Source organism: Candidatus Clostridium stratigraminis (assembly GCF_045310675.1).
Classification (GTDB): domain Bacteria; phylum Bacillota; class Clostridia; order Clostridiales; family Clostridiaceae; genus Clostridium_AT; species Clostridium_AT stratigraminis.
In genome coordinates, this window is sequence record NZ_JBJHZZ010000001.1 from 1 (window position 1) to 57,671 (window position 57,671).

The window sequence follows — 57,671 nt, forward strand, 5'->3', positions numbered from 1 at the left end:
AAGGGCTCTATTGACATGCAAACAATTTGTTACTATATTAAAATAAAGGCATGAAAGCCAACTTTAGACCTTCATGCCTATATAATAATTGTCATAGAAAGCTATTTACAGAAAAAGTTTCACACACTCTTAAAATGAGCCACGGGATGTTTCTCGTAGCTCATTTTTTCCCTTATGCTTTTACAATTACTTTTTTTACATTGGATAAAACTGAATTAACATTAATTTCTTCAATATTATTTTCACTTCTTTGCTTAAATTCTACAATTCCTTCACCAATTTTTTTACCTACTGTAATCCTTATAGGAATTCCGATTAGGTCAGCATCTTTAAACTTAACTCCGGCTCTTTCATCTCTATCATCTAGGATTGCTCCTATTCCATTTTCCTTTAGCATTTCATATATTTCTTTTGCTTTAATAAATTGATTTTCATCTTTCACATTTACTGGAACAACTACTACATGATATGGTGCAACTGATACAGGCCATATTATGCCATTTTCATCATGATGCTGCTCAATAATTGAAGCTAGAATTCGTGTTACACCTATGCCGTAACATCCCATAACCATAGGCCTCTTTTTACCACTTTCATCTAAATAATTGCACTCCATAGGTTTGCTATATTTAGTTCCTAACTTAAATACTTGACCAACTTCGATTCCTCTTTCCATTTTCATTGACTTGCCGCATTGAGGACATTTATCACCTTCTGATGCACTAGCAAGATCAACTATTTTGCCAGTAAAGTCTCTTCCATAGTTGACATTTTTAAAATGGTAATCTTTTTCGTTTGCTCCAGTATAGAAGTTTGTTGAATTTTTAAGCTCTCTATCAACTAAAATTTCAACATTCTTTAATCCAATTGGCCCAATAAAGCCTGGTTCGCTTCCAATTGTTCTTATATCAATTTCACTTGCCATTTCAACAGCTTCTTCAATGACTCCAATAGCATTGCAAAGTTTAACAATATTAAGTTCTCGATCTCCTCTAATTAAAGCTAAAATAATTTTATCATTTACCCTAAATACCAATGATTTAGCGATTTTATATGCTGGCTCTCCAATAAAATTACAAAGATCCTCAATTGTAGTATGATTTGGAGTATGAATTTTTTCATAAGGATTTTGCTGTTCAATTGTATTTGCTTCATCTAGCATAAACTCAGCCTTTTCCCTATCAGCTGCATAATCGCATTCACTGCAGTATAAAATATCACTTTCTCCAACTTCACTAAGTGCCATAAATTGATGTGATCCAGTGCCTCCTATTGTTCCAGTGTCCGCAAGCACAGCTTTCCACTGAAGCCCGCACCTATTAAAAATTTTTGAATAGGCATCATACATATCATTATAGCTTTTATCAAGACCCAATTCATCTTTATCAAAGGAATAAGCATCCTTCATAATAAACTCTCTTGTTCTTAATAATCCAAATCTTGGTCTTCTTTCATCACGATATTTAGTTTGAATTTGATATAAATTAATAGGCAGCTGCTTGTATGAAGTTATTTCATTTTTTATTATATTAGTGAAAATTTCTTCATGGGTTGGTCCGAGGCAGAATTCTCTTTCATTTCTGTCCTTAAGCCTAAACATTTCTTTGCCATAATCACTCCATCTCCCTGATTCTTCCCAAAGCTCCTTTGGTTGAAGAGCTGAACATAAAATTTCCTCTGCATCTTTTTTATTTATTTCGTCCCTTATGATTGCTTTGATTTTATCCAATACTTTAATTCCTAGCGGCAAATAGCTATAGACACCAGAAACAAGATTTCGTGCTAATCCAGCTCTTATCATAAGCTTATGGCTAGCAATTTCAGCTTCATTTGGTGCTTCTCTTAAGGTTTTTATAAACATTTTTGACATATACATAATATTTCACTCCTTCTTTAAGATAATATACAAAGTTTTTCAGTTTGACAACATAGGAAAAGAATAACTTAGACTTCTATGGTAATATATAGTTAACCTGCAGGAGTAAGTTAGTTTTGGGAGGTTGCCAAGGACTATGGATTATATAGCTTTAATTCAAAATTCAATAGACTATATAGATAATAATATAACTAAAAAAATTACAGCTTATGAGCTTGCTAATATTTCTGGATTTTCAACTTATCATTACTATAGACTGTTTCATAAATTTGTTGGAATGCCTGTTATGGAATATATAACTAGAAGAAAGCTTCAATATAGCTGCTTTAATCTAAGAAATGGGGAAAAAGTACTTGATATAGCATTGAATTATAGCTTTGAAACTCACGCTGGGTTTACTAAAGCTTTTAAAAAGTATTTTGGTTATTCTCCTAATTATTATCGCATGCATGCACCAGAGGGATGTCCTAATAAAGTTAAATTAATAAATCTAAAACAAAATAATGTTGGAGGGGTAATTATGGAGCCTAAAATAATTAATAAGGATTCTTTTAAGATAGTCGGCTATAAATTTGATACTACATTAAAAAATAATGCTCATTCAAAAGATATTCCTGCCTTTTGGGAGAAATGTGATTTAGAAGGAAAGGAATCAAAGCTATATGCTACTCAGAAACCGCCAAAGCATGGAGAGTATGGAATTTGTATCAATACAAATACTGAAATTGACGAATTCTCTTATGTTTTAGGGGTGGAGGTATTAAGCTTTGACAATGTTCTAGATGAAATGTACCAACTTCAAGTTCCAGCAGCAACTTATGCTGTTTTCACAACTCCAGAAGTTGATGATAAAGATTTTGTAGGCAGTATACAAGGAACCTGGAAATATATTTTAGAAGAGTGGCTTCCAAACTCAGTATATGAAATTGATAGCAGTAAACTTGATTTTGAATTTTATGATGAACACTGCCATCCATGGGAATATGAAAAGATAAGAATGGATATTTATATACCAATAATTAAGAAAACAAAGTAGAAACAAATATGCCACGAGAAACATTCCCGTGGCATTGCACTTATGCTTTAAAATCTAAAATTTTAACTATATTTCTTTCTTCAAGTATTCCCTCAAGCTTTAGCGTATTGCTTTGAATTCTTTCTCCATTTTTCATATGTGTTAAAAAAATTTCCGCACCTTCAATGGGGAAAGACATTGCAGAGGTTTTAAAGTGCATTGGTATTACTAATTTTGGGTTTAAAAGCTTGCAAACTGCAGTTGCTTCTATTCCATCTATAGTATAATTTCCACCAATAGGGATTAATAATACATCAATGTCGCCAATTTCATCTGCATCCTTAACTGAAAGAATATGTCCTAAATCTCCTAAGTGACAGATTCTATAGTCATCCATTTTGAAAATGTATATAACGTTCTCTCCACGCTTTGCGCCTTTAACATTATCATGATAGGAAGGAAGACCTGTTATGTCTATATCACATGCATGAAAAAATCCAACCTTATCTATTATTTCCGGATTTCCTTTGATTTTCTTAGTATAATCATGGTCGAAATGATGATGACTTATAGTAACTACATCTGAAGGACCTTCATAAACCTTATAACCTACACTTTCATCAAAGGGATCTGTAATTAGAGTTCTTCCTTTTTCATCTTTAAACAAAAAAGAAGAATGTCCAAGCCAAGTTATTTCCATTTCAATACACTCCTTTAAATACCATCATATTTATTATTATAACCCAAAAATTAAACAAACAAGCTATGAAATTAAATTCAATTTTGATATTATAAACTTGTGAGAATTTTGTCGCACAAATTAATTAAAATTTTTTAGGAGACTTAAATGGACATAATAATAGTTTTCATAATATGTTTTATTTTATTATTAACTAGTGCCTTTAAAGGAATATTTATAGGATATCCATTAATCATTAGTTTAGTATTATTTATTATAATAGGAATCAAAAGAGGCTTTAGCATCAAGTCTCTTTTAAAGATGTCATATAAAGGCGGAAAGAAATCTTTAATTGTTTTAAAAATATTTATCTTAATTGGTGCTATAACTGCCTCCTGGATGGCATCAGGAACAGTACCTGCAATTGTATATTATGGAATAAAGTTTTTAAATCCGCACATTTTTATATTGTGCACATTTTTAATAAGTTCCTGTGTATCTTTTTTAATTGGTACCTCCTTTGGAACCATAGGAACAGTAGGAATTGCATTTATGGTAATGGCTAGAGGAGGAGGAGTTAGTATTCCAATTACAGCTGGGGCAATTTTATCAGGTGCTTACTTTGGAGATAGATGCTCACCCATGTCCTCAAGCGCAAATTTAGTCGCTAGTTTAACTGAAACAGATATATTTATCAATATAAAAAATATGTTTAAAACATCTATCGTAGCATTTATTTTAGCTTGTATTATATATACTATATTTTCTATTAAGTCTCCATTAGCTATAGGAAATAATTTATTACTAAGTGAAATCACAAAAGTATATGATATTAATATTATTACATTATTACCTGCAGCAATTATATTAATTTTTTCAATTTTTAAGGTTAATGTAAAAACCTTAATGCTGCTTAGCGTTTTAATAGCTAGTATAATTGCAGTTTTATTACAGCATGTAAATATTGTTGAAATGTTAAAGTATATTGTGGTTGGCTACAGCATACCTTATAAAAGCTCACTATCAAGTATAATCTCCGGCGGCGGTATAATTTCAATGCTTAAGATTTCTATTGTAGTTTTTGTATCTTCTGCCTTTACAGGAATTTTTGAAGATACTGAAATGTTAAAGTCAATTAAGTTAATGTTAAACGATGTTAGAGGCAGACATAATGTATATCTTTCAAATATAGTTGTAAGCATTGCATCAGCAGCCTTTGGATGTAGCCAAGCCTTAGCAGTTATTCTCAGTAATATGCTTATGAAAGACAGCTATGCAAAAAACAATTTTACTGCCGAGCAATTTGCATTAGATATGGAAAATACATCTATAATTATATCTCCTTTAATACCTTGGAACATAGCAGTATTAGTTCCATTAACTACCTTAAATGCAGGAGTAAGCTCCATTGCTTTTGCATTTTATCTATACTTAATACCTTTAACAAATTATATTTATTATTGGTTTAATAGAAACAGGTAGATAAAGTCATATTGGGTATAATAATATTTAAGAAAATATTAGGGGTGAAGCCTATGAAATTAACTGTTCTTGGTAACTATGGTCCATTTCCTGGTAAGGATGGAGCCTGTTCTGGATATTTGCTGCAAGATGAGGGCACTAATATTTTAATAGATTGCGGCAATGGAGTTTTAAGCAGGCTTCAAAAATATTGTAGAATTGACGATTTAGATGCTATTATACTTTCCCATCTACATAGTGATCATTCTTCAGATATGCATGTGTTAAAATATGCAGTACAAAACAAACGAAACTTTAAATCTATGAATAAAGCCATTGAAGTATATATGCCTAAAACTCCGGTAAATGAATATAATGATATAAATATTCAAGGCATATTTAACACCCATTTAATTGAGGAGAATTTGGTAATTAAAATTAAAGAAATTAAAATTAAGTTCTATAAAACTATTCATCCGGTTGAGTGTTATGGAATGAAAATTGAAAAGGAAGGAAAAATTTTTTCCTACAGCGCAGATAGCATATATTGCCGTAATTTAATAAACCTTGCAAAATACGCAGATTTATTTCTATGTGACGCCTATGCTACTGAAAACATTAAATCAAAAGGGCAAGTGCCTCACCTTTCAGTTAAAGAAGCCTGCAATATAGCAGTAGAAGCAAAAGCTAACAGGTTATTATTAACACATTTTTGGTTTGAGGAACCAAGAGAAAACTATATAAATGATTATAAAGGTCTATTTAATAACATAGCTCTTTCAGAGGAATATTCAGATTATGAGATTTAAACAACAGTGCTAGACATAGAGGGAGATAGGGTAAAATGATTAAAAATATTGTGTTCGATATCGGAAATGTATTGCTTTATTTTAAGCCAGATGAATATTTAAATAGCTTTAGTTTTGATAAACTTACAAAAGAAAAAATTTTTGAAACAATTTTTAAAAGTAAGTATTGGAGCGAATTAGATAGGGGAACGCTTTCTGAGAATGAAGCAATAAAGTTATTTAGCAAGGCATCCCCTGAGCTGCAAGAAAAAATTGAAATTGTTATGAAGGACTGGATAGGAATATTGAAGCCGAATTTAGAAACTGTTGCAATAGTAAAAGAGTTAAAGAAAAAAACTATAACATATTTTTACTTTCTAATTTTCATAGAAGTGCATTTGAGAGGGTAAGCTTAGAAAATGAATTTTTCAATCTTTTTGATGGCAGGATTATTTCCTATGAAATAAACTTAATAAAACCTGAGAAAGAAATATATAATAGACTTTTAAAGACCTATAATTTAGAACCAGAAGAAACACTTTTTATAGATGATATGCAAGAAAATATTAATTCAGCTAAAGAGCTTAAAATAAATACTATATTATTTAGTGATGCTAAATCCTTAAGAGAAGCATTAAAAAATAAAAGATTATTGTAGAATTAAATTTATAAAAAAATTGACAATTAAAACTAGGTATATTAAAATAATAAATTATAAGAAGCATTGATAAGGAAAAGTACTTAAATTCAGAACTTACAGAGAGTGGGGTATGGTGGAAACCCATAGGGAAGTTTTAAGGAAAATCACCTTTGAGCTGAAAACTGAAATATAATGAGAAAGTATCTATCATTATCTTAAGTTTATCCGTAATCCTGCGTTAAAGGATAGAATGTGTCAGCATTTGAACAATAGGTGGTATAACGAGTATAACTTCGTCCTTTTGGATGGAGTTTTTTTTATAAGTTTAATTACAAAAATTTATATATTGAAAGGAGTTTTGTTATGTATAAAAAAGTTGAATCTTCAAAGAGTTTTGTGGATATGGAAAAAGACGTACTTAAGCTTTGGGAAGAAAAAGATGTTATTAAGAAAAACTTTGATATGAATAAAGACGGAGAATATTTTACCTTTTATGATGGACCACCTACAGCTAATGGAAAACCACATATAGGCCACGTTATAACAAGAGTTATGAAGGATCTTATTCCAAGATACAAAGTTATGAAGGGCTATAAGGTACTAAGAAAGGCTGGTTGGGACACTCATGGTCTCCCTGTAGAGCTTGAAGTTGAAAAATCCCTTGGCATATCAGGAAAACCACAAATAGAAGAATATGGAGTTGAAGACTTCATAAAGAAGTGTAAAGGAAGCGTATTTACCTACGTTCAGCAATGGAAGGACATGACTGAGAGGGTTGGCTACTGGGTAGATATGGAGAATCCTTATGTAACCTACCAAAATAACTATATAGAATCTGAATGGTGGGCTTTAAAACAAATGTGGGAAAAGGGACTTATTTATAAGGGCCACAAAATTGTTCCTTATTGTCCACGCTGCGGAACTGCACTTTCTTCACATGAAGTAGCTCAAGGCTATAAGGATGTAAAGGACAGTTCAATATATGTTAAGTTTAAAATTAAAGATGAAGATAAATATATACTTGTTTGGACAACAACTCCGTGGACACTTCCAAGTAATGTTGCTCTAGCTGTAAACAAAACTTATACCTACGTAGAAGTTGTACATCATGACCAGCATTTAATACTTGCAGAAGCACTCCTTGGAAAGCTTGACTGTGAATATGAAATAGTAAAGAAGTTTAAAGGTGAAGAACTTTTAGGAGTAGAATACGAACAGCTTTTGCCTTTTGCAAAGGTTGATAAAAAGGCCTTTTATGTAATTCATGGAGACTTTGTTACCCTAACAGATGGTACTGGAATAGTTCATATTGCACCTGCTTATGGTGAAGATGATAATATGATGGGTAAAAAATATGATTTACCCCTTGTTAATCTAGTGGATGTAGAAGGAAAATTTGTTGCTGAAGTGGAGCCATGGGCCGGATTATTTGTTAAAAAGGCTGATCCTAAGATAATAGAGTATTTAAAGGAATGCGGAATATTATATAAAACTGAAAGCTTTACTCACTCCTATCCTTACTGCTGGAGATGTGATACTCCGCTATTATATTACCCAAGAGAATCTTGGTTTATAAAAATGTCTGCTATGAGAGATAAGCTGCTTAAAAATAATAATAGCGTTAATTGGTATCCAGATAACGTTAGAACTGGAAGAATGGGCAACTTCCTTGAAAATGTTATAGATTGGGGTATTTCAAGAGAAAGATATTGGGGAACTCCACTGCCAATATGGGAATGTGAATGCGGCCATAGAGAAATGATTGGCAGCATAGATGAACTTAAGGCTAAGGGAAAAAATGTACCAAATGATATAGAACTTCATAAGCCATATATAGATGCTGTACATTTAGAATGCCCTCATTGTCATAAGGAAATGACAAGAGTATCAGATGTTATCGACTGCTGGTTTGATTCAGGCTCTATGCCATTTGCACAGCATCATTATCCCTTTGAAAATAAGGAGTTATTTGAAGCTAACTTCCCTGCACAGTTTATATCAGAGGCAGTGGATCAAACAAGAGGCTGGTTCTATACACTGCTTGCAATATCAACTGTAATATTTGACAAGAGTCCTTTTGAAAACTGCTTAGTATTAGGTCATGTACTTGATAAAAATGGTCTTAAGATGTCAAAGCACAAGGGTAATGTACTTAGCCCATGGGTTTCTTTAGACAATGAAGGAGCAGATGCTACCCGCTGGTACTTCTATACTTCCAGTGCACCATGGCTTCCATCAAGATTCTATGAAGAGGCTGTTATAGAAGCTCAAAGAAAGTTTTTAAGCACCTTATGGAATGTATATTCCTTCTATGTACTTTACGCTGAAATAGACCAATTTGATCCTACTAAGTATGAAGACTTTGTAAGCGGTAATGTAATGGACAAATGGATAATGTCAAAGCTTAATAGCCTTATAAAGAGCGTGGATGAAAATTTAGCTAGTTATAAAATAACTCAAGCTGCACTTTCCATTGAGGAATTTGTTGATGGACTTTCAAATTGGTATGTTAGAAGAAATAGATCAAGATATTGGACTGAGGAATTAACTGATGACAAAATTGGAGCATATGTTACATTATATAGAGTGCTTAAGACTATAAGCTTTATAGCAGCTCCTTTTGTTCCATTTATTACAGAAGAAATGTATCAAAATTTAGTGGTTAATTTAGATAAAAATGCACCGGAAAGCATTCATTTATGCAACTGGCCAATTGTTAAGGAAGAACTAATTGACAAGGACCTGGAAGCAGAAATGGATTTAGCTTATAAGGTAGTAAATTTAGGACGTAGTGCAAGAAATGCTGCTAATATTAAGAACAGACAGCCTCTTTCTGAAATGCTTCTAAGTACTAAGGTGCTTCCCGAATACTACAGTCATATTATAAAGGAAGAGCTTAATATTAAAAGTTTAGAATTAGGTGCTGACTTATCTAAATATGTAAACTTTGAAATAAAACCCAACCTTCCTGTACTGGGAAAAGCTTATGGAAAGCTTATACCTGGAATAAGGAAAGAACTTGCTGCAAGAAATCAGATGGAATTAGCTCAAACTATACAAAATGGCGGAGTAGTAGCTATAAATGTTCAAGGTACAGAAATTGAACTAAATTCTGAGAATCTCCTTGTAACAATGCAGGGGCTAGAAGGATATGCATTTGCTGGAGAGGGGCAAATAGGTGTTGTACTTGATACTCATATAACTGATGAACTTAAGGAAGAGGGCCATGTTAGAGAAGTTATTAGCAAGATTCAAAATATGAGAAAGGAAAGCGGTTTTGAGGTTGCTGATAAGATAAAATTATATGTATCAGATAATGAAATGTTAGAAGCTGTAATTAGAAAATTTGAAAGCCATATTATGAAGGAAACTCTTACTGTAGAAGTAATTTACAATGCAGAGAGAGAATATAATGAAGCAAGCATAAATGGTGAAAAACTAAAGCTAGCAGTTGAAGTAGTAAAATAAAAATATAAAAGGTGAAATTAGTGGCATCTACTTGAGTATTACTTATTTGAATAAATAATACTCATGTAGATGCCACTTAAATTTTTATTTTTGTTCAAAGTTGTCAGATAAATGCATGGACAAAGTTAAAGTACATTAACTTGAAAAAACGTTTACTTTTTCTTATAGTTAAGATAATAAGAAAAGGAGGTATAAACGAATGGAAACATCTAAAAAAATGGCAAAGCCTGTTACTGTTAAAAATAGTACAGGAAAAGCAAAAATGCAAAAGTTTGGCGGCTTTCTTTCAGGAATGGTTCTTCCAAACATTGGAGCTTTTATAGCTTGGGGACTTATAACAGCATTTTTTATTCCAACTGGCTGGATACCAAATGAGTATCTAGGAAAATTAGTAGGACCAATGATTACTTATTTACTTCCATTACTTATTGGATATACAGGTGGTAAATTAGTCTATGGTACAAGAGGAGCTGTAGTTGGTGCAATAGCTACCATGGGAGTTATTGCAGGAGCCTCTGTGCCAATGTTCCTGGGTGCTATGATAGTTGGCCCACTAAGTGGTTATGTTATTAAGAAGTTTGATCAATTAGTAGAAGGAAAAGTTGCTACAGGTTTTGAAATGCTAGTAGATAACTTCTCAGCTGGAATTTTAGGTGGTTTACTTACTTTACTAGCATATACAGCAATTGGACCAGCAATAAATGCAATATCAGTTGCTCTTGGAAATGGTGCAAACTGGGTAACTCAAGCAAAACTACTGCCACTTATAGCATTATTTGTTGAGCCAGGAAAGATATTATTCTTAAATAATGCCATTAACCATGGCGTATTTGATCCACTTGGAATTCAACAGGTAAATCAAATTCATAAATCTATTTTCTTCTTATTGGAATCTAACCCAGGACCTGGACTTGGTATACTGTTAGCTTATTGGTTACATGGAAAAGGAATGGCAAAACAGTCAGCACCAGGAGCAGTTATAATCCACTTCCTTGGTGGTATTCATGAAATTTATTTCCCATATGTATTAATGAATCCAGTATTATTATTAGCTGTAATAGGCGGTGGTATAGCTGCTGATTTCACATTCGTAATAACAGGAGCAGGCTTAGTGGCATCACCTTCACCAGGAAGTATCTTTGCAGAAATAGCTATGAGTCCTAAAGGCGGATTGCTGCCTGTTTTAGCTGGTATATTTGTAGGTGCTGTAGTTTCATTTTTAATAGCATCTGTAATAGTTAAGAGAAGCCATGTTGGAGAAGATGAGGAAACCTTTAATGAAGCAAAGACTTTGGTTAGCAATTTAAAGGCTGAAAGCAAGGGACAAAAAGTAGTAAGTTCTATAGCAGTTCCTAGTTTAATAGTTTTTGCCTGTGATGCTGGCATGGGTTCCTCAGCAATGGGAGAATCAATTCTTAAAAAGAAAATAAAAGAAGCTGGTTTTGATGTAACTGTAAGGCATTCAGCTGTAAATGAAATTCCTAAAGAAGCTGAAGTAGTATTTACACAAGAGAGCCTAGCTGCAAGGGCAATGCAGGTTGCACCTAATGCTAAGATAGTTACAATTAAAAACTTTTTAGATAATTCAACTTATGATAACTTTGTTAAATCATTAAAAAAATAAAGTATTGGATGGCGATGTAAACTATGAATGACTTAACTGCCAGACAAAAGTTTATCTTAAATTCAATAATAGAGAAAGGTCCTTTAAATATAAAGGACCTTTCAGAACAAATTGCTGTTAGTAACCGTACTATTTCAAGAGAAATTGCGGTTATTAATAAATTTTTATTGGATAAAAGTATTAAAATAAATGAAATAAGCTCTAGCTTAAGCATAAAGGGCAGCAGGGAAGCAATTAAAAAGCTTCAGGAAGTTCTTGTAGGCATTCCAATGCAGTGGCTTTTAAGCCAAGATCAGAAAATGCTCCTTATTATTGCAGAGCTTCTGGTTTCAGAAGAACCATATAAATCAGCCTATTTTAGCTACCAGCTAAATGTGGTAGAAGGTACTATTACCTTGTATATGGATAAAATAGAGCAGTGGCTTAACCTTAGAAACCTTCAATTAGAAAGAAAAAGAGGGTATGGCATTGAAATTAGTGGCTCAGAATGGGTTAAGAGAAATATTTTCCTTGAACTTTTATATGAATACAAATCAATTGATGAATTGCTTGCCTTTGTATATGGCAGTAAAAATGATGCAGCAATCAATTCTTTTTTTAAGATAATTTTTGATGAAGAGAGTATTGAAGAAACAAAAGAAATACTTGAACTGTTAAAAGATGAAATGATAAATATGGATGATATGTCATATTTTAATTCCTTTATTTATATATTATTATCACTAAAGAAAGCAAAGTCGGGCTTTGCAATTGTATTACCTGATTATTTAGTACAGGATATCCTATCCTCAGGAGAATTTGCTTTTATTAAAAAAATAAAAGATTATTTAGTAAATATAAACATTAATGTTTGTGTGGATGAATTAGCATATATTGCTATACACTTAATGGGTAATAAGTACATTTATAACAGGAACAGAAAATTTGAAGAGTTAGGTGTGCCACTTGAAGAATTATCCACTGAAGTGATTTTTGAAGTGGAGAAAAACTTAAATATAAATATTGAATGTGATGAACAACTTATTTTAGGATTAACACAACATTTTAATCCAGCATTATATAGGATAAATATGGGTATACAAGTGAAAAACCCTTTAATAAATGAAATAAAAGATTATTATGGCAATCTTTTTAATGCAGTTAATTACTCCTGTAAGCTAGTTTTTTCAAAATATAACATTACAATGCCTCAGGATGAAATTGGTTTTTTAACAATGCATATTGGTGCTGCTATTGAACGAACAAATGCAAATAACAATAAGCTATCAGCCTTAATAATCTGTGCAAATGGAATAGCTACAGCTAGAATATTATCAAATAAAATTAAGCATTCCATACCTAGAATTGGTTCAATAACTATATCTTCTTTAAAGGATTGGAATGAAAAAGATAATAATTATGATATAATTCTAACCACCACAAGGTTAAATGAGAAGCTTAGGCTTGAGAATATAATAAATGTGACTCCTTTTCTTCAAAATGGAGATATAGAAAAAATAAATAATTTTATTAAGAATTATTCATTAAATAATAGACTTTCCAGCAACTTTAGTACTTTATCCAAAATTAAAAGAAATACTGCATCAGCTGAAAAATATAAGTTAATAGATAATATTTTAGAGAATATACAGCTTGAAGTAATTGAAGCAGAGTCTTTTAATAGTCTTATTGATATTGTATCAAAAGATTTGTTTAATAAGAAGTTAATAGAAGATAGTGATGAAATATTTAAGTTAATAATGAATAGGGAAGAAATGGGAAGCGTGGTAATACCAAATAGTCATGTTGCACTGCTTCATACTAGGTCTGATAGTGTCATTGGTCCCTTTGTGGGGGTTTATAGATTAAGAAGGCATATGTTATTAAAGAGTGTAGGCTTTATAAATGAAAATGTTGATACCTTTATAGTAATGCTTGCAAGAAAAAATGAAGATAGCTACAGCTTAGAACAAATTGGTAAGATTAGTATAGCTTTAATTGAAGATAAGAAGTTTACTGAAGTCTTAAGATTAGGTGATTTAAAAGATTTAAGAAGCTCTCTTATAACCATTCTAAATGAGGAGGCAGACTAAATGGAAAAGAAAATATTAAATGAGGCAAATATACTTTTAAATTTAAAATCAGAGGCAAAATATGAAGCAATTGAGAGAGCGGGTAAATTATTAGTTGAAAATGGCTATGTAGAAGAACCCTATTTAATTGGAATGAGAAAAAGAGAAGAGGACATTACCACCTATATAGGAAATGGAATAGCTATTCCGCATGGCATGAATGAATTTATTAAGTATATTAAGGAATCAGGAATCGTTGTGCTTCAATATCCTGAAGGAGTAGACTTTGGTGATGGAAATACAGCCTATATTGTTATTGGCATTGCCGGTAAGAACAATGATCATATGGATATACTTTCAAAGATTGCAATTGTATGTTTGGATGAAGCTAATGTCCAAAGGTTAGTTGCATCAAAAGATAAGAATGAAATAATTGATATACTTACAGAAAAAAAATAAGGTAAAAGCCCTAAATGGGCTTCTACGGGTAGTCTAACCATAAGCAATCGGCAAGCTAGACTACACAGTGTTGCGAGAGGAATCGAGTGGTCTTAAACTACTCAGTGTTCCAACTAAAAGGAGGAATTTTTATGAAAACAAGAGCAGTAAGATTATATGGTAAAAAGGATTTAAGACTTGACGAATTTGAATTGCCTGAAATAAAAGAGGATGAAATACTTGTGCAAGTCATATCAGACAGCATATGCATGTCCTCCTATAAGGCGTCTATTTTAGGCCCTGACCACAAAAGGGTACCAAAGGATGTTGCAGTAAATCCAATAATAATAGGACATGAAATGGCAGGAAATATAATTGAAGTAGGTGCTAAATGGAAGGATGATTTTAGACCAGGTGAAAAGTTCTCCATTCAGCCAGCTTTAAATTATAAGGGAAGCATGGATTCACCAGGATATTCTTATAAGTACTGTGGTGGAGATGCAACTTATGTAATAATGCCTCATGAGGTAATGGAGCTTGGATGCCTTTTACATTATGATGCTGATACCTATTATGAGGCTTCACTTTCTGAACCAATGTCATGTATTATTGGAGCTTTTCATGCCAATTATCATACTACTATGGGAAGCTATGTTCATAAAATGGGAATAGTAGAAGGCGGTAAATTGGCACTTCTAGCAGCAGCTGGACCTATGGGACTTGGCGCAATTGATTATGCCCTGCACTGTGATAGAAGACCTTCAATGCTTGTTGTAACTGATGTGGACGAAAATAGATTAAAAAGAGCTGAGGCTATATTTAATCCAGAGGAAATAAAAAAAGAGGGAATAGAATTAGTATTTGTAAACACTAGAAGCCTTGAAGACCCAGTTGGCTATTTAAGAAATTTAACAGGGGGAGTAGGTTATGATGATGTATATGCCTTCGCACCTGTTAAGGCGGTAGTAGAACAGGCAGATAAGATACTTGGAAGAGACGGTTGTCTAAATTTCTTTGCTGGACCTACAGATACAAACTTTTCTGGAGAATGTAATTTTTATAATGTACATTATAATTCAACTCATATTGTTGGTACTACAGGTGGAAATACTAATGATATGATTGAATCTTTAAGAATGACAGAAAAAAGGCAGATTAATCCTGCAGTTATGGTTACTCATATTGGAGGACTTGACAGCGCTGCAGAGGCAACTCTTAGACTTCCAGAGGTTCCTGCGGGCAAGAAGCTTATATATACAAATATCAACATGGAATTAACTGCAATTAATGACTTTGAAGAAAAGGGGAAATCCAATAAACATTTTGCAAAGCTTGCTGAAATTACTAAGAAGAACAGAGGACTGTGGTGCGCTGAGGCAGAAAAATATTTGCTTGAAAATTGGTATAAATAGAGAAGTAGTATAAATTTAACATCAAAACATCATCAAAAACGAGAAGCACTGAGGGGTTTGAACTGTTCCCGGTCTAGTAGACAGGGAACAGTTATATAAAGCCCTTTAGTGTTTTTTATGCTTCTGCAGTTTTCAGATTTATCTTTTATTTATCCGAAGCAAAAACAGAAAATTCTTAAAGAAAAGCTTATAAAAAATCTATGGTATAATAGCTTTGAGAAAATGGGAAAAGGAGAAGATATAATGTATAAAGCTGAAGTTGAAAATGTAGCTCATTATGCTGAAAAGAAAATAAATGCACTAAAAAAGAGCAAATTAAACTATTTAACAGCCGCTTTACTAGCAGGAATGTTTATAGGTATATCTTATATATTTATTTTTACTATTGGAGGGACGCTTCATTATGCAAATTCACCAGCTTATAAAATAGCAATGGGATTATCCTTTGGGGTGGCTCTTAGTCTTGTAATGGCAGCTGGAGCGGAGCTTTTTACAGGGACAAACCTTGTAATGACTATAGGTGCCCTTGAAAAGAAAACCACATGGCTGGATGCGGTAAAGATTTGGATATATAGCTGGGTAGGAAACTTCATAGGTTCTATGATAACAATAGCACTTTTTCTAGCTACTGGCCTCGCTAAAGGCAATACTGGAAAATTTATTATAGAGGGTGCACAAGGAAAGATAGCTCCAACATCCCTAGAAATTTTCGCAAGAGGCATACTTTGTAATATACTAGTCTGTCTAGCGGTCTGGTGTTATTACAAACTTAAGGAAGAGACAGCAAGACTTATTATGATTTTTTGGTGTATATTTGCATTTATTACCTCAGGCTATGAACATAGTGTTGCCAATATGACACTGCTGCCGCTAGCTGCTATTCTTTCAAAGGGCGCTCAGGTAACTATTACAGGAATTGCTCATAATTTAATATTTGCAACTTTAGGAAATATTGTTGGTGGTTCATTATTTGTGGCAGTACCTTACTGGATAGCTTCTAGAAAAGATAAAAAGGAAGCAGTGAATCTTAATATTTCGAAAAGTGCGTAGTTTGAAGTGTTTTAGCTAAACCATAAAGAATAATAAGTGGTTTAGCTTTTCCTTTTATTTATAGAAGGATATGTATATAATACATATATAAGACTATTTATAGAGGTGTACCTATGATTAAAAGTGGAATGTTAACTGGAAATAAGGTTCGTTTAGGAGCTATAAATGCAGAAGATATAGAAACTATAGCAAGCTGGTATGAAGATGCGGATTTTTTAAGATTTTTTGATAAAATTCCAGCGAATCCTAAATCTAAACAGGAGCTCCAGCAGTGGATAAAGGACACTCAAACTTCAGGTAAAAGTTATTCTTTCTCAATAAGACCAATTGATAAGGATGAAATGGTTGGCTATATTGAACTAAGCAATATTCAATGGTGGAATGGTGTAGCAAACTTAGGTATTGGCATTGGTGAAAAAAAGTACAGAGGAGGCGGCTTTGGAAAAGAGGCAATGGAGCTGATACTTACTTTCGCTTTTAATGAGTTAAATTTACATAGAGTTCAGCTTAATGTATTTAGCTATAATATGGGGGCCATGTCTCTTTATGAAAAGCTTGGTTTTAAGCGAGAAGGAGTATACAGGGAGTTTATACATAGAGACGGTAAGCGATGGGATATGTACCTTTATGGGATTCTTTGGAATGAATGGAAAAAAATATAAAGTATTTATAAAATCAGTACATATTTACTTGTAAAGTGTTCAATTTATAAGTATAATTATGGAATAGAATAATGAGTAGGAGTTGATTTTATGGCAGCTTCAATTAAGGACGTTGCAAAAGAAGCAGGAGTATCTATTGCTACTGTTTCCAGAGTTTTGAATGATGTAGATGTAGTAAATGAAGACACTAAGAAAAAAGTTCAGGATGCTATAAAGAAATTGGGTTACAGACCTAATATAATTGCAAGAAGTTTAAAGACACAAAAGAGCAGGACTATAGGAATTATAATTCCTGATATATCTAATCAGTTTTATCCTGAAATAGTTAGAGGTGCAGAAGATGTTTCTAATATATACAACTATAATATAATGCTTTGTAATACAGATTTAGATCCTGATAAAGAAATGGAGTACCTAAGAGTACTTAAGGAGAAAATGGTAGATGGAGTTATTTACATGAGTAATTCCTTAGAAGCAGAAATGATTAACCTTATAAAGGAGCTAGAACTACCAACAGTGCTGGTTGAAACTACAGATAAGGAAAATACCTTTCCAAGCGTTACAATAGATAATGAAAAGGCAGCAATTGATGCCATAAATTATCTTGTTAAAAAAGGTAATAAAAAAATTGCCTACATAGGTTCTCATGAGGATGCAGTAAATGCTGCAGCTTATAGATTTGCTGGCTACAGAGCAGCACTTAAAAAGAACAATCTTGAATTAAAAGATGAACTCTGCAGTTTTGGCGGTTTAAAACCTCAAGACGGTTATGAAGGTATTAAAAAGATTTTAGAAAATAATGAGATAGAAGCAGTATTTTGTGCTAGTGATGAGCTTGCTATGGGTGCCATAAATGCACTTAGAGATATGGGAAGAAAGGTACCAGAAGAAATAGATGTTGTAGGTTTTGATAACATCTACAGTGCTGCATACTTCTATCCTAAGCTAACAACTGTTGAGCAGCCAATGTATGACATGGGTTCTGTTGGCATGAGAATGCTTATAAAAATAATAAATGGAGCAGAATTGGTTCAGCACCATTTTGTACTTCCTCACCAAATTGTTGAAAGAGACTCTTGTAAGTAGTATGGCATGGGGACGTTTCACGTACCACATTTATAACAAAGACCTGTTTAGTTTTATACTAAACAGGTCTTGTTAATTAAGCTGCTTTTCTAAGCTGCCATCTGCTCTAATCTTATAAAGTTTTTCACCACTCTCAGATTCACCAAAGAAGAATATATTATCATCAATTATACTAATACTTGTAATATAATTAATAGCAATTGCATTACTCATCCTATTATTTTCAAAGGCAAATATATTATTAGTAATTTTAGTTATGCCTTTCCCATTAAGATCTGATCTGTAAATATTATTTTGCTCTTTTCCTGTAAAGTAAATATTGTCATTACTAATATTAAAGCTTTGAATAGTATAAGGGAATAGGGTAATTTTGTTTGAGCCATTTAGATTCATTCTATAAAGTTTTTGATCATTTAAATTGACATAAAATATATAGTCCTTGTATATAACAAAATTCACTATAAAATCATTACTGAGCTTTTTAAAATTGGAACCATCTAAATTCGTGGAATAAAGATGTGTAACAGTTACAGTATCATTAGACAAATTTGCTGTCTGTTCATAAGTAGAAGTAAATATTAAGTTATTGTAGATACTAATGTAGGCATAAACTTGGCGGTTTGTAATTAAGGTTCCATTATCTCCTTTTGGGCTATTTAGTTTTAATTTGTATATTCCTTCTGGAGAAGAATAATAAATGAAATCATCCTTAATAAGCATCCTAAAGGCAGGAAACGTAGCTACCATTTCCGTAAGGCTTCCGTCAGTTTTTGTCCTAAAAATATATGGTCCAGTTTTATCATCAATATAATACACCCATTCTCCAATAACGTTAATACAGCGAAAATTTCCTTCCTTAGTTATAGCCTTTAACCCTGTTTCACCATCAATCATAACTCTATAAATTGGGTGGAATTTATAAGTTGCCGGTGGGATTGTGAAGTAAATCCACTTTCCTTGCTTAGCAAAATAACCGCCATTTAATAAATTTCCCAAGGAATTACCTTCTGTATTAGGGGTGGTGCCGGCCATTGTAATATCGGTTGTGATTTTTTCTTTAGGGGGTACTGTTTTGTTGACTTCAGTATAGAGATCATCCTTAGATTTTGTATTATTTTCTGAAGTGGTTTTATTTTTGCTAGTATCATTTGTGGCTGCAGTACTTTTTAAATTATCATTACTTTCAATAATTTGTTGTCTCATAACAATAAAGCTGCATATTAAAGCAATACATACACCATATATTATAAATTTTTCGTATTTCAATGGAGCTTCCCCCTTGTATTCCTCTATACTGGTATACCAATACTCGCTGCTTCCCATCGGCTAGGTTACCTGGACATAAAAGTTATTAAGTGTTATGTTTCTTTTTTACAGGATATTGAATTTATATTTTATTAATATAATTGTCTAGTTATACTTCCATCTAGACTAGTTTTATAAAGACCTAAATTACCAGCAGACTGCCCAAAATAAAATACGTAACCATCTATAATGGATAAGTTATAAATAAAATATATACCCTGATAAGCAGAGTTGTTATTTAAAGTACTATTATTAGTTATATTAACTATATTTTTTCCGTTAAGATCCGACCTATAAATATCATTTTGGTTTCCACCATAACCCGTAAAGTAAATTTTATCGTTATTAATATTAAGGTTATATACTGTAGAATTAAATAATTCCATTTTGTTAGTACCATTAAGGTTCATCCTATAAAGCCTTTGATTATCGCCTATATAAAGTATATAATTGTTATGAAAGGTATAGTAAGATGAATTGACAGTACTTAATTTTTTCAAATTTGTACCATCTAAATTCACGGTATATAGATTAAAAACCCAATCTGTATTTCCTTTGTCAGAATTAACTGATCGTATATCAGTAGCAAGTAGATAAATTAAATTATTAATGATATAAAAATAACTATAATTTGAACCTTTGGCTATTAAGGTACCTATATTCTTTTCTGAACTATCTGTTCTTAATTTGTAAATCCCAATCGGTGAGCCATAATAAATAGTACCATCCTTTATGAACATATATAATACCGGGAATTCGCTGACTTGTTCTGTAAGGCTTCCATCAGTCTTTGTTCTAAAAATAAAAGGTCCAGAATCGCCGTCAAGGTAATATACCCAATCTCCCATAACATTAATACATCTATAAATTCCTTCCTTAGTAATGGCCTTTAGGCCGGTTTCACCATCACTCATTGCTCTGTAGATTGGATGAGGTTTTGAATTAGATGGGGGCAGGGTAAAATAGATCCATTTACCCTGCTTAGCAAAATACCCACCAGTTGATAAGTTTTCCAGGATATTACCTTCAGTGTTAGGAGTAGTATCTATCATAGTTATATCAAGCTTGCTTGTTTCTACGGAGGGCTGATCACTACTAATTGTTTCTTTTGTAACTGTATTTGTACTATTGGACTCTGGATTTGTACCTCCACCTTTAGTATTATTAATAACAGTACTAGCTTTATCATTATCCTTAATCTTGCTATTGTGCAGCTTAATTCCAATAAAACCGCAAATTAAGGCAATACATACACTAAATATTATATATTTTTTATGTTTCAAGAAAATCCCCCCCCTAATACTCCTTTTTATACGGTATAATTATTAATTGTACCGACCCCGGACTCCTTTATTCCTTACTTGCAAAATATTGGATGTAATTACATTATAAATCATTTTTATTGTAAATTCCATCTACATTAATATTTAATAAAACATGGAAAGTGCTTGCTTAAAATATGGGGATTATTAAGATTTAATTAAGTAAAGCACAATTTCATCGCGAAAATAATTTATCTGTAGTATAATAATATATTGTAATAACATTGGAAGTAATAAAGGAGAAAACGAATGATTGAATTAATAGTTAATTGGGCTGTTGCTACTCTTGGAAGGCTTGGTTATTTTGGAGTTGCATCTTTAATGGCCCTTGAAAGTGCATGTATTCCAATACCTAGCGAAGCAATACTTCCATTTGGAGGATATCTTGCATCGGCTGCAAATACAGGCCATAGACTTAACCTATATGCAGTAATTATTATTGGAACTTTAGGAGGAACCTTTGGTTCTCTTGTTACCTATTATATTGGAGCATTAGGTGGTAGGCCCCTTGTAGAAAAATATGCAGATAAGTTAAGACTTAAAAAATCCCATCTTGAAATGAGCGATAGATACTTTGAAAAGTATGGTGAAAAGATAGCCTTTTATTCAAGGCTGCTTCCTATAATAAGAACTTTTATTTCTCTGCCTGCAGGTATAAGCAAAATGAATGTTAAGAAGTTTGCTGCCTATACTTTCTTTGGCTCCCTACTTTGGAGTATTGTTTTAAGTTATGCTGGCTTCTATATGGGTGAAAATTGGACTAAGATACGTCAATGGCTTCATTTAGCTGATTATGCTGTAATAGCAGCAGTTATAATAATAATTATCTACTTTGTTTTCAGAAATAAGAAAAAAAGCAGAATATAAGTTAATAAAAAAATATAAAAGATTAGGCGATAAGCAAGCAGAAGACGAAGAGGATACTGAATGGTTTATATAAAATTCATCCAGTATTCTTTTTATTATAGATAGATTTAGTGTATGATAAAGGGACTCTTATCTTGCCACATGTTTTACAATGTGGCAAGATAAGAGTCCCTAAAGCATTGTTATTTAAGTATTAGTTTTTACTTTATAAGACTTGTTTAATACCAATAAGTATTAATATTAGGCCAGAAAGTATAGTGGCTCTCTTTTCTAAATTCCACCTCTTAAAGAAATCAGTAATATAATTTCCTGCAAAAAGTGCCAGAAAGCTTATAACAGCTGAGAATAAACCTACAAAAAAGGCATTTAACCCAATCATTCCAGCACTTAAACCACCGCCAACATTATTAATAGATAGGGCTATACCTAGAAATGTAGCTTCTTTAAAATCTATATCATTAGACCTATCCTTGTCAGCCTTTTCAGGGTTTACTAATATATCATATATGTTAGAGTTTTTTATATCTATATCATCACTTTCTATTTTGTTTTTATGTGTATAGGGCTCAATAATTATCCATAAGCCAATGATGATTAAGAGAACCATACTTATTATGGAAGCTATATTTTTATTTAAAAGCTTTGAGATAAAGGATCCAGAGAAAGCAGCTAAGGAGGAGATTATAAAAGTTATTAATGATATCCAAAGATTTTTAGCTGTAGTTATTTTTATTCCTCGTATACTGTAAGCAATTCTAACCCCTATATTATCTAAATTATTTGCTAGAGCAATAAATAAAGTATAAAGCGTATGCATATCGTTACTCCTTTAATTCTTAGTACATAGTCATTATATTAAGAAGACATTAAAAGAGTTACTGATTATTAGTTTAACAAATATAATAGCTGCTTTTCATTGTTAAAACCATATTTAATACTGGGTTTCTATACTAACAAAAAAATAGCTAACAAGGGTATAAAGCCCTGGTTAGCTATTTAGGGTGGTAAACCCTTTTATAATAACTATGCAGTTTTAGATTCTTCTGCATTTGTGACCTTTTCCTTTATATTTTCTTTCTCAGCAGGCATTTGAGCTGTAGTTTTTTGAGCTGCTGGCTTTGAAGCAGGAACTGGAATTTCAACCTTATGAATTACTATTTCCTTATCTTCTGCAGCATGTCTTCTATCATTAGTCATAGTTATAGACTTCTTTGGGCATGCTGTAGCACATTCTCCACAGATTATGCATCTTAATGAATCTAATTCCCATTTTCCTTCTTTTCTATCAACTATAATAGCATCTGCAGGGCAGCGTCTTGAACAAATACCGCATAGTATGCAGGTATCTGGATTTAATACAATTCTTCCTCTTGAGCGTTCAAATGCTGGCCGTTCTGCAGCTACAGGGAAGAGTCTTGTTTGCTTTTTATTTAAAAAATTTCTTGTTATAAGCTGAAGCATATTTGCCATTTGAAAAACCCCCCAAAATTATTATTTGATGATTTAATTTTAGGCTAAATCATCCTTAAAAGCTTATGTGTTTGCTTTTAACGTTCTGTACAGCTAATACATGGGTCAATTGTTAAAACTAGAATAGGCACATCTTGAAGCTTACTCCCAGGAAGCATTTTAAGTAATGACGGTATATTAGCAAAAGTAGGAGTCCTTATTTTTAACCTCTCTAGGTTCTTTGTACCATTTGCCTTTATATAATAAATTGCTTCTCCTCTTGGCTGCTCTATTCGAGATATAGCTTCTCCCTTTGGAAAGCCCTTAACAGGTACAGCAATATCACCAGAAGGTAATTTACTAATTGCCTGTCTTATTAAATCAAAGGATTGATATATTTCCTTAACTCTAACTACGCAGCGTGCATAGCTGTCTCCTGAATTTTCAACTATAGGCTCAAAATCAAGGTGCTTATAGGCACTGTAACCTGTTGCTCTTAAATCATATTTAATGCCGCTTGCTCTCATCATAGGTCCAACTACAGCATATTCTGCAGCATCTTCCTTTGTAAGAATTCCGACACCTACAAGTCTTTGTTTAACGGTGTAGTTATCGAAAAATACTTTTTCAACATCTTTCATCTGCTGTTCTAAGGTATCAACTGCATCTATTATTAGTTTTGCTTGGTCAGGAGTGATATCTTTTGTTGTTCCTCCAACCTTGTTTGCAGAAATTATTACTCTGTTACCAGTTGTCATTTCCATTAAATCAAGAATCTTCTCTCTGTATTTCCAGGTTTCCATAAATAAGCTTTCAAAACCAAAGGCATCTGCCAATAGTCCTAGCCACAGGAAATGGCTTTGTAGCCTTCCTATTTCAGCCCATATTACTCTTAAAAATTCTGCTCTATCTGGAATTTGGATATTCATGATATCCTCTATACCTCTAACATAAGCCATAGAGTGCATGAAGCTACAAATTCCACATACTCTTTCAACTATATAAACTGATTGATTGAAGTCTTTTAATTCTGCCATTTTCTCAAGGCCTCTATGAACATAGCCTATAGCAGGAAGTGCTTCGACTACCTTTTCATCTTCCATAACTAGCTTTAACTGAATTGGCTCCGGTAGAACTGGATGTTGAGGTCCGAATGGAATAACTGTCTTTGCCATAAATGTACCCCTTTCTATTTAGTGTTTTTATCTAACATTGGTGCTTTTGGTGATTCTTCTGCAAGTAATAAATGTCCTTTATAATCAATTAAGAGTCCTTCGAATTCAAAGCCATAAAGATCTTTGTATTCATTTTCTATCAAAAGTGCTGAAGGATATATTGATGATACGCTTTTAATAATATCCTCAGGCTTAATTAAAATTCTTATGTTACTTAACTCATAATTTTTGTCAAAGTGATAGGTAAGCTCGTAAAATTCTCCTTCTTTTTCACAGGTCATAGCAACAAATCTATTTCCGTAAAGTTTTTTGTTGTTAACGGCTTCTCTAATATCTTCTTTGTCTATAACAACTAGATTCTCAAGCATAAATTTCCTCCTTTTAGTGGTTACACTGAGCAATTAAGCTCCCTCGCTCCCGCTCGATAATTGCTCGTAAATGTCCATTTAGGACATTTACCTCCTTTTAGTCGGAACACTGGGTAATATACCATTCGCTCCGCTCATTATTACCAGTTAAAGCCCATTTAGGACTTTGGCTTCGCCCACTGGGTAGTCTAACTTGCCGATTGCCCATCGGCAGACTTACCCGTCAAAGTCCATTTAGGACTTTGACCTCTTCATTTCTTCTCTTTTTTTATCAAGTATAACCGCTGCCTGAGCTATTCCTTCCATTATTGTTTCCGGCTTAGGGCAACATCCAGGCACATATACATCTACAGGTATAAGCTTATCAGCGCCGCCTAAAACATTGTAGCAGTCGTGGAAGATACCTCCTGATGTGGCACAAGCCCCTACAGCAACAACTGCCTTAGGTTCAGGCATTTGATTATAGGTATTTAAAACTACGTCTATACTTTTACTGTTAACTGAACCAGTAATAACCATAATATCAGCTTGCTTTGGGGTTCCAATATTAATAACTCCAAGTCTTTCGGCATCATATAGTGGAGTAAGACAAGCAAGTAATTCTATATCACAGCCATTACAGCTGTTACAGTTCATATGAACAATCCAAGGTGATTTTGACATAACTCCTGCCATAACTAAAACCTCACTTTCTTCAAATTAATTTCACATTGTTTAGATATAAAAATAGTATATTCACAATTGAGAGTCCAACAATTATTGTCCAAGTAACTTTTAGCATCCATTCCCAGGATAGTCTTGCTGTTATGTTATCTATTATGATTACAAAGAAAAAAGTAAATAATGATAATATTGTTCCCATAATAAAATTTTGTTTCCAAAATATAAACATAAGTCCTGAGAGAAATACATATTCATACCAGTGTGCAAATTCTATTATGCCCATTGTTGGGCCAGAAAAATCTGTAAACATTCCTTTGACTAATTCCTGATGTGCATGATGTGAACTTGAGAAATCAAAAGGAGATTTTTTAAACTTAATACTCATTATAAATAGCATTGATATAAATACAAGTGGTAAATAGAGTAGAAGTGGAGCATTTGCACCATTTAATTCAGAAATTTTAAAGGAACCAGTAAGCATATACATTCCAACTATATAAAATACTAATATTGGTTCATAAGCCAGCATAGAAATTGCTTCTCTAGCTGCACCAATCCTGCTGTAAGGAGAACCAGTACTCATAGCTGCTAGAATAAGAGCCACATTAGCAATGGTATAAACAAAGATAATCATAAGTAAGTCCATTTCTAAGAATAACATTATAAGACTTACTATAATAAAGATTAAATAAAATAGTATATAAAGGTTTTGATATTTGTTAACTACTAGATTTTCCTTAGACATAAGCTTTCTAAAATCATACCAGGGTTGACGAAGCTTTGGCCCTATTCTTCCCTGAAGCTTAGCTGTAAGCTTTCTGTCAACTCCAGCAAAGAAGCAGCCAATTACAGGTGCTGCAATTAAAACTAAAAGTATTCTAACAATTATTTCTGTAGTACTCATTATGACAGACCTCCTAGTATTACAATTAACATCAGTGCAATTGAAACTACAGCTCCAAGCTTTGTTATAAGCTTTTCGTCAAAAATTCTTGTTAAATAGTAGTTTCCGAATACGGCCTTTTCGTAAGATCCTGCAGGAGCCCTAAACATATCTGCATCATCTTTAACATTTTCACCGCACATGTATATATCGGTTTTTCTTGTATTTCCAATTAAGGTTCTGTGTATTAAGAAGGCGATTCCTATTACTACAGCTATTACAATAAATACAATATTATTATTGAAGCTTCCAGTCTGAGCTATTATATTTGCATTTTTGATTGTTAAAGCCTCTGATGCATTTGGCAATAAAGCTTTAAGCTCTGGAGAAACTAAATTATTATAAAGTGGAGCTACAAAAATACTTGATATTAAAACTAAACAGCTTAGTATCCAAAGGGGTATATATATATTGAAATTTGCACCATTTTTCTTTTCAAGGGAATTTACTGGTGAAGCAAGCAAAGTTCCCATCCATTTAATATAGTAAAGAGTAGTTAAGGCACTGCCAAGTATAATTAGAATTACTAAAAATGGATTTTGGGCAGTTGCTTCTATTGAAATTAGCTTTGTTATTAATACTCCAAAAGGAGGCAATATCATTGAAACAAGTCCAAAAGCTGTAATTATAGCAAGTACAGGTGCTTTTGAAATAAGGCCAGTCATATCTTCTACATCTCTGCTTCCGATGGTATGCTCAATTTGTCCTGTACATAAGAATAATAGAGCTTTAGAAACAGCGTGGAATACTGTTAAAATAATTGCTGCAGCTATAGCTAAACTGCTGCCCATACCAGCACTGCAGATTATAAGTCCTAGATTTGCTATAGTAGAATAAGCAAGTATTCTTTTTGCATTTCTTTGTGTAACTGCTATAGCTGAACATAATAGGAAGGAAATTCCTCCATATAATGCAATTGCAGTACCCAGCTTAGTGCCTGCATAGGAAGGAGCTAATTTAATTATTAAATATACTCCTGCTTTAACCATTGTACTTGAGTGAAGCAGTGCAGAAACAGGGGTCGGTGCAACCATAGCACCAAGCAGCCAGCTTTGAAATGGCATCTGAGCTGATTTTGCAAAGCCTGCAATACATAATAAGAAAACAGGAATTATATAAATACCAGAAAGCTGGCCTTTCTCAGCTATTCCAGATAAAGTCGAAATACCTAATTGATTTTGGAACAATATAATTCCTATTGAGAAACAGAGCCCGCCGATAATATTTAGAAATAATGCCCTAAAGCCGCTGTTATAGGCTTCTTCATCTCCATTATAGGAAATTAAAATAAATGAAGCTAATGTAGTTATTTCCCAGAAGAAGTAAACCCACCCTAAAGCATCACTAATAACTAATCCATTCATTGCAGCAAGAAAGATGCTTATTACGAAATAAAATAATCTTTGCTTGCTTTTCATATGTCTGTGATGTTCGTATTCAGTAATATATCCGTTTGCAAATACTAGAATTAATGTACCAATAATGTTAATTAGAAGTAACATTATTATTGAGAAACTATCCACATTTATAAGTACTTCATGATGTTTATCCATAAAAAATGTTGAATAAATAAATATAATTGATTGAAGGATTGTTAGTGTAAAAACGATTTTGCGATTATGTTTCTTAGATACCCAAAATATGAATGCTAAAATTAAAATTTCAAAGACAGTTACGATTCCTTCTAAGAAACTAAAAACTGAGCCTGTTATTTCCAGTTGAATTGGACCATGTATTGCTAAGGTTATTGAAGTAATGGCTCCAAAGGCAAGTAATACATATGAAAGTATTTTATAGAGTTTCTTATTTTCACTTAGTAAAAACAAGAAGGAAAACGCTAAAGGAACTAAAATTAGTGAAAAAATTAACGAATTCAAGATAATACCTCCCCATATAAATTAAATTTTTAAAAATTACAACTAATACAGCTATTTTTTTTAAATATAACAGCCTACTATCATTATATTATTTATTCTGAAAAAAAACAACATTAATAAGGGGTAAGAAATAATAAATAAACTAAGTAACATTTTTCCATAGGTGTCATATTATATATCAGAATCATAGAGTCAGATTAAATCATAAAAACAAGAAAGGAGGACACATAGGATGGCAAGTTTAAGCGGTTTTGCAGCTAATTTAGCTAGGCATATTGGACAAACAGTAACTATATTTACTACTAGCGGAGGAGAATCTGGAGAAGGATTTACAGGAGTTTTGATTTCAGTAAATTGTCGTTTTGTAAGACTTATTTCTCAGATAGGATCAGCACCAGGATGCGCATTAGGAAATTGCTGTGATGAAAGAAGAGAGAATACAGGTAATGTTAATAGAGGGTGTACTGAAGAAGATAATATTAGCGGTACAGGAAATCAAATTAACTTCTTAGGTGGAACTGGTAACGTAGAGAGCAGAATAGCAAATAGAGAAAATAGAGATACTGAGCGCAGAATAGATTGCACAGGAAGAACTTTAGGCGCAGTAGTAGATATTCCAATTGATAGAATAGCAGCTTTCGTGCATAATTCTGTAGGAAGCGGATGGTAGTGTTTTAAATAATAAAAATATAGACATCAGCAGCTGCTGGTGTCTTATCTATTTTATATATGAACCTTCATAAAATCAAAGCATACAATAAAATTATGAATAATTATAAGGGGAACGAGTACTTGTTTAGAAGGAACATAGTAATAGTGAATATAAATAGGAAAAAGAAATACTATAATTTTGACAATGAAAGTTTTAAAGAGAGCCTGCTAAAATTTATGGGTCAAACAATAACTATTTTTACTACAAGCGGCGGTATATCTGGACATGGATTTACTGGAGTACTGCTTATGGTAAGTTTGGATCAAATAAAACTTTTGACAAAAATACAGTCAGCTCCACAGATAACCTTTAAAGAGAGCTTTTCCCATGAGGAGGGAGATGAGACATCACTGGGGTCTGTAACAAATATTCCTATAAACAAAATAACAGCTTTTATTCATAATATAGTATAAAAATAATTTTTCATTTTGTAGCAAAATTACATGTTAAACATACTATGTATTAGGACAAAGGTCCTAATAAATTTTTATAATAAGAAAGGAGGAAACTTAAGATGCCTGATGGCTTTAGTGTAGTTGGAGATTTAGCAAGACACATTGGACAAACAGTAACAATTTTTACAACTAGTGGAGGAGAGTCTGGTGAAGGCTTTACTGGAGTTTTAGCATCAGTTAATAATGGCTTTGTAAGATTAATCACTCAAATAGGGCCAGCTCCTGGTTGCGCACTTGGAAATTGCTGTGATGAGAGGCGCTTTAGAAATAATGAAAATGACAGAGGTACATCTAGAGGAACTAACAGAATAGATTGCACTGGAAATAGAGGACTTGGCTCAATTATCGATATACCTGTAAATAGAATAGCAGCTTTCGTTCATAATGCAGTAGGAAGCGGTTGGTAAGATACTAAAGACTTATATATAAATCCCTATCTTTTGATAGGGATTTTCATTTTTTGTGATGCTAAAAAATCACCTAGAGCTAAAAATGAATTATACATGTTTATATGATTTCATTATTATATTATACAAAATATAAAAGACTGTATTTATAATTTAATATTTAACAATAATATTTTCATTAAATTTAATTAATATAAAAATTAACAATCTTTTTATATTAATCTATAATTTAGATTAAAATTTTATAATTTTTCAAAAAACTATAATAAAATTTATCAAATAGCCGAAAACAATGTAATTAATAGGAGGAATATGCTAAATTAAGTTATTCTCATTTAATGTGAAATAAAAACAAGTTACATAGTGTGGTTAGATGTGGTACTAATGCCAATAGTTTTATAGTGTAATAATTGTATTTCGGGCAATATTAATATTACAAACAAGAATTACATAAATAAAAAAGGAGGAAATGATTATGGCAAACGGAAGTAATAGAGTATTGGTACCACAGGCAAAGGATGGATTAAACAAGTTTAAAATGGAAGCTGCAAGAGAAGTAGGAACTAATTTAAAGGAAGGCTACAATGGAGATCTTACTTCAAGAGAAGCCGGTTCAGTAGGCGGACAAATGGTTAAGAAAATGGTTGAATCTTACGAAAAAAATTTATAAAAAATAATAATTAATAATAAGGTCTATCATCTGTATGGATGGTAGGCTTTATTTTTTTAAAATTCTCTGCATTGAATTATATTAATTAAAAGGCTATTATATTATTGTACATAATCATTAAATGAGGAGTTGACGTATATGAAAATAGTTATTCTTGAGCCTCTAGGAGTTTCTGAAGAAGAACTTAGAAATATTGCAAAACCAATGACGGACAAAGGACACGAACTTATAATACATAAAGACAAAAACTTAAATGTTGAAGTTTTAAAGGAAAGAGTAAAGGATGCTGAAGTAATAGTGCTTGCAAACATGCCTTTAAAAGGTGAAGTAATTTCCTCAGCAGAAAACCTTAAAATGATATCTATTGCATTTACCGGAGTAGATCACGTGGATCTTAAAACCTGCAGGGATAAAAACTTAATGGTCTGTAATGCGGCAGGCTACAGCACTTCTTCAGTAGCAGAATTAACCTTTGGATTAATATTATCAGTTCTTAGGAACATAGTTCCTCTTGATAAGGCTGCAAGAGAAGGGAAAACTAAGGATGGATTTAGTCAAAGGGATTTGGATGGGAAAACTATAGGCTTAGTAGGTACAGGAGCAATAGGAAGTAAGGTAGCTGAAATAGCTATTGCCTTTGGCTGCAAAGTTCTAGCCTATAACAGAAGCGAAAAGGATAACTTAAAAGCAAAAGGGGTTAAATACGTATCCTTAGATGAACTTCTACAAGAAAGTGATATCGTTTCTTTACATACTCCATTAAATGAGGCAACTAAGGGACTTATAAATGCGGAAAAGCTAGCACTTATGAAAAAGAACGCTATTATAATTAATACTGCAAGAGGTCCTATTGTGGATAATCATGCATTAGCAGAGGCCCTTAAAGAAGGAAGAATTGCAGGAGCTGGAATTGATGTGTTTGATATTGAACCACCACTTACAATTGATGATGCCTTGCTTAATGCACCTAACTGCACAGTAACACCGCATATAGGATTTGCAACAAAGGAAGCTATGGTAAGAAGAGCACATATTACCCTAGGTAATATAGAAAAGTGGCTTGAGGGCAAACCTCAAAATGCAGTGAAACTTTAATGAATAGAGCTAACTCGAATAAAAAATAATAATGTTAAATATGAAATTAGCGGAAATATCTAAAATATGTGGAATGAGCATATAGCGAGAACTAGAAGTTCTTTGTGAAAGAATAGCCACAAAGCCTTAGTGTTGTTCGTTTGTTTGAACGAATGTGAGTTTTACGAAAACACTTGGTTTTGTGGCTATTCTAAGCTTAGAACTTCTTTCACAGCGATCAGCTCATGTAACATATTTTATATATAGTAGCTTAGTTTCGTATTTTATAATACTTTTGTCAAATTGCTTTTTTAAAGCCTTTACCTTGTATTTCTGAGGTGTCTAGAATAGACATAAAGGCATAGGGGTCAGCATTTTCTACAATTTGCTTTGCTTTAGGTACCTGAGAGAGGGATACCACACTATAAACTAACTTCTTTTCAGCCTTTGTGTAGGTTCCAAGCCCATATAAGAGAGTCGAACTTCTGTGTAAGTCCAGATGTATCTTATCAATTATTTCTTTCTCCTTATCAGTAACAATAAGGAGCATTTTCTTTCTGTCTAGTCCTTTGATAACTTTATCCAGTACTGAAGATGCTATATACATAGAAATTAAGGTATAAAGTCCCTTCTCAACTCCGAAAAACGCTGAACCAATAGACACAATTAATATATTTATACCAAAAGATACATTTCCGATTTCAAGATTATATCTTCTTCTTAGTATCATGGAAATTATATCTGTTCCGCCTAAGGAGCCATGATTGCTAAATACAATACCAAATGCAATTCCATTTATAACACCACCGTAAATGCAGCTTAATAAAATGTCATTAGTATGATATACCATGGAAATATTTCTTGTAAGAATTAAAAATAATGACTGACAGATGGTTCCTGTTAAAGTCAATATAGTAAATTCTTTATCAAGTTCTTTTAAGCTTAATATAAGAAGTGGTATGTTGAGTAAAATAATTATAAGACCTGCAGGAATATAGAATAAATATTGAGTTATAAGTGCAATGCCTGAAACTCCTCCGCTTAAAAGCTTATGAGGTACTATAAACATGTTTATTGCAATTGAAGAGAAAAGACTAGCGCAGGCAATGTATAATGCTCTTTTTAAGGTTAGTACAGGATTAATTTTCAAAAAATCACCGCCTAAGTTTTATCGTAAATATGGCATCTAATGTTTTTAAAATGATTTGTTCATTAATCTACTTATTAATAATAAATGAAAAAAATAAAAATTACTACTTTATTTTCCTATAATATATATTTCTCCATTGGTTAAATTAATATTGAAGAAATTTTTAAAAAAGGAGGCCAAAGTCCTAAATGGACTTTGACGGATAGACTGTGGATGGCAATCCACAAGTTAGGCTACCCAGTGTTCCGAATAAAAGGAGGAAGGCGATGAATAATAATAAAGGTTTAAGAAAGACAAGGCCTAAATCTAATCCAGAGCTTAGACAAGTATATTTTCAAAACGGAGGCAATATAGGAATAGAAAATGGACATAAAATTGGAATGCATGAACCAGAAAAACATTCACTAGATGCAAATTCTGAGAAATAAAAAGGGTGAAAATAGATATGATGGGATATAGAACTGTATATGGATATGGTTATGGATATAATATGATGCCTTGGATAGGCTTTTTCTGCCTAATAGCTTTGGTTTTAATAATAATAATCGCCATGGTGGTATATAAAATAACATTAGGCAGAAAAGATAATACAAAAAATTATATTAGCAATAATGCTCTGGAAATATTGAAACAAAGATATGCAAAAGGCGAAATTGATGAAGAAGAATATAGAAAAATCCGAGATGCAATAGAAAAGTAAATTCAATTTTAATTAGAAGTTTGGAATATCAGGCCAGACTTCTTTTTTTATAAATATTAAGCAAGCACCATAAAAATATTATAATTAATCTTCATATTATCTTTAAAAGAAATTGTTATAATGAGTATAAGGCATGATACATTGAATTAATATATTTTAAAGATATTTTCATTAAGATCGAAATACGAGGTGTGTTATTATGTATAACATTTTAATAATAGAGGATGAAGAAAAGGTATCCGAGGTTTTAAAAGCATATTTAGAAAAGGAAGGTTATAAGGTATACTGCACTACAAAAGGCTTATCAGGAATTCAACTGTTTAAAAAATTGAATTTTAAACTAATAATTCTCGATTTAATGCTGCCTGATATAAGCGGAGAAAAAATATGTAAAATTATTAGAGAAACCTCAGATGTTTATATTTTTATGCTCACTGCAAAGGGAACCTTAAATGAAAAAATAGAGGGACTAAATATCGGTGCAGATGAATATTTAGTTAAACCCTTTAGTCCAAGGGAGTTAACGGCTAGAGTTAATGCATTATTTAGAAGATTATCTGAAGCTTACGAAAATACAAGCTTTATATTCAATGATGGAAGATTAACCATAGATTATGATAAAAGAATTGTAAAAGTTAATGAAGAGGAAGTTTTGCTTACCCCAAATGAATTTGATATATTATATACTCTAATAATAAATAAAGGGAAAGTATTATCACGAGAACAATTAATAAATAAAATATTTGGTGTTGACTTTGATGGTTATGATAGAACTATAGATGTACACATAAAAAATATACGCAAGAAAATAGAAGAAGATACAAAAAATCCAAAGTATGTTATAACAGTCATGAAAGTAGGTTACAAGTTTGGGGGTGAAGATTAGTGCAGACAATTAGAAAAAAATTAAGCTTCTTATTAGTTACCTGTTCAATTACGGCAATATTGTTAATTACGTTATTTGTTAACATTACTATAAACAATAAATTCAATCAGTATATGGTGGATACGCAAAATAATAGATATGAGAGTATTGTATATTATTTTCAAGAACTATATAAGAAAGAAGGAAAGTGGACTGAAAACTCAGGTATAGAGTTAATGCATGAGGCTTATATGGGTAATTATTGTTTAACTCTTCTTGATAAGAATGAGAAGTCTATATGGGGTATGAACCCAAATGATATTAAAAATAAACTAAATTTAAATACTATGCCGGTAAAAAATAATGGAATTTATAACTCTAAGAGATTTGAAATTAAGGTGAATAATAAAATAGTTGGGTATGTTGATATTGGACAATACTCATCAGTATTACTATCAGAAGATGATTTGAATTTTAAAAAATCCATAAATAATAGCATTATTGTAAGCGGAATTATAACCCTTCTCATTATTGTTGTTATAAGTCTTTATTTCTCAAGACAGTTTGCTAATCCAATTAAGGAAGTTGCTATTATGTCTGAGAGCCTATCGGAAGGAAACTTTAATACAAAATCAAGTGCAGAAAGTAACATTAAGGAAATAGAAAGTCTAAGAAAGAGTATTAATATTTTAGCAGAGAAACTGAAATATCAAGATATGCTTAGGAAGAGATTAGTATCTGATATATCACATGAAATAAGAACGCCCTTAAATGTTCTGCAAAACAACTTAGAAGCAATGATAGATGGACTTTTTCCAATTACTACAGAAAGATTATCTTACCTAAGTGAAGAAGTGATAAGATTTGGAAGGCTGCTTAATAATTTGAATGCTTTAAAGGAGTTCGAATCAGAAAGCATAAAGCTTAATTTTGAAGTTATTCCATTAGATGAATTAATTCAAGCAATTTACTTGGATTTTAATATGGCAGCAAAAAATAAAAATATTATACTTAACTATAATGTTCAGCCTAAAAAAGACTATTTAATAACAGGTGATAAAGATAAACTTAAGCAAGTGTTTATAAATCTTATATCCAATGCCATTAAATTCACTAAAAGTAATGGAGAAGTTTGCATAAACCTTTATGGCGATGATGAAGAGGCAATTGTGGAAGTAAAAGATAATGGTATTGGAATAAAGAAAGAAGATTTAGCTTTCATATTTGAAAGACTGTATAGGGGAGATAAAAGCAGGCATGAAATTGAAGGAAGCGGTATAGGGTTAACAATAGTTAAAAATATTCTGCAGCTTCATTCTGCTAAAATAGACGTAGAAAGCGAGGAAGGGAAAGGAACTACCTTTAAGATTTACTTTACTAAAAATAAATAATTATTTATAGAGGTTAATAAATCATTTGTACTTTGAATAATTATGATGAAATAAATATATTTTAAGCGGCTATTTCTTCATATAGTCTTCATATAATTTGATTATTATGTATTTGTAGAATATCAAAATACATAAAGGAGTTGTAATTATATGAATAAGACTAAGAAAATCGTTTCTTTACTTGTTTCTTCATTTTTAGTTCTATTCTTTGCAGGCTGCAGTAGGACAGTAACGGGAAACAAAGAAACAGATAATGGGCTTAATGCCTTTAATGCAATAGTAAAGGCCTACCCATCAAATAAAGGTTTTCATCAAGCTTCAGCACTGGGGATTTAAGATTTCAAGTGGAGAAAATTTTGAATGGACAAAGGACACATCAGCTAACAAGGCAGACTTTGCTATGGTGATGCTTGCAGATCCATTAATAAAAGCAGGTTTAGATATAAATAAACTTGATAAAAATAAATGGTTATATGAGCCAGCAGGCAAGGATGAAAATGGACAAGACTTACCAAATAGATTAATTAAACCATATAACGTAAGCGATAAAAAGGTAAGTTCTAACGGTTCAGAGGATGCGATGAGGAGAATTCTAAAGCAAGATCCAAGCCTAGTTAAGTATCATAATGAACAGCAGCATTATAGGCTAATTCTTGGTGATGGAAATGAAGTAGAGTGGACAGAAAAATTAGGACTTAACAATGCAGATATGGCATTTGTACTTAAAGCTGATCCATTAATAAAAGCGGGGCTAGATATAAATAAGCTTCAAGGTTCTGGCTGGAAATTCAAGCCTACTGGTAGGGATGATATGGGTGAAAATCCAGCTCAAATAATAAAGACATTTAAAATAAAGCAATAAAAATTAACATTAATTTTTTAGAAACCCCCTTGAAATTTATAAAATAAAGGATTATAGTATAGACATGAACCACCCCCGCATAGGGAGGGGGTATTGGAGGCAGGGTATGAACGAAGAACAAAAAAAGGCATTACAATCACTTAAGACCTCAAAAGGTCAAATTGAAGGAATAATAAAGATGCTAGAAGATGGTAGATACTGTGTTGATATATCTAATCAAATTATTGCAGCTCAAGCTCTTTTAAAAAAAGCAAATATGCTTATTTTAAAGCAGCATATGCATCATTGTGTAAAAGATGCATTTAAAAATGACAATGGTGATGAAAAAGTTGAAGAAATAATTGAACTTTTATCTAAGATTATTGATAAATAAGAGCACTGGAATACAGGAGGCAAAACAATTAATAATTGTTTTGTGCAAATAAGGAATTCAGGAGACGTGAAGATTAATAATCTTTGTGTGCAAATAAGGAATTCGGGAGGGTTATAAATGGCGACTAAGTCATTAAAAATAGAAGGAATGACCTGTGCAGCTTGTGCGAAGGCTGTAGAGAAAGCATCTAAGAAGCTCCAAGGAGTAACAGAGGCAAATGTTAACTTTGCCACAGAAAAGCTAAGTATAAATTTTGATGAGGCTGAAGTAGCTATTCCAGATATTCAAGCTGCTATTGAAAAAGCAGGCTACAAGGCTGTTGTTGAGGCAAATTGTAAAACCTTAAAAATAGAAGGAATGACCTGCGCTGCTTGTGCTAAAACAATAGAAAGGGTAACAAAAAAACTTGATGGAGTTATAGAATCTAATGTTAATTTTGCAACAGAAAAACTAAGTATTAGATTTGAACCTTCTAAGGTTAGAATGTCAGATATAAAAAAGGCTATAGAAAAGGCAGGGTATAAGGCTTTAGAAGAAGAAGTCAGTGTAGATGAAGATAAAGAGAAGAAAGAAAAGGAAATAAAATTACTTTGGAAGAAATTTATTATTTCATTAATATTTACAATACCTCTACTCACAATTTCAATGGGACACATGATAGGAGAAAAGCTTGGATTTAGTCTTCCAAACTTTATTGATCCTATGATAAATCCAAGGACCTTTGCATTAGTTCAACTAGCTTTAGTAATACCAGTTATGATTGCAGGTAACAGATTCTTTAGAGTGGGCTTTAAATCATTGCTTAGAAGAAGTCCTAATATGGATTCACTAATTGCAATGGGTACATCAGCAGCATTTTTATATGGAATATTTGCTATTGTTCAAATTTTTGAGGGAAACATTGACTATGCTTATGACTTATATTTTGAATCAGCAGGAGTTATTATCACCCTCATAACTTTAGGTAAATACTTAGAATCAGTGACTAAAGGTAAAACTTCTGAAGCTATTAAAAAGCTAATGGGACTTGCACCTAAAACAGCAATAATAATAAGAGATGGTAAAGAAACAGAAATTTCTATTGATGAAGTTGAAGTAGGAGATATAATCGTAGTTAAACCTGGAGAGAAGATGCCTGTAGATGGGGAAGTAGTAGAAGGCATTACTTCAGTTGATGAGTCTATGCTTACAGGTGAGAGTATTCCAGTTGAAAAAAATATTGGTGATAATATAATCGGAGCTAGTATAAATAAAAATGGGAACATTAAATATAAAGCAACTAAAGTTGGTAAGGATACAGCTCTTGCACAGATTATTAAATTAGTTGAAGATGCTCAAGGTTCTAAGGCTCCAATTGCTAAAATGGCTGATGTAATTTCAGGCTACTTTGTACCAGTTGTTATGTCAATAGCTGTAATTTCAGCGATCGCATGGTACATGTCGGGTGAAACAGGTGTATTTGCACTAACAATATTTATTTCAGTTCTTGTGATTGCTTGTCCCTGCGCATTAGGACTTGCAACACCAACAGCAATTATGGTTGGTACGGGTAAGGGCGCAGAATATGGAGTCTTGATTAAGAGTGGTGTTGCATTAGAAACAGCTCATAAGATAAAGACCATAGTATTTGATAAAACAGGTACTATAACAGAAGGCAAACCAAAGGTTACAGACGTTGTAACTACAAATGGCATAAATGAAAATGATTTGTTACAGCTAGCTGCATCTGCTGAAAAAGGCTCTGAACATCCACTGGGAGAGGCTATTGTTAAAGGTGCAGAAGAAAAAGGCTTAGAGTTTAAAAAGCTTGATTTCTTTAAAGCTTTACCTGGATATGGAATTGAAGTTAAAATAGACGATAAAAATATTTTACTTGGAAATAAAAAGCTTATGACTCATAGTAATATATCTTTAGAGGATTTAGAAGTAAATTCAGATAAGTTAGCAGGAGAAGGTAAAACTCCAATGTATGTAGCTATAAACAGCAAAATGGCAGGTATTATAGCTGTAGCAGATACAGTTAAAGAAAACAGTAAAAAAGCCATAGAAAAGCTTCATGAAATGGGTATCGAAGTTGCTATGATTACAGGAGATAACAAAAGAACTGCGGAAGCTATAGCAAAACAAGTTGGTATAGATAGAATTTTAGCTGAAGTTTTACCTCAGGATAAAGCTAGCGAAGTTAAAAAGCTGCAAGCAGAAAACAAGAAGGTTGCTATGGTGGGAGATGGTATTAATGACGCTCCAGCACTTGCACAGGCTGATATTGGTATTGCTATAGGTTCTGGAACAGACGTTGCTATGGAATCTGCTGATATTGTTCTTATGAGAAGTGATTTAATGGATGTTCCTACTGCAATACAATTAAGCAAAAAAACCATTACCAACATTAAGCAGAATTTATTCTGGGCCTTTGGCTATAATACATTAGGTATTCCAGTTGCCATGGGAGTACTGTACCTCTTTGGAGGACCACTATTAAATCCAATTATTGCTGCTGCAGCTATGAGCTTTAGCTCTGTATCTGTTCTATTAAATGCATTAAGGCTTAAAGGCTTTAAACCAGTTAGGTAAATATTTTAATATTTGAATATTTATATATATTATCAGAGGAACACCGAGTAGTCTAAAACTACTCAGTGTGACCACTAAAAGGAGGAAAATAAAATGAAAAAGAAAATATTAGTTGAAGGAATGAGCTGTGGACACTGCGTTAATCACGTTAAGGAAGCTTTAAGCGAACTTAAAGGTGTAACTAGTGTAGATGTAAACTTAGCATCTAAAACAGCAATACTTGAAGCTTCTTCAGATGTAAAGGATGAGGATATAAAGTTTGCAATAGATGATGCAGGATATGAAGTGGCAGGAATAGAAGTGCAATAGTCTTTAAAGAGTCTTGATAACTAGGTTTATCAAGGCTCTTTTTTTATGAAAAGAAAGTCTTGTAATATTTTAACATTAAAAAATGTGTATTTCTTCATAAAATATTAATAAATTTGTTGTATAATAACTAATAGTAGTAATTAAAGATAAAATAGCCAAGGAGGATGTAACTGGATGAAGAAAATGTTAAATATTGTCGTATTTGCTGCAGTAATATTACTATTAACAATATTTAATAGTAGTAAGGCATTTGCAATTGAAACGACAAGATATGGGGGGGCTGATAGATATGCAACTGCCCTGGAGGTATCAAGAAATAATTGGGGGAACTCAGATTATGTTATACTAGCTTCTGGTAAGGATTATCCTGATGCTCTATGTGCTACACCTCTAGCTAAAAAGTATAATGCACCCATACTTTTGACTCAGGGAGATACTTTAACCGCTGATATTAAGAGCGAATTTACCAGACTTTCAGTGAAGAACGTATACATAATAGGTGGAACTGGAGTTATATCACAAAATGTGGAGAATACTATTAAAGCTCTTGGAATAAAAGTCACTAGGTTAGGCGGCATAGATAGATATAAAACTTCTTTATTAGTTGCAAAGGAGCTTGCAAAGGAGCTTGGTGCCAGTACAAAGGTAGCCATAGCTTCTGGGGAAAACTTTCCAGATGCAGTTTCAGTAGCAGCACCAGCAGCACTTTCTAGTATGCCTATCTTGTTATCTAATAAGAGTACAATAGACAATGAAATTAAACAATTCATAACTTCAACTAGTAGAGATGTGGTATATGTAATAGGTGGAACTGGAGCAATTAGTGATACGGTACTAAAGCAGTTTTCTAACACAAAGAGATTAGCAGGTGCAGATAGAATTCAAACAAATTTGGCAGTTATTAATGAATTTTGGCCAGCTTTAGATCTAAGTAATGTAAATGTATTTGTTGCATCTGCACAGGTTTTTCCAGACGGATTAGCTGGATCAGCAGCAGCAGCCTTAACTGCTTCTCCAGTATTTTTATTGGACAACAGTAATTTAGCTCCTTCTATAAGCTTACTTACACCAAAGATAACTGAAAGTGCAAGCTTTAAAATTTTAGGTGGTACTGGTGCAATAAGCTTAAGTATTGAGCAGCGACTTAAAACATTAAAAAATAAGACAGTTGTTATTGATGCTGGACATGGAGGTCAGGATTCCGGTGCAGTAGGACCAACAAAGATTCTGGAAAAGAATGTAAATTTAGCTGTAGCTTTAAAATTAGGCGCACTGCTTCAGGCTCAAGGCATTAATGTTGTATATACAAGAGTTGATGACAATATTCCCTATATAACCGAAACTGATAATTTAAAAATAAGGACTGATATAGCCAATAATGCTAATGCTGACTTCTTTATAAGTATTCATTGTAATTCTGCAGACAGTAGTTCTGCTAATGGTAGTGAAGCTTGGTATTCTGCAGGTAAGCCTAGCGACAGCTCCTTAGCTAAAACATTGCTGGACAACCTAGTGGCAGCAAATGGTTTATATGAGAGGACTGTACAGGGCTCTAACCTTTACGTTGTGAAAAATACGAAAATGCCAGCAGTTCTTATGGAACTAGCATTTATAAATAATCCAACTGAAGAAAAGCTTTTAAATAGTCCAGATTTTCAAGCAAAGTGTGCAGCTGGGCTTGCTAATGGGATTATGAAAGTGTTAGGCTTAAGTTAATAAAAAGTAATCAAAAAACGTCCTAAAATTAGGACGTTTTTTATTTTGCAATGTAGGAAATATGGAAAAATACTATATTTAATATAACTAACTAATGTTCTAAGTATTTAAAATTATCCTTTAGATGTACTTATTAATAGTAGGAGACTACTTATCAAAACAAACATATAGAATAAAATCAAATTATTCACACAGAATAATATTGAATTTATCTTAAAGAAATTATTTAATAAAAAATGAAGGAGAGATGAAAATGGATAAAAAACCTGTAGCAGCACAAAAATCACCAATTCCTGTAGAGCTAAAAAATGGTGAAACTTATTACTGGTGTTCCTGTGGAAGAAGCGGAAAACAGCCTTTTTGTGATGGAACACACAAGGGTACTTCCTTTGAACCACTGGGATTTACGGTGGAAAAAGATGAAATAGCTTATCTATGTGCATGTAAATATACTAAAAATCCACCATATTGTGATGGAACTCATAAAAATCTATAAGAAATTGGTTCTATATTTTATCCATTTGATGCACTCTAATTTCTTAAAGAGTTTTATACAACTTCATCTAATCAAGGAAAAAAGCACCTTACTTTACATGGAAGATAATTGACAAAAGATGTATTTCAAATTATAATTATTTTATCAAATAAATAAATTTAGTTAAGAGGGAGTAACTGCCTTGTAAAAGGTGATAAAGTCAACATACTGACCTTAGGTCTGGCTTTATCGTAACTATTTTAGTTAAGTGAGACTTTTAGCACAATGTTCTATTGTGTTATAAGTCTTTTTTGATGTGGTTAAGTAAAACATCAAGAAAGACTTTTAACATGGTGTATTTACATTGTGTTGAAAGTCTTTATTTTTATAAATTTGAAATAAGGTTTATGGGAGGGTAGAGTTAATCAAAACTATTTATTTAATTGGAGGGTGAAGAATGTCAGTATTTATTAAAGCATTATTACTTGTTGTGGTTGCAGAGATGGGAGATAAAACCCAGCTTCTTGCTATGGCTATGGCAGGTAAATATAAAGCTAAACAAGTTCTTATGGGGGTATTATTAGCAACAATTTTGAATCATGCACTTGCAGTAGCTGTAGGAAGTTACTTAAGTTCCTTGGTACCAATGAATGTTGTAAAAATAATAGCAGCTGCAGCCTTCTTAGCCTTTGGACTTTGGACTATACGAGGGGATAAACTAGAGGATGAAGAAGATAAAAAATTAAAATTTGGACCAATTGTTACAGTTGCTATTGCGTTTTTCTTAGCTGAAATGGGGGATAAGACTCAGCTTATGACTGTAACTATAGCAGCGCAAAATAATCAGCCAATATTTATTTTAATGGGAACTACAGTAGGAATGCTTATTGCAGATAGCATTGGTATTCTTTGCGGGGTATGGATGTGCAAACATATACCGGAAATATACATAAAATGGGGAGCTGGAATTGTATTTATGTTCTTTGGAACAATAACATTATATAATTCTGTACCGGCATCATTATTAGGCCCAATATATATATTTCTTTATTTAGCTATTTTAGGAGTACTTATATATTTATTTGGAGTAAAATTTGCTTTCTTCGGTCAAGTGTGCGATGTAGCCTTGCCTAAAAAAGAGGCTACTGCAGAAAATGGCAACTAAAAAAGTTTATTAATCGAGGAGTGAGTAATATGGAAGAAAAGTATAATGGACTAAAGCTTGCAGAAAGAGGTGCACGTGTAAGCATTATAGCATATATTTCGTTATCTTTCTTAAAGCTTGGAATCGGATACTTATTTGGCTCAAAGGCCTTAACGGCTGATGGGCTTAACAATACAACAGACATAGTGGCTTCACTAGCTGTCTTAATTGGGCTTAAGATTTCGAGAAAACCAGCAGATGATGACCACCCTTATGGACATTTTAGGGCAGAGACAATTGCCTCGCTTATAGCATCCTTGATTATGATAGCCGTTGGATTAGATGTTTTATTTAATGCTGCCCATTCCATTATATACTTTAAAGCTCAAGCGCCAGATCTAATATCAGCAGCTGTGGCAGTATTTTGTGCAGCAATAATATATTGTGTTTATCGTTATAACAAAAAGATTGCTATTAAGATAAACAGCTCTGGCCTTATGGCTGCTTCTAAAGATAATCTTTCTGACGCCTGGGTTGGCATAGGTACAGCAGTAGGAATTGTGGCATCTCAATTCGGCTTACCTTGGATAGACCCATTAACAGCGGTAGTAGTTGGTATATTAATAGTGAAAACCGGCTTTGATATTTTTAAAGAAGCATCACATAATTTAACAGATGGATTTGAAAAAGAAGAACTAGATAATATAACTAATAGTATAAAGAGGGTTCCAGGCGTAAAAAAGGTTAAGGACATAAGAGCAAGAGTGCATGGTAATAATATTCTCCTAGATGCAATTGTAGCCGTTAGCGCAGAGATAACCGTAATTGAAGGACACAAGATAACAGAAAAGATTGAAGAAAATCTTAGAAAGGATTTGAATATAACCTATGTAATTGTTCATGTTGAGCCTGATATTTAATTTGTACTTAACTATTTTAGTAGGATATAATATGCATTGGAAAGATAAAGTAATTATTAACAATTACATTTTCTTGTTTATTGGTATATAATATAATTTGTGTTTTTGTATCAATAAGGGGGGATATTTAATGAAAACAATAAAGAAATTTATTAGCTATTATGGACCTTATAAGGGAATGTTTTTTATGGATATGTTTTGCGCCCTGATATTATCAGCCATTGACTTGGTGTTCCCTATTATAGTAAGGTTTCTTCTAAATGATGTTTATATTAAGGATAAGGCTACAATAATAAGATATGTTTCGATTATTGGTGCTGCACTGCTATTAATGTATGTGGTAAGATATTTTTGTCAATATTATATAACCTCCTGGGGACATATAATGGGAGCTAGAATGGAAGCAGATATGAGAAGTGATATTTTTAGTCACTTACAGAGGTTATCCTTTTCCTATTATGACAATACAAATACAGGAAAGCTTATGTCAAGAATAGTCACTGACCTTTTCGATATATCAGAGCTTGCCCATCATGGTCCTGAGGATGTATTTATATCTATATTAAAAATTGCAGGCTCCTTCATTATTCTTATGGGTATCAATGTTAAAATCACTGCAATATTATTTTTTATTACATTAGCAATGCTTTATTTTTCAGTAAGATATAATAAAAAGATGAAGGAAACCTTTAGAGAAAACAGAGAAAAAATAGCCATAGTAAATGCTCAGGTTCAGGATAGTTTATCTGGAATAAGAGTTGTGAAGTCTTTCTCAAATGAACATATTGAAAATAAAAAATTTCAAAAAGGAAATAATGAATTTTTAAGAAGTAAAGAAGATAATTATAGTCTTATGGGCAGATTTTTCAGTATGAACGGGTTCTTCCAAGGTATTTTATATCTTTCCGTTGTGTTATTTGGCGGTATTTTTATTAGCCTTGGAAGTGTACAAGTTTCAGACTTAGTTATTTATATACTATATATAAATATATTTTTAAGTCCTATAGATAAGCTGGTGAACTTCACAGAGCAATATCAAAGAGGATTATCAGGCTTTGAAAGATTTTTAGAGGTTATAAATACTTACCCTGACATTGTTGATAAAAAGGATGCAAAGGAGCTAATTAATCCGAAGGGAACTTTAGAATTTAAAAATGTTACCTTTAGCTATAATAATAAAAATACCATATTAAATGATATTAATTTAAAAATAGAGGCAGGAAAAACAGTAGCAATTGTTGGCCCATCCGGTAGCGGAAAAACAACCTTTTGCAGCATTATTCCTAGGTTTTATGAGATAGATGATGGAAATGTAACCATAGATGATATAGAAATAAAAGACATAAAATTAAGGTCTCTTAGAGGAAATATTGGTATAGTGCAGCAGGATGTTTATATGTTTGCGGGAACCATTAAGGAAAATATAGCCTATGGCAAACCTAATGCAAGTGATGAGGAAATTATTGAAGCTGCCAAGAGAGCCAATGCCCATGAATTTATTATGGGCCTTGAAGAAGGATATGATACCTATGTAGGAGAAAGAGGAGTTAAGCTTTCAGGGGGACAAAAGCAGAGAATATCTATTGCTAGAGTATTCTTAAAGAATCCACCAATACTAATATTGGATGAAGCAACCTCTGCACTTGATAACGAAAGTGAAAAGTTTATTCAACTTTCACTGGAGGAATTAGCAAAAAATAGAACTACAATAGTAATTGCCCATAGATTAAGTACTATAAGAAATGCAGATGAGATCTTTGTTTTAACTGAAGAAGGCATTAAGGAAAAAGGGACTCATGAAGAATTACTAGAAAAAGGCGGAATTTACGCAGAACTTTATAATATGCAGTTTGAAACAGTATAAAATTATATTTGAGTTTGCAGGTTTTGGTTTATTTATTCACCAACCTGCAGACTCTTTTTTATAACATTCTTAAAAGATTATTGTCGAAAATATTAGAAGAAAAATAGTTGTATAGTGCAACTGTTTTGTGTTACAATTAATTTAGAGGTGTTAATATGGATAGCAAAGAAAGTCACTATTTAAGAGAACTAATAAGAGTTCTTGTTAGAAACTTAGGAATATTAGAAGAAAGTGAAGCCACATGCTGCAGAACAACGGTATCTCAATGCCATGCTATTGTTGAAATAGGTAGAGCAAAAGATATATCTTTAAATGAACTGGCAGAATTATTGACCTTAGATAAAAGCACTATGAGCAGAACTATTAATAAATTAGTAGATTCAGGTTTGGCCCGTAGAGAGCTTGATAATGAAGACAGAAGGTATGTATCGATTAAATTAACTCATGAAGGAATTATAATATTTAATAATATTGAATACAGCATGGACCAGTATTATCAAAGTATTTTTACTCGCATACCAGAAGAAAAGAGAGAACAAGTATTAGAAAGTTTACAATTAATCATTAATGCAGCAAAACAAAATAAATGTTGTTAATGAAAGGGGCATAAGAAATGGAAAATAATATTAAAGATAAAGTTAAGGCTTATTATGGTGGAATTGCTAGAAAGGTAAGCAATAAATCAAAGATATCCTGTGATTGTGGAGCTGCTTGCTGTGGTGGTATTAATGATAATTCAAACATTTATACGAGAAAGTATTTAGAGGGTTTACCAGAGGATGCTGTAAATGCATCTTTAGGATGTGCTAATCCTGTTGCTTTAGCAGCATTTAAGAAAGGTGAGACGGTTTTAGATCTAGGCAGTGGTGGAGGAATTGATGCATTTATATCTTCTAAATATGTAGGTGAAGAAGGAAAAGTCTATGGCCTTGATATGACAGATGAAATGCTTAAATTAGCAAATAAAAATAAAGAAAAGATGGAAGTAAAGAATGTAGAATTTATAAAAGGCTATATTGAGGATATTCCACTTGAAAGTGAAACCATAGATGTTATTACTTCAAACTGTGTTATAAACCTTTGTGAAGATAAGGAGGTTGCATTAAAAGAAGCTTATAGAGTTTTAAAACAAGGAGGCAGAATTGCTATTGCAGATATTATTCAATTAAAAGAAGTCCCTGAAGATTTAAGACAAAACGCTGAAATGTGGGTAGGATGTATTTCGGGAGCATTGGATATTAAAGTATATGAAGATATACTAAAAAAGGTTGGTTTTAAGGAAGTAGAGATTACACCAGTAAATATTTATACTAAAGAAATTATCGAAGATATAGCAAAACAAAAAAACTTAGGTAAAGTATATAGTAAAATAGATGCTAAAAAACTAGATGGTGCGTATGCTGGAGCACATGTAAAAGCATATAAGTAGGTGGTTAAATGGAATTTAGGACAAGAAAAGCAAAAATTGAGGACATATCATTTATAACTAGAATTTATAATCAAGGTATTGAGGATAGGATTGCTACCTTAGAAACTAGATTAAGAGATATAGATGAGATGAAAGAATGGTTTCTTAGCAGAACTGAAAGATATAAGGTAGTTGTAATTGAAGATACTGAAGGAATAGTAAGAGGATGGGCTTCCATAAATATATTTAATTCAAGGTGCTGTTATAGTGGAGTCGGGGATATTTCAATCTATGTTGAAAGAACTATGAGAGGTAAGGGAATAGGAAGGCAGCTTCTAGATTTTCTATTAAAAATAGCTAAAGAGCAAGATTTTCATAAGCTGGTTTTAAGTACTTTTGAGTATAATGAAGTTGGTAAAAAGCTTTATAGATCTGCTGGGTTTAGAGAAGTTGGAACTTATGTAAATCAAGGAATTCTGGATGGTAAATTTGTTAATATTACTATCATGGAGAAACTTTTACAAGAAAATTAATTGATAATTTTACATTCAAATAGTGCAAATCTGATAAAGATCTGCACTATTTATTTTTAATTTAAATTGTTATAACAAATAGGCAATAGGAGCATACAATAAATTAATATAGAAGATAATTTATATAAAATTAAACAAGCTTTAACTTTTCAATAATTAAATTGACAGTATATAGATAGTCATTTATACTATATATAGACATTCATCTATATAGGAGGTGCCAAAATGAATATGAATTATGAAGAAAATTCAAAGCTTTTTAAAGCTTTATCTGATTCTAATAGATTGCAAATAATTGATATTCTATCCTGTGGAGAAAGATGTGCCTGCGAGATACTTGAAAAATTCAATTTTACTCAGCCAACACTTTCACATCATATGAAAGTGCTAATGGACTGCGGTTTAGTTAAGTGCAGGAAGGATGGATTATGGAGCCATTATTCACTTAATACAACTAATTGTAATAAGCTTATTATATTTCTTATGAATCTAATATCAGATACAGATGATTGTATCTGCAAGGGTAAATCTAAATGTGAATGTAAATAAGGAAGGTAAAGATTATGAAAAAAATGATTATTTTTGACCCAGCTATGTGCTGTTCTACTGGAGTTTGCGGACCGTCAGTAGATAAAGATCTTCTAAGAGTAGCTACTTTATTAAACAATCTTAAAAGCAATGGTATAGTTGTTGAAAGGCACAATCTTACAAGTAATCCGCAAATTTATGTTGACAATAAAGTAGTTAATAGAATGCTTCTTAAGGAAGGAGTAGAAGTTCTGCCAATTACTATGGTAGATGGTGAAATAGTTAAAATAAAAGCTTATCCTACAAATGAAGAATTCTGCAGCCTTCTTGAAATACCAGGAGATTATTTAAAGATTTCCATAAAAAAACCTTCTAAAGTCTGTGAATAAGGCGATGGATGCTGCTAGGAGGCGGAAATATTATGTTTAAGAATTTCAATATATCAGATATTAATTTAACTAAATATTTGTTCTTTACAGGAAAAGGCGGAGTTGGAAAGACTTCAACAGCTTGTGCAGTGGCTGTAACTTTAGCTGATGAAGGCAAAAAAATAATGCTTATAAGTACTGATCCTGCTTCTAATCTTCAGGATGTTTTTAACGCTAAACTTAACAATAAAGGTGTAGCAATAAAGGAAGTTCCTAATCTTGTAGTTGCTAACTTTGATCCTGAGGAAGCGGCAGCAGAATATAGAGAAGGTGTATTAGCACCATATAGAGGTAAACTGCCTGAGTCTGTAATAAAAAATATGGAAGAACAACTATCAGGGTCCTGTACTGTTGAAATAGCAGCCTTTAATGAATTTTCAGGATTTATAACTGATGAAAAAGCAGCTTTAGAGTTTGACCATATTATTTTTGATACTGCACCAACAGGGCATACTTTAAGAATGCTTCAACTTCCATCTGCCTGGAGCAATTTTATCAGTGAAAGCACTCATGGAGCATCATGTATAGGACAGCTTTCAGGGCTTGAGGATAAAAAAGATGTTTATAAAAACGCGGTTAAGACACTATCTGATGGAGAAAAAACAACACTTATACTTGTATCACGTCCGGAAACTTCACCATTAATAGAAGCAGAAAGAGCTTCTAAAGAGCTTCAGGATATAGGAGTTAAAAATCAGCTTTTAATAATTAATGGAGTGCTTAAGGAATCCGATGATAAGCTTTCTCATGCTATTTTTGAAAAACAACAAAAGTCATTAGAGGACATTCCGGTGGGTATTAAAGATATTGAAACCTTTGAAATACCTCTAAGACCTTACAACATAACTGGTCTTGAAAATGTAAGAGCGTTTTTAAAGAATAATAATATTAAATTAAATAAAGAAACACTAAACACTAATAATATTTCTAAACTAAATAATGTTATAGATGATTTATATAATAGTGGGAAAAAAGTTATATTTACTATGGGAAAAGGTGGAGTAGGTAAAACAACTATAGCTGCTGCAATTGCCTTAGGCCTCTCTAAAAAGGGTAAGAAGGTACATTTAACAACTACTGACCCGGCAGCACATTTAAAGTTTGTATTAGATGAAAGTTATGGCATTACATTAAGTAATATTGATGAAAAAAAGGAACTTGCAAAGTATCAAGAAGAAGTACTAAATAAAGCAAGAGAGACAATGGGTGAAGAGGATATCGCTTATGTAGAAGAAGATTTAAGGTCGCCCTGCACACAAGAAATTGCGGTATTCAGAGCTTTTGCAGAAATTGTGAAAAAGTCAGAAAATGAAATTGTAGTTATAGATACAGCACCAACTGGCCACACGTTATTACTCTTAGATTCAACACAAAGTTATAATAGAGAAATACAGCGATCACAAGGAGATATCCCAGAGTCTGTAAAAAAGCTTTTGCCTAAGCTTAGAAATGAAGAGGAGACAGAGGTTATTATTGTAACTTTAGCTGAAACAACTCCAGTCTATGAGGCTTTGAGACTGCAGAAGGATTTAACCAGGGCTGAAATTCACAGCAAATGGTGGGTTATAAATTCAAGCTTCTATGCAGCTAATACAGACAATGCTATATTACAGGTAAAAGCAAGTAATGAAGTACAGTGGATTAATAAGGTGAATGAGATATCTCACGGTAACTTTGCAGTTATAGAATGGCTTCAGGATGAAGTTAAAGGAGAAAAGCTAGAGAATTTATAATAGAGAATTACTTAATTTAGTGAAAATTTGATGAACGGAGGATTATTTTTTATGAAACCAAAAGTTGCCTTCATTTGTGTTCATAATTCATGTAGATCTCAAATGGCAGAAGCACTGGGAAAGCTTTACGCTGCAGACGTGTTTGAGTCATATTCTGCAGGGACAGAACTTAGGGATAAGATAAACCAAGATGCAGTAAGAATAGTAAAAGATTTATATAGGCTAGATATGAATAAGACACAGAAGTCTAAACTTCTTACAGATTTACCAGATGTAGATATAGTAGTTAAAATGGGTTGTAATGTAATTTGTCCATTCTTACCTTCAAGGCATGAAGAAGATTGGGGTTTAGATGATCCTTCAGGTAAAAGTGATGAGGAATTTATTAAAACTGCTAAGAAGATAGAAGAAAAAGTTAAAGATTTAGCTCAAAGAATTAAGAATAAAGAAATAAATTATAATGAAGAAATTTAATGGTAGTTTGCGAAGGAGTAATCGACAATTAGACTACCAATGTTCTAACTAAAAGGAGGGATAATTTTGAGTAATAAAAAAGGAAGACTTGCTTGGTTAGATAAATATCTAACTTTGTGGATTTTTCTGGCTATGGCACTAGGAGTATTAATAGGATGGGTGTTCCCAGGTCTTTCAAATGTATTATCCTCACTTTCAATAGGTACTACATCTATTCCAATTGCTATAGGACTTATTGTAATGATGTATCCACCGCTTGCTAAGGTAAATTATAAAGAGTTAGGAAAGGTCTTTAGAAGTCCTAGGGTATTAACTTTGTCACTAGTACAGAATTGGATTATTGGACCAGTGCTAATGTTTACACTAGCTGTAGTATTTTTAAGAAATTACCCACATTTTATGGTAGGGCTTATACTTATAGGACTTGCAAGATGTATAGCTATGGTAATTGTATGGAATAGCTTGGCTGATGGTGATAATGAATATGCAGCTGCACTTGTTGCATTTAATTCAATATTTCAAGTGGTATTCTACTCAATCTTTGCTTATATATTTATCACAGTATTACCAAGGTGGATTGGACTAGAAGGCATGGCAGTTCATGTTTCAATGGGGGAGGTTGCTTCTTCAGTAGCTATCTATCTTGGTATACCATTTATTGGTGGAATGCTAACGAGATTATTATTAGAACCAGCTAAGGGAACTGAATGGTATACTAAAAAATTCATACCAAAGATAAGCCCACTAGCATTGATTGCATTATTATTTACTATAGTTATTATGTTTATGTTTAAAGGTAAATACATTATAGAACTACCTATGGATGTTGTGAGAATTGCAATACCTCTTGTAATATATTTTATTATAATGTTTTCTGTTTCCTTCTTTATTAGCCATAAATCTGGAATTGACTATCCTAAAACAGTTAGTCTTTCATTTACGGCAGCTAGTAATAATTTTGAACTTGCAATAGCTGTTGCTGTAGCAGTCTTTGGAATTCAATCAAAGGAAGCTTTTACTGCAGTTATAGGTCCGCTAATTGAAGTACCAGTGATGATAGGACTGGTTAATGTAGCACTAGGTTGGGGAAGAAAATATTTTAATTACAAGAGAAATATAGAAAGTTAAAAATTTAAATAATTTCCAGTTTTTTTAGTGTAAAATAAAACATAAAATTTTAATATTGAGGTAAAATGATAAATTTAAATTATCATTTTACCTTTATTATTTACTTTAGTAAAAAACCTATTTTTGTACCAATAATAAACCCTATTACTCCTAAAATCAAAGAAGTTAAAATATAAGTAAAGGCATTAAGTTTTTCCTTTTCATTAAAAAGGTTAAAACCTTCATACATAAAGGTTGAAAATGTGGTATAGCCACCTAAAAATCCATCTGCTAGAAGATGAGTTAAATTAGCACTTACCCCAATTGAACTTACTATTCCAAGTATAAAGGCTCCGGTAATATTTATTATAAAGGTTCCCAAGGGAAACTTAGTTTTTGATTTTAAAGAAATTACCTTTCCAAGCTTGTATCTTACAATGCTTCCAAAGGCCCCGCCAATTCCAACAAGAAGGTAATCCATCTTATTCAGCCTCCTCCTCTAAATCAGCAGCAGTTTCTTCTGCAGTTACCCATTGATGCCATTTTGCATCTGCCTGCTTATAAGAAGCTATTCTTGCTGCGGCAGTACCCAAATATGCCGCACCAAGTCCTAAAATTATTGAAAGTAAAATATAACATGCAGCTGAAATAAAATATCCTCTGTTTATTAATAAAGCAGTTTCCTTGCACATTGTAGAAAAAGTAGTATATGCTCCAATAAAACCTGTACCTATTCCAAGCTTAATATCAGAATCAAATTCCTTTACAAGAAGGGCAGCAGTTAGAATAAATGCAAGTAGAAAGCTTCCTGTAATATTTATTATGAAAGTATTTAAAGGAAATGTTCCATTATAGTGATAGAGTTGTATATTTCTTATATAATATCTCAATATTGCTCCAAATAATCCGCCTAAACCTATAAAAATGTATTTACGCATTATTCCTCCTAGTAATCTTTAACTTACATAAAAGTACAAACATTTCTGCTTATATTCCATTGTTATTTTTATAAACTATACTATCTCTTTTTGTTTCCCCATAATTTATTAAGCCTTTCTTTAATTCGCAGCTCTGTTCCATTTTCTGTAGGGCTGTAATAAACCTTATCCTTATGTGAGGTTGGGAGGTACTGCTGTTCTACAAAACCACCAAAGCTATGGGGGTAAAGATAATGCTGTCCCTTTTCCAAACGGTCAGCTCCCTTATAGTGAGCATCCATTAAATAAGGAGGAATACCTGAATCCCTATTTTTGCGAACATCTTCAAGTGCATTATCTATGGCAAAGTATGAGGCATTAGATTTAGGCGCACAGGCCACATAAATGGCTGCTTGAGAAAGATTAATTCTGCATTCAGGCATTCCAATTACTTGAGCTGCAGTCATAGCACTTGTGGCTACAACTAGAGCCATAGGGTCTGCATTTCCAATATCTTCTGATGCACAGATTACAATTCTTCTGGCAATAAATATGGGATCCTCACCGCTATCCAGCATTTTAGCCAAATAAAATACAACTGCATCTGGGTCACTGCCTCTCATAGATTTAATGAAGGCGCTAATAGTATCATAATGATTATCTCCATTTTTATCGTAGAGGGTCATTTTTCTCTGAATACATTCTTTAGCATCCTCTACAGTAATAATGATTTTATTATCTGCTCTTTTAGAGGTCTTAGCGGCCATTTCTAAGGCATTTAAGGCCTTTCTTATATCTCCATTGCTGTGAACTGCAAAATACTTAAGAACTTCATCTTCTAGAGAAATTGATAAATCACCTAGACCCTTAGGATTCTTCAGTGCATTCTTAAGAGCCTTAATTACATCCTCGTCTGTTAGAGCCTTTAGATGAAAGATCATTGAGCGAGAAAGTAAAGCATTGTTTACCTCAAAATAAGGATTCTCAGTTGTTGCACCAATTAGGGTTATAATTCCCTTTTCAACCCATGGAAGAAGAGAATCCTGTTGAGATTTGTTAAAGCGGTGCACCTCGTCTAAAAAAAGTATTGTTTTTATGCTATAGAGTTTTAGATTGCTTTCTGCTTCCTGTACTATTTTTCGTACATCAGCTGTACCTGCTGATACGGCACTTAACTCTACAAAATTGGCTTTTGTTTTATTTGCTATTATCCTTGCAAGAGTTGTTTTGCCAACTCCTGGAGGTCCATAAAATATAGCTGAAGATATATTATCTGTCGTTATTGCTCTATATAGCATTTTATCTTTTGAAAGTAAATGCTCCTGTCCAATAAAATCCTCTAAGGTTTCTGGTCTAACTCTTTCTGCAAGTGGTTTCAGCTTAAAGTTATTTTTTTCATTTGCTATATCAAATAAATCCATTTTTCCACTTCCTGTTTTAATGAAATATATTAAATTATGAGAAGACTAAATTTATGTAAATTACAATATCTGTAGAAATATGCTGATTTCATCATAATATTTATCTATATATTATAGCATATTAATATTTACAAAGTGTATTCAGTAAATCTTTCAAGTTTTAGTGAAACACATATTTTTCACATAATTTATCTAAAATGTTTCGTTAATTTTATGCTAGAATATAATTAATTTAAAACAGCTTTATTGAGGTGATAGGTATGTCACGAAAAATCTATCTTGTGGAAGATGAGAAAAGTTTAAATATTCTGCTGGAAAAATATTTGCAAAAGGAAGGCTATGAAGTAACTACCTTTGCAAACGGAAATTCCGCAATTGAAAAGATAAAATATTTGCCAGATTTATGGGTATTAGATATAATGCTGCCTGATACTGATGGCTACGAAATAATTAAGTCAATTAAACAGTATAACAAAAATACTCCTGTCATATTTATGTCTGCTAAAAATGAGGAGCTTGACAGAGTGGTGGGATTAGAACTTGGCAGTGATGATTACCTGTCAAAGCCGTTTTTGCCTAGAGAATTGGTTATTAGAGTTAATAAATTAATGGAAAGAATATATGGTAAGGTAAATGAAGAAGCTGTAGATATTCTTCTAAGTATAGGAGACTATAGAATAAGTAAGAATCAGAGAACTGTTTTACTAGGAAATGAAGAAATACAATTGACGAATAAGGAATTTGAATTATTAAATTATTTTGTGGTGAATAAAAATACTGTAGTTTCCAGAGAGCAGATTCTAGTGAATGTATGGGGAGACGACTATTTTGGCTCAGACAGAGTGGTGGATGATACAATAAGAAGACTTAGAAAAAAAGTAGATAGATTAAACTTTGAAACAGTATATGGCTACGGTTATAAATTGGTGGTAAAACTATGAGAAAACTAAAGTTTAAATCCTTAACTATGAGAATATGGACTACCTTTACTGCTATAATTCTTGTAATAATATGTAGTATTTCACTATTATATTTATTTGCATTTAGAAGAATGAGCGATATTGCTAAGGCTCAAGATTTAAAGGTTGCTCATGATATATTATTAAAAAGCAATAATTTTAATCAGCCAACTAGATTTGATGAGTTAAAGAATTTGCGCGGAAGCGATAGTTTTATTGTGAAAATGGACAGCAGCAAACAAATTCAGATTAATGATATTAATAATAAAATGAATGTGCCTCATGATCAGGGTAATAATCCACCTCCTGGATTTCATGGCAATGACAATGCTGCAAGGAACTGGATGGCAAGCTTTATAAAAGAAGATAATATTTATGAAAAACAGTTTAAAGCTGATTATAATGGTATGAATTTTATCTTTATCATAAGCTCAATAGATAGCAGCAGTGCTACAAAATCCTATTTGGTTACTTATATGCCAAATCTTCAAGACAATAGTTTATTATATTCAATGCTTGTTATTGGAATAGTATTTATTGCCATTGGGTTTCTAACAGCAAAACTTGTAGCTAATTATATTTCAAAGCCCCTTAAGGAACTAGAGGAATATACAGTCAAGATAGCTCATAAGGACTGGAAAGAATCTATAAAATTAAAAAATGAAGATGAAATTGGCAGGCTTGCAGAGTCTATGAATCGTATGCAAAGGGAATTAAGTCATGCAGATGAAGAAGAAAAAATGTTTCTCCAAAGCATATCCCATGATTTAAAGACCCCTGTTATGGTTATTATGAGTCATGCAGATGCAATTATAGATGGCGTGTATATTGATTCAGTAGAAAAAACTGCAGAAATTATAAGGGATGAAGCTATAAGCTTAGAGAAGAAAATTAAACAGCTTTTGTATTTAAATACCTTAGATTATGTTTTGGGAAATAATACTGAAAGCAATGAAATTGAGTTACATGATTTTTTACTTCATATTATTAACAGGTTTGAATTAGTAAACAGTAATATAGAATGGAATCTTAATTTAGAGAATTTAAGTATTAATGGATATGAAGAAAAGCTTCAGGTTGCCATTGAAAACATACTGGATAATGCTCTTAGATATGCAAAGGAGAAGATCTGCATAACATTAAAAAGAGAGGGTGCTTTTGCTGTTTTAGAAATATTTAATGATGGTCCTAATATTAATGAAGAGCGTTTAGTTCACATTTTTAATAATCTATATAAGGACAAAACTGGAAACTTCGGCCTTGGGCTTGCAATTTCTAAAAAGATTATAGACTTTTATAGGGGTGAAATAACAGCTGTAAATAGAGAAAATGGTGTAAGCTTCATAATTAAGTATCCGATGGAAGCCATATGACTTATAAAATAAGTCATATGGCTTCTACTTATTTTAACATATTATACAAGAAGTAAGTCATAAGCCAATGGATGCCACTTTCACATAATGTTCACATTAGTTTTTGATAATAGTGCAACAATTAAAAATTATAATTCTTTATATGGATATAAGATGAAATTTAACGGACACTTTGCCGGTGGCAGTGGGCTAGTAATTTCAAACCGCTCAGTCGTGACCACTAAGAGGAGGAATTTATAATGAAGAGTACATTAATTAAGGCCGTTATAGCAGGAATAATTGTTGTTGGTGTTGCATTTGGAGGTTTCTATGGATATAAGACCCTAGCTAACAAACCGGCTTCTACGGTAGTTAGTCAGTATTATTCAGTAGCTGCAAGAAAAATGAATCTGCAAGTTACTATTCAAGGTACAGGTGCAGCCTATGCTGCTGGAACTAAGGATGTAGCTCCAAATAATAATGGAACTTTAAAGAGTCTTACAGTTAAAGTAGGTGATACTGTTACTGCAGGGCAAAAGCTTTATACTGCTGATAGTGATGACTTAAGAAAAGCAGTTACTAGTGCACAAAATAATTTAACTAAGCAGAAGCTAACCTTAACAACTGATGAAAGTGCTGAAAAAGTAGATGATAACAAGGTTGCAATGGATAAAATATCTGTAAGTGATGCACAGTCTCAACTAAATGATGCATATAGCCAATTAAATAAAATGACTGTCACTGCTCCAATTGGCGGAGTAGTGACTGCAGTAAATAATATTAACGGAGATAGCGTGTCACAAGGAAAGAGTGTACTTACTATAGTTAATATGAGTTCTATGAAGGTTAAGGTTGCTGTTGACGAACTTGATATAGGAAAAGTAAAGGTAGGACAGGCAGCAACAATTAAATTTGATGCTATTAAAGATAA

General features: G+C 32.4%; 59 protein-coding genes, 1 riboswitch and 1 other annotated feature (1 of these 61 running past the window's edge). Of the genes, 44 read left to right on the forward strand and 15 right to left on the reverse strand.

The window, feature by feature from the left end; translation table 11 throughout:
* Window positions 1-172 precede the first annotated feature (172 nt).
* Window positions 173-1,876: a proline--tRNA ligase gene (locus ACJDUG_RS00005; protein WP_406767825.1), complete on the reverse strand. Its 1,704-nt coding sequence runs from the start codon at window positions 1,874-1,876 to the stop codon at window positions 173-175.
* A gap of 136 nt (window positions 1,877-2,012) precedes the next feature.
* Between ACJDUG_RS00005 and ACJDUG_RS00010 the strand changes: the two genes are divergently transcribed.
* Window positions 2,013-2,912 (forward strand): AraC family transcriptional regulator, encoded by a 900-nt coding sequence (locus tag ACJDUG_RS00010; RefSeq protein ID WP_406767826.1) that lies wholly within the window; start codon window positions 2,013-2,015, stop codon window positions 2,910-2,912.
* A gap of 40 nt (window positions 2,913-2,952) precedes the next feature.
* Here ACJDUG_RS00010 and ACJDUG_RS00015 read toward each other — a convergent pair whose 3' ends face one another.
* Window positions 2,953-3,591, reverse strand: coding sequence for an MBL fold metallo-hydrolase (locus tag ACJDUG_RS00015; RefSeq protein WP_406767827.1), 639 nt, complete (start codon window positions 3,589-3,591; stop codon window positions 2,953-2,955).
* Between the two features lie 147 nt (window positions 3,592-3,738).
* Here ACJDUG_RS00015 and ACJDUG_RS00020 point away from each other — a divergent pair, with 147 nt between their 5' ends.
* From ACJDUG_RS00020 to ACJDUG_RS00075, 12 genes are all read left to right on the forward strand, one after another.
* Window positions 3,739-5,052 (forward strand): Na+/H+ antiporter NhaC family protein, encoded by a 1,314-nt coding sequence (locus tag ACJDUG_RS00020; protein ID WP_406767828.1) that lies wholly within the window; start codon window positions 3,739-3,741, stop codon window positions 5,050-5,052.
* A 53-nt stretch (window positions 5,053-5,105) separates the two neighbouring features.
* Entirely contained in the window at window positions 5,106-5,840 is a 735-nt protein-coding gene (locus tag ACJDUG_RS00025) for an MBL fold metallo-hydrolase (RefSeq protein ID WP_406767829.1), read from the forward strand.
* 35 nt (window positions 5,841-5,875) lie between these two features.
* Window positions 5,876-6,229 (forward strand): HAD family hydrolase, encoded by a 354-nt coding sequence (locus ACJDUG_RS00030; RefSeq protein WP_406767830.1) that lies wholly within the window; start codon window positions 5,876-5,878, stop codon window positions 6,227-6,229.
* Window positions 6,184-6,477 (forward strand): HAD-IA family hydrolase, encoded by a 294-nt coding sequence (locus ACJDUG_RS00035; RefSeq protein ID WP_406768666.1) that lies wholly within the window; start codon window positions 6,184-6,186, stop codon window positions 6,475-6,477. The genes ACJDUG_RS00030 and ACJDUG_RS00035 overlap by 46 nt, the downstream gene beginning before the upstream one ends.
* Window positions 6,478-6,534: 57 nt before the next feature.
* Window positions 6,535-6,763: a binding site (T-box leader), on the forward strand.
* Window positions 6,764-6,822: 59 nt separating this feature from the next.
* A complete protein-coding gene (gene ileS / locus ACJDUG_RS00040; RefSeq protein WP_406767831.1) occupies window positions 6,823-9,927 on the forward strand; it encodes an isoleucine--tRNA ligase in 3,105 nt (1,034 codons plus the stop codon).
* A 199-nt stretch (window positions 9,928-10,126) separates the two neighbouring features.
* Window positions 10,127-11,551, forward strand: a complete 1,425-nt coding sequence (locus tag ACJDUG_RS00045; RefSeq protein ID WP_406767832.1) for a PTS mannitol transporter subunit IIBC — start codon at window positions 10,127-10,129, stop codon at window positions 11,549-11,551.
* A 23-nt stretch (window positions 11,552-11,574) separates the two neighbouring features.
* On the forward strand, window positions 11,575-13,623 hold the full coding sequence (locus tag ACJDUG_RS00050) for a BglG family transcription antiterminator (protein ID WP_406767833.1): 2,049 nt from the start codon (window positions 11,575-11,577) through the stop codon (window positions 13,621-13,623).
* A complete protein-coding gene (locus ACJDUG_RS00055) occupies window positions 13,624-14,061 on the forward strand; it encodes a PTS mannitol transporter subunit IIA (RefSeq protein ID WP_406767834.1) in 438 nt (145 codons plus the stop codon). It begins immediately after the preceding gene.
* Between the two features lie 131 nt (window positions 14,062-14,192).
* Complete coding sequence (locus ACJDUG_RS00060; protein WP_406767835.1) at window positions 14,193-15,452, forward strand: zinc-binding dehydrogenase; 1,260 nt, start codon at window positions 14,193-14,195, stop codon at window positions 15,450-15,452.
* A 243-nt stretch (window positions 15,453-15,695) separates the two neighbouring features.
* Entirely contained in the window at window positions 15,696-16,502 is an 807-nt protein-coding gene (locus ACJDUG_RS00065; protein ID WP_406768667.1) for a formate/nitrite transporter family protein, read from the forward strand.
* 113 nt (window positions 16,503-16,615) lie between these two features.
* Window positions 16,616-17,164 (forward strand): GNAT family N-acetyltransferase, encoded by a 549-nt coding sequence (locus ACJDUG_RS00070; protein ID WP_406767836.1) that lies wholly within the window; start codon window positions 16,616-16,618, stop codon window positions 17,162-17,164.
* A gap of 90 nt (window positions 17,165-17,254) precedes the next feature.
* A complete protein-coding gene (locus tag ACJDUG_RS00075) occupies window positions 17,255-18,250 on the forward strand; it encodes a LacI family DNA-binding transcriptional regulator (RefSeq protein WP_406767837.1) in 996 nt (331 codons plus the stop codon).
* 72 nt (window positions 18,251-18,322) lie between these two features.
* On the opposite strand, the gene ACJDUG_RS00080 is transcribed toward ACJDUG_RS00075, so the two are convergent.
* Window positions 18,323-19,516 (reverse strand): DUF5050 domain-containing protein, encoded by a 1,194-nt coding sequence (locus ACJDUG_RS00080; protein WP_406767838.1) that lies wholly within the window; start codon window positions 19,514-19,516, stop codon window positions 18,323-18,325.
* A gap of 131 nt (window positions 19,517-19,647) precedes the next feature.
* Window positions 19,648-20,838, reverse strand: a complete 1,191-nt coding sequence (locus ACJDUG_RS00085; protein ID WP_406767839.1) for a DUF5050 domain-containing protein — start codon at window positions 20,836-20,838, stop codon at window positions 19,648-19,650.
* 288 nt (window positions 20,839-21,126) lie between these two features.
* On the opposite strand from ACJDUG_RS00085, the gene ACJDUG_RS00090 reads away from it, so the two are divergent.
* Complete coding sequence (locus ACJDUG_RS00090; protein ID WP_406767840.1) at window positions 21,127-21,744, forward strand: DedA family protein; 618 nt, start codon at window positions 21,127-21,129, stop codon at window positions 21,742-21,744.
* Window positions 21,745-21,949: 205 nt separating this feature from the next.
* Here the strand turns inward: ACJDUG_RS00090 and ytaF are convergent, their stop codons facing one another.
* The 7 genes from ytaF to ACJDUG_RS00125 form a co-directional block, all read right to left on the reverse strand.
* On the reverse strand, window positions 21,950-22,561 hold the full coding sequence (gene ytaF, locus ACJDUG_RS00095) for a sporulation membrane protein YtaF (protein ID WP_406767841.1): 612 nt from the start codon (window positions 22,559-22,561) through the stop codon (window positions 21,950-21,952).
* A 206-nt stretch (window positions 22,562-22,767) separates the two neighbouring features.
* A complete protein-coding gene (locus ACJDUG_RS00100; protein WP_406767842.1) occupies window positions 22,768-23,214 on the reverse strand; it encodes a 4Fe-4S dicluster domain-containing protein in 447 nt (148 codons plus the stop codon).
* A gap of 77 nt (window positions 23,215-23,291) precedes the next feature.
* On the reverse strand, window positions 23,292-24,368 hold the full coding sequence (locus ACJDUG_RS00105) for a hydrogenase large subunit (protein WP_406767843.1): 1,077 nt from the start codon (window positions 24,366-24,368) through the stop codon (window positions 23,292-23,294).
* Window positions 24,369-24,382: 14 nt separating this feature from the next.
* Entirely contained in the window at window positions 24,383-24,736 is a 354-nt protein-coding gene (locus ACJDUG_RS00110; protein WP_406767844.1) for an NADH-quinone oxidoreductase subunit C, read from the reverse strand.
* 234 nt (window positions 24,737-24,970) lie between these two features.
* On the reverse strand, window positions 24,971-25,411 hold the full coding sequence (locus tag ACJDUG_RS00115) for an NADH-quinone oxidoreductase subunit B family protein (protein ID WP_406767845.1): 441 nt from the start codon (window positions 25,409-25,411) through the stop codon (window positions 24,971-24,973).
* A 19-nt stretch (window positions 25,412-25,430) separates the two neighbouring features.
* The gene (locus ACJDUG_RS00120; RefSeq protein ID WP_406767846.1) at window positions 25,431-26,303 is read right to left on the reverse strand and encodes a respiratory chain complex I subunit 1 family protein; all 873 of its coding nucleotides are present in this window, start codon (window positions 26,301-26,303) and stop codon (window positions 25,431-25,433) included.
* Window positions 26,303-28,219: an NADH-quinone oxidoreductase subunit 5 family protein gene (locus ACJDUG_RS00125; RefSeq protein ID WP_406767847.1), complete on the reverse strand. Its 1,917-nt coding sequence runs from the start codon at window positions 28,217-28,219 to the stop codon at window positions 26,303-26,305. Before ACJDUG_RS00125 ends, ACJDUG_RS00120 begins: the two co-directional genes overlap by 1 nt.
* Window positions 28,220-28,451: 232 nt before the next feature.
* Between ACJDUG_RS00125 and ACJDUG_RS00130 the strand changes: the two genes are divergently transcribed.
* The 5 genes from ACJDUG_RS00130 (at window position 28,452) to ACJDUG_RS00150 (ending at window position 31,558) form a co-directional block, all read left to right on the forward strand.
* The gene (locus ACJDUG_RS00130; protein WP_406767848.1) at window positions 28,452-28,889 is read left to right on the forward strand and encodes a hypothetical protein; all 438 of its coding nucleotides are present in this window, start codon (window positions 28,452-28,454) and stop codon (window positions 28,887-28,889) included.
* Between the two features lie 122 nt (window positions 28,890-29,011).
* Window positions 29,012-29,344, forward strand: a complete 333-nt coding sequence (locus ACJDUG_RS00135) for a hypothetical protein (protein ID WP_406767849.1) — start codon at window positions 29,012-29,014, stop codon at window positions 29,342-29,344.
* A 101-nt stretch (window positions 29,345-29,445) separates the two neighbouring features.
* On the forward strand, window positions 29,446-29,793 hold the full coding sequence (locus ACJDUG_RS00140; protein WP_406767850.1) for an LSm family protein: 348 nt from the start codon (window positions 29,446-29,448) through the stop codon (window positions 29,791-29,793).
* Between the two features lie 475 nt (window positions 29,794-30,268).
* Complete coding sequence (locus ACJDUG_RS00145; RefSeq protein ID WP_406767851.1) at window positions 30,269-30,463, forward strand: alpha/beta-type small acid-soluble spore protein; 195 nt, start codon at window positions 30,269-30,271, stop codon at window positions 30,461-30,463.
* A 138-nt stretch (window positions 30,464-30,601) separates the two neighbouring features.
* A complete protein-coding gene (locus ACJDUG_RS00150) occupies window positions 30,602-31,558 on the forward strand; it encodes a 2-hydroxyacid dehydrogenase (RefSeq protein WP_406767852.1) in 957 nt (318 codons plus the stop codon).
* A 277-nt stretch (window positions 31,559-31,835) separates the two neighbouring features.
* Here the strand turns inward: ACJDUG_RS00150 and ACJDUG_RS00155 are convergent, their stop codons facing one another.
* On the reverse strand, window positions 31,836-32,687 hold the full coding sequence (locus ACJDUG_RS00155; protein WP_406767853.1) for a YitT family protein: 852 nt from the start codon (window positions 32,685-32,687) through the stop codon (window positions 31,836-31,838).
* A 266-nt stretch (window positions 32,688-32,953) separates the two neighbouring features.
* On the opposite strand from ACJDUG_RS00155, the gene ACJDUG_RS00160 reads away from it, so the two are divergent.
* The 22 genes from ACJDUG_RS00160 (at window position 32,954) to arsB (ending at window position 52,112) form a co-directional block, all read left to right on the forward strand.
* A complete protein-coding gene (locus tag ACJDUG_RS00160; RefSeq protein WP_406763294.1) occupies window positions 32,954-33,115 on the forward strand; it encodes a hypothetical protein in 162 nt (53 codons plus the stop codon).
* A gap of 17 nt (window positions 33,116-33,132) precedes the next feature.
* Window positions 33,133-33,387 (forward strand): SHOCT domain-containing protein, encoded by a 255-nt coding sequence (locus tag ACJDUG_RS00165; RefSeq protein ID WP_406767854.1) that lies wholly within the window; start codon window positions 33,133-33,135, stop codon window positions 33,385-33,387.
* A gap of 199 nt (window positions 33,388-33,586) precedes the next feature.
* On the forward strand, window positions 33,587-34,273 hold the full coding sequence (locus ACJDUG_RS00170) for a response regulator transcription factor (protein ID WP_406767855.1): 687 nt from the start codon (window positions 33,587-33,589) through the stop codon (window positions 34,271-34,273).
* Window positions 34,273-35,643 carry a sensor histidine kinase gene (locus ACJDUG_RS00175; protein ID WP_406767856.1) on the forward strand — a complete coding sequence of 457 codons (1,371 nt, stop codon included), beginning with the start codon at window positions 34,273-34,275 and terminating at the stop codon, window positions 35,641-35,643. Before ACJDUG_RS00170 ends, ACJDUG_RS00175 begins: the two co-directional genes overlap by 1 nt.
* Before the next feature lie 150 nt (window positions 35,644-35,793).
* Window positions 35,794-35,979: a hypothetical protein gene (locus ACJDUG_RS00180; protein ID WP_406767857.1), complete on the forward strand. Its 186-nt coding sequence runs from the start codon at window positions 35,794-35,796 to the stop codon at window positions 35,977-35,979.
* 64 nt (window positions 35,980-36,043) lie between these two features.
* Window positions 36,044-36,505, forward strand: a complete 462-nt coding sequence (locus ACJDUG_RS00185) for a hypothetical protein (protein WP_406767858.1) — start codon at window positions 36,044-36,046, stop codon at window positions 36,503-36,505.
* A 106-nt stretch (window positions 36,506-36,611) separates the two neighbouring features.
* The gene (locus ACJDUG_RS00190; RefSeq protein ID WP_406767859.1) at window positions 36,612-36,878 is read left to right on the forward strand and encodes a metal-sensing transcriptional repressor; all 267 of its coding nucleotides are present in this window, start codon (window positions 36,612-36,614) and stop codon (window positions 36,876-36,878) included.
* 117 nt (window positions 36,879-36,995) lie between these two features.
* Entirely contained in the window at window positions 36,996-39,452 is a 2,457-nt protein-coding gene (locus tag ACJDUG_RS00195; RefSeq protein ID WP_406767860.1) for a heavy metal translocating P-type ATPase, read from the forward strand.
* A gap of 93 nt (window positions 39,453-39,545) precedes the next feature.
* Entirely contained in the window at window positions 39,546-39,761 is a 216-nt protein-coding gene (locus ACJDUG_RS00200; RefSeq protein WP_406767861.1) for a heavy-metal-associated domain-containing protein, read from the forward strand.
* A gap of 174 nt (window positions 39,762-39,935) precedes the next feature.
* Window positions 39,936-41,477 carry an N-acetylmuramoyl-L-alanine amidase gene (locus tag ACJDUG_RS00205; RefSeq protein ID WP_406767862.1) on the forward strand — a complete coding sequence of 514 codons (1,542 nt, stop codon included), beginning with the start codon at window positions 39,936-39,938 and terminating at the stop codon, window positions 41,475-41,477.
* Window positions 41,478-41,730: 253 nt separating this feature from the next.
* Window positions 41,731-41,973, forward strand: a complete 243-nt coding sequence (locus ACJDUG_RS00210) for a CDGSH iron-sulfur domain-containing protein (RefSeq protein ID WP_406767863.1) — start codon at window positions 41,731-41,733, stop codon at window positions 41,971-41,973.
* Window positions 41,974-42,128: 155 nt separating this feature from the next.
* A riboswitch (yybP-ykoY riboswitch) is annotated at window positions 42,129-42,219 on the forward strand.
* A 190-nt stretch (window positions 42,220-42,409) separates the two neighbouring features.
* The gene (locus ACJDUG_RS00215; RefSeq protein ID WP_406767864.1) at window positions 42,410-43,117 is read left to right on the forward strand and encodes a TMEM165/GDT1 family protein; all 708 of its coding nucleotides are present in this window, start codon (window positions 42,410-42,412) and stop codon (window positions 43,115-43,117) included.
* A 29-nt stretch (window positions 43,118-43,146) separates the two neighbouring features.
* The gene (locus tag ACJDUG_RS00220) at window positions 43,147-44,016 is read left to right on the forward strand and encodes a cation diffusion facilitator family transporter (RefSeq protein ID WP_406767865.1); all 870 of its coding nucleotides are present in this window, start codon (window positions 43,147-43,149) and stop codon (window positions 44,014-44,016) included.
* Window positions 44,017-44,146: 130 nt separating this feature from the next.
* Window positions 44,147-45,880: an ABC transporter ATP-binding protein gene (locus ACJDUG_RS00225; protein ID WP_406767866.1), complete on the forward strand. Its 1,734-nt coding sequence runs from the start codon at window positions 44,147-44,149 to the stop codon at window positions 45,878-45,880.
* Between the two features lie 155 nt (window positions 45,881-46,035).
* Window positions 46,036-46,476, forward strand: a complete 441-nt coding sequence (locus ACJDUG_RS00230; RefSeq protein WP_406767867.1) for a MarR family winged helix-turn-helix transcriptional regulator — start codon at window positions 46,036-46,038, stop codon at window positions 46,474-46,476.
* A 17-nt stretch (window positions 46,477-46,493) separates the two neighbouring features.
* Window positions 46,494-47,309, forward strand: coding sequence for an arsenite methyltransferase (arsM, locus tag ACJDUG_RS00235; RefSeq protein ID WP_406767868.1), 816 nt, complete (start codon window positions 46,494-46,496; stop codon window positions 47,307-47,309).
* A gap of 8 nt (window positions 47,310-47,317) precedes the next feature.
* Window positions 47,318-47,821 carry an arsinothricin resistance N-acetyltransferase ArsN1 family A gene (locus ACJDUG_RS00240; protein WP_406767869.1) on the forward strand — a complete coding sequence of 168 codons (504 nt, stop codon included), beginning with the start codon at window positions 47,318-47,320 and terminating at the stop codon, window positions 47,819-47,821.
* 225 nt (window positions 47,822-48,046) lie between these two features.
* Window positions 48,047-48,370 carry an ArsR/SmtB family transcription factor gene (locus ACJDUG_RS00245; RefSeq protein ID WP_406767870.1) on the forward strand — a complete coding sequence of 108 codons (324 nt, stop codon included), beginning with the start codon at window positions 48,047-48,049 and terminating at the stop codon, window positions 48,368-48,370.
* Between the two features lie 14 nt (window positions 48,371-48,384).
* Window positions 48,385-48,738: an arsenite efflux transporter metallochaperone ArsD gene (gene arsD / locus ACJDUG_RS00250; protein ID WP_406767871.1), complete on the forward strand. Its 354-nt coding sequence runs from the start codon at window positions 48,385-48,387 to the stop codon at window positions 48,736-48,738.
* A gap of 32 nt (window positions 48,739-48,770) precedes the next feature.
* On the forward strand, window positions 48,771-50,510 hold the full coding sequence (gene arsA / locus ACJDUG_RS00255; RefSeq protein WP_406767872.1) for an arsenical pump-driving ATPase: 1,740 nt from the start codon (window positions 48,771-48,773) through the stop codon (window positions 50,508-50,510).
* Window positions 50,511-50,561: 51 nt separating this feature from the next.
* Window positions 50,562-50,984 (forward strand): arsenate reductase/protein-tyrosine-phosphatase family protein, encoded by a 423-nt coding sequence (locus ACJDUG_RS00260; RefSeq protein WP_406767873.1) that lies wholly within the window; start codon window positions 50,562-50,564, stop codon window positions 50,982-50,984.
* A 66-nt stretch (window positions 50,985-51,050) separates the two neighbouring features.
* Window positions 51,051-52,112 (forward strand): ACR3 family arsenite efflux transporter, encoded by a 1,062-nt coding sequence (gene arsB / locus ACJDUG_RS00265; RefSeq protein WP_406767874.1) that lies wholly within the window; start codon window positions 51,051-51,053, stop codon window positions 52,110-52,112.
* A 100-nt stretch (window positions 52,113-52,212) separates the two neighbouring features.
* On the opposite strand, the gene crcB (ACJDUG_RS00270) is transcribed toward arsB, so the two are convergent.
* From crcB (ACJDUG_RS00270) to ACJDUG_RS00280, 3 genes are all read right to left on the reverse strand, one after another.
* Window positions 52,213-52,572: a fluoride efflux transporter CrcB gene (crcB, locus tag ACJDUG_RS00270; protein WP_406767875.1), complete on the reverse strand. Its 360-nt coding sequence runs from the start codon at window positions 52,570-52,572 to the stop codon at window positions 52,213-52,215.
* Between the two features lies 1 nt (window position 52,573).
* A complete protein-coding gene (gene crcB / locus ACJDUG_RS00275; protein WP_406767876.1) occupies window positions 52,574-53,029 on the reverse strand; it encodes a fluoride efflux transporter CrcB in 456 nt (151 codons plus the stop codon).
* An 80-nt stretch (window positions 53,030-53,109) separates the two neighbouring features.
* Window positions 53,110-54,429, reverse strand: a complete 1,320-nt coding sequence (locus ACJDUG_RS00280) for a replication-associated recombination protein A (protein ID WP_406767877.1) — start codon at window positions 54,427-54,429, stop codon at window positions 53,110-53,112.
* A 260-nt stretch (window positions 54,430-54,689) separates the two neighbouring features.
* Here ACJDUG_RS00280 and ACJDUG_RS00285 point away from each other — a divergent pair, with 260 nt between their 5' ends.
* From ACJDUG_RS00285 to ACJDUG_RS00295, 3 genes are all read left to right on the forward strand, one after another.
* Window positions 54,690-55,370 (forward strand): response regulator transcription factor, encoded by a 681-nt coding sequence (locus ACJDUG_RS00285; RefSeq protein ID WP_406767878.1) that lies wholly within the window; start codon window positions 54,690-54,692, stop codon window positions 55,368-55,370.
* Window positions 55,367-56,761: a sensor histidine kinase gene (locus ACJDUG_RS00290; protein ID WP_406767879.1), complete on the forward strand. Its 1,395-nt coding sequence runs from the start codon at window positions 55,367-55,369 to the stop codon at window positions 56,759-56,761. The genes ACJDUG_RS00285 and ACJDUG_RS00290 overlap by 4 nt, the downstream gene beginning before the upstream one ends.
* Before the next feature lie 239 nt (window positions 56,762-57,000).
* Window positions 57,001-57,671, forward strand: partial view of an efflux RND transporter periplasmic adaptor subunit gene (locus ACJDUG_RS00295; protein ID WP_406767880.1) — the 5' portion only. The gene runs 544 nt beyond the window's last position; 671 of the gene's 1,215 nt are visible here — the first part of the coding sequence; the start codon lies at window positions 57,001-57,003; its stop codon lies beyond the right edge, outside the window.

Bases quoted from the DNA above. Each gene is read 5' to 3' on its own strand.
- ACJDUG_RS00005 (WP_406767825.1), bottom strand. From the start codon at position 1,876: ATGTATATGTCAAAAATGTTTATAAAAACCTTAAGAGAAGCACCAAAT.
- ACJDUG_RS00010 (WP_406767826.1), top strand. From the start codon at position 2,013: ATGGATTATATAGCTTTAATTCAAAATTCAATAGACTATATAGATAAT.
- ACJDUG_RS00015 (WP_406767827.1), bottom strand. From the start codon at position 3,591: ATGGAAATAACTTGGCTTGGACATTCTTCTTTTTTGTTTAAAGATGAA.
- ACJDUG_RS00020 (WP_406767828.1), top strand. From the start codon at position 3,739: ATGGACATAATAATAGTTTTCATAATATGTTTTATTTTATTATTAACT.
- ACJDUG_RS00025 (WP_406767829.1), top strand. From the start codon at position 5,106: ATGAAATTAACTGTTCTTGGTAACTATGGTCCATTTCCTGGTAAGGAT.
- ACJDUG_RS00030 (WP_406767830.1), top strand. From the start codon at position 5,876: ATGATTAAAAATATTGTGTTCGATATCGGAAATGTATTGCTTTATTTT.
- ileS (WP_406767831.1), top strand. From the start codon at position 6,823: ATGTATAAAAAAGTTGAATCTTCAAAGAGTTTTGTGGATATGGAAAAA.
- ACJDUG_RS00045 (WP_406767832.1), top strand. From the start codon at position 10,127: ATGGAAACATCTAAAAAAATGGCAAAGCCTGTTACTGTTAAAAATAGT.
- ACJDUG_RS00050 (WP_406767833.1), top strand. From the start codon at position 11,575: ATGAATGACTTAACTGCCAGACAAAAGTTTATCTTAAATTCAATAATA.
- ACJDUG_RS00055 (WP_406767834.1), top strand. From the start codon at position 13,624: ATGGAAAAGAAAATATTAAATGAGGCAAATATACTTTTAAATTTAAAA.
- ACJDUG_RS00060 (WP_406767835.1), top strand. From the start codon at position 14,193: ATGAAAACAAGAGCAGTAAGATTATATGGTAAAAAGGATTTAAGACTT.
- ACJDUG_RS00065 (WP_406768667.1), top strand. From the start codon at position 15,696: ATGTATAAAGCTGAAGTTGAAAATGTAGCTCATTATGCTGAAAAGAAA.
- ACJDUG_RS00070 (WP_406767836.1), top strand. From the start codon at position 16,616: ATGATTAAAAGTGGAATGTTAACTGGAAATAAGGTTCGTTTAGGAGCT.
- ACJDUG_RS00075 (WP_406767837.1), top strand. From the start codon at position 17,255: ATGGCAGCTTCAATTAAGGACGTTGCAAAAGAAGCAGGAGTATCTATT.
- ACJDUG_RS00090 (WP_406767840.1), top strand. From the start codon at position 21,127: ATGATTGAATTAATAGTTAATTGGGCTGTTGCTACTCTTGGAAGGCTT.
- ytaF (WP_406767841.1), bottom strand. From the start codon at position 22,561: ATGCATACGCTTTATACTTTATTTATTGCTCTAGCAAATAATTTAGAT.
- ACJDUG_RS00100 (WP_406767842.1), bottom strand. From the start codon at position 23,214: ATGGCAAATATGCTTCAGCTTATAACAAGAAATTTTTTAAATAAAAAG.
- ACJDUG_RS00105 (WP_406767843.1), bottom strand. From the start codon at position 24,368: ATGGCAAAGACAGTTATTCCATTCGGACCTCAACATCCAGTTCTACCG.
- ACJDUG_RS00110 (WP_406767844.1), bottom strand. From the start codon at position 24,736: ATGCTTGAGAATCTAGTTGTTATAGACAAAGAAGATATTAGAGAAGCC.
- ACJDUG_RS00115 (WP_406767845.1), bottom strand. From the start codon at position 25,411: ATGGCAGGAGTTATGTCAAAATCACCTTGGATTGTTCATATGAACTGT.
- ACJDUG_RS00120 (WP_406767846.1), bottom strand. From the start codon at position 26,303: ATGAGTACTACAGAAATAATTGTTAGAATACTTTTAGTTTTAATTGCA.
- ACJDUG_RS00130 (WP_406767848.1), top strand. From the start codon at position 28,452: ATGGCAAGTTTAAGCGGTTTTGCAGCTAATTTAGCTAGGCATATTGGA.
- ACJDUG_RS00140 (WP_406767850.1), top strand. From the start codon at position 29,446: ATGCCTGATGGCTTTAGTGTAGTTGGAGATTTAGCAAGACACATTGGA.
- ACJDUG_RS00145 (WP_406767851.1), top strand. From the start codon at position 30,269: ATGGCAAACGGAAGTAATAGAGTATTGGTACCACAGGCAAAGGATGGA.
- ACJDUG_RS00150 (WP_406767852.1), top strand. From the start codon at position 30,602: ATGAAAATAGTTATTCTTGAGCCTCTAGGAGTTTCTGAAGAAGAACTT.
- ACJDUG_RS00160 (WP_406763294.1), top strand. From the start codon at position 32,954: ATGAATAATAATAAAGGTTTAAGAAAGACAAGGCCTAAATCTAATCCA.
- ACJDUG_RS00165 (WP_406767854.1), top strand. From the start codon at position 33,133: ATGATGGGATATAGAACTGTATATGGATATGGTTATGGATATAATATG.
- ACJDUG_RS00170 (WP_406767855.1), top strand. From the start codon at position 33,587: ATGTATAACATTTTAATAATAGAGGATGAAGAAAAGGTATCCGAGGTT.
- ACJDUG_RS00180 (WP_406767857.1), top strand. From the start codon at position 35,794: ATGAATAAGACTAAGAAAATCGTTTCTTTACTTGTTTCTTCATTTTTA.
- ACJDUG_RS00185 (WP_406767858.1), top strand. From the start codon at position 36,044: ATGGTGATGCTTGCAGATCCATTAATAAAAGCAGGTTTAGATATAAAT.
- ACJDUG_RS00190 (WP_406767859.1), top strand. From the start codon at position 36,612: ATGAACGAAGAACAAAAAAAGGCATTACAATCACTTAAGACCTCAAAA.
- ACJDUG_RS00195 (WP_406767860.1), top strand. From the start codon at position 36,996: ATGGCGACTAAGTCATTAAAAATAGAAGGAATGACCTGTGCAGCTTGT.
- ACJDUG_RS00200 (WP_406767861.1), top strand. From the start codon at position 39,546: ATGAAAAAGAAAATATTAGTTGAAGGAATGAGCTGTGGACACTGCGTT.
- ACJDUG_RS00205 (WP_406767862.1), top strand. From the start codon at position 39,936: ATGAAGAAAATGTTAAATATTGTCGTATTTGCTGCAGTAATATTACTA.
- ACJDUG_RS00210 (WP_406767863.1), top strand. From the start codon at position 41,731: ATGGATAAAAAACCTGTAGCAGCACAAAAATCACCAATTCCTGTAGAG.
- ACJDUG_RS00215 (WP_406767864.1), top strand. From the start codon at position 42,410: ATGTCAGTATTTATTAAAGCATTATTACTTGTTGTGGTTGCAGAGATG.
- ACJDUG_RS00220 (WP_406767865.1), top strand. From the start codon at position 43,147: ATGGAAGAAAAGTATAATGGACTAAAGCTTGCAGAAAGAGGTGCACGT.
- ACJDUG_RS00225 (WP_406767866.1), top strand. From the start codon at position 44,147: ATGAAAACAATAAAGAAATTTATTAGCTATTATGGACCTTATAAGGGA.
- ACJDUG_RS00230 (WP_406767867.1), top strand. From the start codon at position 46,036: ATGGATAGCAAAGAAAGTCACTATTTAAGAGAACTAATAAGAGTTCTT.
- arsM (WP_406767868.1), top strand. From the start codon at position 46,494: ATGGAAAATAATATTAAAGATAAAGTTAAGGCTTATTATGGTGGAATT.
- ACJDUG_RS00240 (WP_406767869.1), top strand. From the start codon at position 47,318: ATGGAATTTAGGACAAGAAAAGCAAAAATTGAGGACATATCATTTATA.
- ACJDUG_RS00245 (WP_406767870.1), top strand. From the start codon at position 48,047: ATGAATATGAATTATGAAGAAAATTCAAAGCTTTTTAAAGCTTTATCT.
- arsD (WP_406767871.1), top strand. From the start codon at position 48,385: ATGAAAAAAATGATTATTTTTGACCCAGCTATGTGCTGTTCTACTGGA.
- arsA (WP_406767872.1), top strand. From the start codon at position 48,771: ATGTTTAAGAATTTCAATATATCAGATATTAATTTAACTAAATATTTG.
- ACJDUG_RS00260 (WP_406767873.1), top strand. From the start codon at position 50,562: ATGAAACCAAAAGTTGCCTTCATTTGTGTTCATAATTCATGTAGATCT.
- crcB (WP_406767875.1), bottom strand. From the start codon at position 52,572: ATGGATTACCTTCTTGTTGGAATTGGCGGGGCCTTTGGAAGCATTGTA.
- crcB (WP_406767876.1), bottom strand. From the start codon at position 53,029: ATGCGTAAATACATTTTTATAGGTTTAGGCGGATTATTTGGAGCAATA.
- ACJDUG_RS00280 (WP_406767877.1), bottom strand. From the start codon at position 54,429: ATGGATTTATTTGATATAGCAAATGAAAAAAATAACTTTAAGCTGAAA.
- ACJDUG_RS00285 (WP_406767878.1), top strand. From the start codon at position 54,690: ATGTCACGAAAAATCTATCTTGTGGAAGATGAGAAAAGTTTAAATATT.
- ACJDUG_RS00290 (WP_406767879.1), top strand. From the start codon at position 55,367: ATGAGAAAACTAAAGTTTAAATCCTTAACTATGAGAATATGGACTACC.